Origin of the sequence: Polaromonas sp. A23, assembly GCF_002001015.1 — a bacterium.
GTDB lineage: Bacteria > Pseudomonadota > Gammaproteobacteria > Burkholderiales > Burkholderiaceae_C > Polaromonas.
This window is the reverse complement of record NZ_MUNO01000012.1, coordinates 1-57,522: the sequence shown is the minus strand read 5'-3', so window position 1 is coordinate 57,522 and position 57,522 is coordinate 1. Positions and strand designations below refer to the sequence as shown.

At 61.1% G+C, this 57,522-nt stretch carries 49 protein-coding genes; 18 read left to right on the top strand and 31 right to left on the bottom strand.

Features of this window, described 5'->3' with window-relative positions:
• The first annotated feature begins 102 nt into the window (after positions 1-102).
• On the top strand, positions 103-438 hold the full coding sequence (locus B0B52_RS05745) for a multidrug efflux SMR transporter (protein ID WP_217349778.1): 336 nt from the start codon (positions 103-105) through the stop codon (positions 436-438).
• A 1,969-nt stretch (positions 439-2,407) separates the two neighbouring features.
• Here B0B52_RS05745 and B0B52_RS05735 read toward each other — a convergent pair.
• A complete protein-coding gene (locus B0B52_RS05735; protein WP_077592659.1) occupies positions 2,408-2,662 on the bottom strand; it encodes an acyl-CoA-binding protein in 255 nt (84 codons plus the stop codon).
• A gap of 221 nt (positions 2,663-2,883) precedes the next feature.
• Between B0B52_RS05735 and B0B52_RS05730 the strand changes: the two genes are divergently transcribed.
• Positions 2,884-4,410: a wax ester/triacylglycerol synthase family O-acyltransferase gene (locus tag B0B52_RS05730; RefSeq protein WP_077592836.1), complete on the top strand. Its 1,527-nt coding sequence runs from the start codon at positions 2,884-2,886 to the stop codon at positions 4,408-4,410.
• Between the two features lie 810 nt (positions 4,411-5,220).
• Here B0B52_RS05730 and B0B52_RS05720 read toward each other — a convergent pair.
• From B0B52_RS05720 to B0B52_RS05685, 8 genes are all read right to left on the bottom strand, one after another.
• On the bottom strand, positions 5,221-5,994 hold the full coding sequence (locus B0B52_RS05720) for a type III pantothenate kinase (protein WP_077592658.1): 774 nt from the start codon (positions 5,992-5,994) through the stop codon (positions 5,221-5,223).
• 87 nt (positions 5,995-6,081) lie between these two features.
• Positions 6,082-7,527, bottom strand: coding sequence for an amidase (locus B0B52_RS05715; protein WP_077592657.1), 1,446 nt, complete (start codon positions 7,525-7,527; stop codon positions 6,082-6,084).
• A 40-nt stretch (positions 7,528-7,567) separates the two neighbouring features.
• Positions 7,568-9,067, bottom strand: a complete 1,500-nt coding sequence (locus tag B0B52_RS05710) for a M81 family metallopeptidase (RefSeq protein WP_077592835.1) — start codon at positions 9,065-9,067, stop codon at positions 7,568-7,570.
• Positions 9,068-9,072: 5 nt separating this feature from the next.
• On the bottom strand, positions 9,073-10,728 hold the full coding sequence (locus B0B52_RS05705; RefSeq protein ID WP_077592656.1) for an ABC transporter ATP-binding protein: 1,656 nt from the start codon (positions 10,726-10,728) through the stop codon (positions 9,073-9,075).
• Positions 10,725-11,612 (bottom strand): ABC transporter permease, encoded by an 888-nt coding sequence (locus tag B0B52_RS05700; RefSeq protein WP_077592655.1) that lies wholly within the window; start codon positions 11,610-11,612, stop codon positions 10,725-10,727. Before B0B52_RS05700 ends, B0B52_RS05705 begins: the two co-directional genes overlap by 4 nt.
• Complete coding sequence (locus B0B52_RS05695; RefSeq protein ID WP_077592654.1) at positions 11,612-12,565, bottom strand: ABC transporter permease; 954 nt, start codon at positions 12,563-12,565, stop codon at positions 11,612-11,614. The genes B0B52_RS05700 and B0B52_RS05695 overlap by 1 nt, the downstream gene beginning before the upstream one ends.
• Before the next feature lie 189 nt (positions 12,566-12,754).
• Positions 12,755-14,338, bottom strand: a complete 1,584-nt coding sequence (locus tag B0B52_RS05690) for an ABC transporter substrate-binding protein (RefSeq protein ID WP_077592653.1) — start codon at positions 14,336-14,338, stop codon at positions 12,755-12,757.
• Between the two features lie 171 nt (positions 14,339-14,509).
• Positions 14,510-15,196, bottom strand: coding sequence for a LuxR C-terminal-related transcriptional regulator (locus B0B52_RS05685; RefSeq protein WP_371327371.1), 687 nt, complete (start codon positions 15,194-15,196; stop codon positions 14,510-14,512).
• A 51-nt stretch (positions 15,197-15,247) separates the two neighbouring features.
• Here B0B52_RS05685 and B0B52_RS05680 point away from each other — a divergent pair, with 51 nt between their 5' ends.
• Together B0B52_RS05680 and B0B52_RS05675 are read left to right on the top strand one after the other, a co-directional pair.
• A complete protein-coding gene (locus B0B52_RS05680) occupies positions 15,248-16,579 on the top strand; it encodes a sensor histidine kinase KdpD (RefSeq protein ID WP_139351826.1) in 1,332 nt (443 codons plus the stop codon).
• Between the two features lie 16 nt (positions 16,580-16,595).
• Entirely contained in the window at positions 16,596-17,573 is a 978-nt protein-coding gene (locus B0B52_RS05675; protein WP_077592652.1) for a response regulator, read from the top strand.
• Between the two features lie 30 nt (positions 17,574-17,603).
• Here the strand turns inward: B0B52_RS05675 and cqsA are convergent, their stop codons facing one another.
• From cqsA to B0B52_RS05660, 3 genes are all read right to left on the bottom strand, one after another.
• The gene (cqsA, locus tag B0B52_RS05670) at positions 17,604-18,872 is read right to left on the bottom strand and encodes an alpha-hydroxyketone-type quorum-sensing autoinducer synthase (RefSeq protein WP_077592651.1); all 1,269 of its coding nucleotides are present in this window, start codon (positions 18,870-18,872) and stop codon (positions 17,604-17,606) included.
• A gap of 143 nt (positions 18,873-19,015) precedes the next feature.
• Positions 19,016-20,332, bottom strand: coding sequence for an acetylornithine deacetylase/succinyl-diaminopimelate desuccinylase family protein (locus B0B52_RS05665; protein ID WP_077592650.1), 1,317 nt, complete (start codon positions 20,330-20,332; stop codon positions 19,016-19,018).
• 183 nt (positions 20,333-20,515) lie between these two features.
• Positions 20,516-20,926 carry a rhodanese-like domain-containing protein gene (locus B0B52_RS05660; RefSeq protein WP_077592832.1) on the bottom strand — a complete coding sequence of 137 codons (411 nt, stop codon included), beginning with the start codon at positions 20,924-20,926 and terminating at the stop codon, positions 20,516-20,518.
• A 327-nt stretch (positions 20,927-21,253) separates the two neighbouring features.
• Here B0B52_RS05660 and B0B52_RS05655 point away from each other — a divergent pair, with 327 nt between their 5' ends.
• From B0B52_RS05655 to icmF, 5 genes are all read left to right on the top strand, one after another.
• Positions 21,254-22,375 (top strand): TRAP transporter substrate-binding protein, encoded by a 1,122-nt coding sequence (locus tag B0B52_RS05655; protein WP_077592649.1) that lies wholly within the window; start codon positions 21,254-21,256, stop codon positions 22,373-22,375.
• 82 nt (positions 22,376-22,457) lie between these two features.
• Positions 22,458-23,078: a TRAP transporter small permease subunit gene (locus B0B52_RS05650; RefSeq protein WP_077592648.1), complete on the top strand. Its 621-nt coding sequence runs from the start codon at positions 22,458-22,460 to the stop codon at positions 23,076-23,078.
• Positions 23,075-25,045 (top strand): TRAP transporter large permease subunit, encoded by a 1,971-nt coding sequence (locus B0B52_RS05645; RefSeq protein WP_077592647.1) that lies wholly within the window; start codon positions 23,075-23,077, stop codon positions 25,043-25,045. Before B0B52_RS05650 ends, B0B52_RS05645 begins: the two co-directional genes overlap by 4 nt.
• A gap of 109 nt (positions 25,046-25,154) precedes the next feature.
• The gene (locus B0B52_RS05640; protein ID WP_077592646.1) at positions 25,155-26,000 is read left to right on the top strand and encodes a PPK2 family polyphosphate kinase; all 846 of its coding nucleotides are present in this window, start codon (positions 25,155-25,157) and stop codon (positions 25,998-26,000) included.
• Positions 26,001-26,049: 49 nt separating this feature from the next.
• On the top strand, positions 26,050-29,343 hold the full coding sequence (gene icmF, locus B0B52_RS05635; RefSeq protein ID WP_077592645.1) for a fused isobutyryl-CoA mutase/GTPase IcmF: 3,294 nt from the start codon (positions 26,050-26,052) through the stop codon (positions 29,341-29,343).
• A 2-nt stretch (positions 29,344-29,345) separates the two neighbouring features.
• On the opposite strand, the gene B0B52_RS05630 is transcribed toward icmF, so the two are convergent.
• Both B0B52_RS05630 and B0B52_RS05625 read right to left on the bottom strand, forming a co-directional pair.
• Positions 29,346-30,410: a hypothetical protein gene (locus B0B52_RS05630; RefSeq protein WP_077592644.1), complete on the bottom strand. Its 1,065-nt coding sequence runs from the start codon at positions 30,408-30,410 to the stop codon at positions 29,346-29,348.
• On the bottom strand, positions 30,407-31,417 hold the full coding sequence (locus B0B52_RS05625) for a hypothetical protein (RefSeq protein ID WP_077592643.1): 1,011 nt from the start codon (positions 31,415-31,417) through the stop codon (positions 30,407-30,409). The genes B0B52_RS05630 and B0B52_RS05625 overlap by 4 nt, the downstream gene beginning before the upstream one ends.
• 425 nt (positions 31,418-31,842) lie before the next feature.
• Between B0B52_RS05625 and B0B52_RS05620 the strand changes: the two genes are divergently transcribed.
• Positions 31,843-32,184, top strand: coding sequence for a thioesterase family protein (locus B0B52_RS05620; RefSeq protein WP_217349777.1), 342 nt, complete (start codon positions 31,843-31,845; stop codon positions 32,182-32,184).
• Between the two features lie 154 nt (positions 32,185-32,338).
• Here the strand turns inward: B0B52_RS05620 and B0B52_RS05615 are convergent, their stop codons facing one another.
• From B0B52_RS05615 to B0B52_RS05605, 4 genes are all read right to left on the bottom strand, one after another.
• Positions 32,339-32,551 carry a hypothetical protein gene (locus tag B0B52_RS05615; RefSeq protein WP_077592642.1) on the bottom strand — a complete coding sequence of 71 codons (213 nt, stop codon included), beginning with the start codon at positions 32,549-32,551 and terminating at the stop codon, positions 32,339-32,341.
• A gap of 364 nt (positions 32,552-32,915) precedes the next feature.
• A complete protein-coding gene (locus tag B0B52_RS22425; protein WP_168173476.1) occupies positions 32,916-33,080 on the bottom strand; it encodes a hypothetical protein in 165 nt (54 codons plus the stop codon).
• A gap of 168 nt (positions 33,081-33,248) precedes the next feature.
• The gene (locus B0B52_RS05610) at positions 33,249-34,082 is read right to left on the bottom strand and encodes an aldo/keto reductase (protein ID WP_077592641.1); all 834 of its coding nucleotides are present in this window, start codon (positions 34,080-34,082) and stop codon (positions 33,249-33,251) included.
• A gap of 24 nt (positions 34,083-34,106) precedes the next feature.
• Positions 34,107-35,168, bottom strand: coding sequence for a DUF6352 family protein (locus tag B0B52_RS05605; RefSeq protein WP_077592640.1), 1,062 nt, complete (start codon positions 35,166-35,168; stop codon positions 34,107-34,109).
• Between the two features lie 243 nt (positions 35,169-35,411).
• Between B0B52_RS05605 and B0B52_RS05600 the strand changes: the two genes are divergently transcribed.
• Positions 35,412-35,957 (top strand): hypothetical protein, encoded by a 546-nt coding sequence (locus B0B52_RS05600; protein ID WP_139351824.1) that lies wholly within the window; start codon positions 35,412-35,414, stop codon positions 35,955-35,957.
• Here the strand turns inward: B0B52_RS05600 and B0B52_RS05595 are convergent.
• Positions 35,954-36,877, bottom strand: a complete 924-nt coding sequence (locus tag B0B52_RS05595; protein WP_077592831.1) for a LysR substrate-binding domain-containing protein — start codon at positions 36,875-36,877, stop codon at positions 35,954-35,956. The genes B0B52_RS05600 and B0B52_RS05595 overlap by 4 nt on opposite strands.
• Positions 36,878-37,060: 183 nt before the next feature.
• Here B0B52_RS05595 and B0B52_RS05590 point away from each other — a divergent pair, with 183 nt between their 5' ends.
• Both B0B52_RS05590 and B0B52_RS05585 read left to right on the top strand, forming a co-directional pair.
• Positions 37,061-38,251, top strand: a complete 1,191-nt coding sequence (locus B0B52_RS05590) for an acyl-CoA dehydrogenase (RefSeq protein ID WP_077592638.1) — start codon at positions 37,061-37,063, stop codon at positions 38,249-38,251.
• A 4-nt stretch (positions 38,252-38,255) separates the two neighbouring features.
• The gene (locus tag B0B52_RS05585; RefSeq protein ID WP_077592637.1) at positions 38,256-39,497 is read left to right on the top strand and encodes a CaiB/BaiF CoA-transferase family protein; all 1,242 of its coding nucleotides are present in this window, start codon (positions 38,256-38,258) and stop codon (positions 39,495-39,497) included.
• 86 nt (positions 39,498-39,583) lie between these two features.
• Here B0B52_RS05585 and B0B52_RS05580 read toward each other — a convergent pair whose 3' ends face one another.
• From B0B52_RS05580 to B0B52_RS05530, 11 genes are all read right to left on the bottom strand, one after another.
• A complete protein-coding gene (locus tag B0B52_RS05580; protein WP_077592636.1) occupies positions 39,584-43,231 on the bottom strand; it encodes a molybdopterin cofactor-binding domain-containing protein in 3,648 nt (1,215 codons plus the stop codon).
• Complete coding sequence (locus B0B52_RS05575; RefSeq protein WP_077592635.1) at positions 43,228-43,725, bottom strand: (2Fe-2S)-binding protein; 498 nt, start codon at positions 43,723-43,725, stop codon at positions 43,228-43,230. The genes B0B52_RS05580 and B0B52_RS05575 overlap by 4 nt, the downstream gene beginning before the upstream one ends.
• Positions 43,726-43,753: 28 nt before the next feature.
• On the bottom strand, positions 43,754-44,479 hold the full coding sequence (gene pncA / locus B0B52_RS05570; protein ID WP_077592634.1) for a bifunctional nicotinamidase/pyrazinamidase: 726 nt from the start codon (positions 44,477-44,479) through the stop codon (positions 43,754-43,756).
• Between the two features lie 51 nt (positions 44,480-44,530).
• Positions 44,531-45,262: an ABC transporter ATP-binding protein gene (locus B0B52_RS05565; RefSeq protein WP_077592633.1), complete on the bottom strand. Its 732-nt coding sequence runs from the start codon at positions 45,260-45,262 to the stop codon at positions 44,531-44,533.
• Positions 45,259-46,068: an ABC transporter ATP-binding protein gene (locus B0B52_RS05560; protein ID WP_077592632.1), complete on the bottom strand. Its 810-nt coding sequence runs from the start codon at positions 46,066-46,068 to the stop codon at positions 45,259-45,261. Before B0B52_RS05560 ends, B0B52_RS05565 begins: the two co-directional genes overlap by 4 nt.
• Positions 46,065-47,981, bottom strand: a complete 1,917-nt coding sequence (locus tag B0B52_RS05555) for an ABC transporter permease (RefSeq protein WP_077592631.1) — start codon at positions 47,979-47,981, stop codon at positions 46,065-46,067. The genes B0B52_RS05560 and B0B52_RS05555 overlap by 4 nt, the downstream gene beginning before the upstream one ends.
• Positions 47,982-48,058: 77 nt before the next feature.
• Positions 48,059-49,258, bottom strand: a complete 1,200-nt coding sequence (locus B0B52_RS05550) for an ABC transporter substrate-binding protein (protein WP_371327378.1) — start codon at positions 49,256-49,258, stop codon at positions 48,059-48,061.
• 51 nt (positions 49,259-49,309) lie between these two features.
• Positions 49,310-49,894 (bottom strand): amino acid synthesis family protein, encoded by a 585-nt coding sequence (locus B0B52_RS05545; protein WP_077592629.1) that lies wholly within the window; start codon positions 49,892-49,894, stop codon positions 49,310-49,312.
• A 30-nt stretch (positions 49,895-49,924) separates the two neighbouring features.
• Positions 49,925-50,566 carry an amino acid synthesis family protein gene (locus B0B52_RS05540; RefSeq protein WP_077592628.1) on the bottom strand — a complete coding sequence of 214 codons (642 nt, stop codon included), beginning with the start codon at positions 50,564-50,566 and terminating at the stop codon, positions 49,925-49,927.
• Positions 50,567-50,588: 22 nt separating this feature from the next.
• Positions 50,589-51,506 carry a UPF0280 family protein gene (locus tag B0B52_RS05535; RefSeq protein ID WP_077592627.1) on the bottom strand — a complete coding sequence of 306 codons (918 nt, stop codon included), beginning with the start codon at positions 51,504-51,506 and terminating at the stop codon, positions 50,589-50,591.
• A gap of 7 nt (positions 51,507-51,513) precedes the next feature.
• Positions 51,514-53,136 carry a 6-hydroxynicotinate reductase gene (locus B0B52_RS05530; protein ID WP_077592830.1) on the bottom strand — a complete coding sequence of 541 codons (1,623 nt, stop codon included), beginning with the start codon at positions 53,134-53,136 and terminating at the stop codon, positions 51,514-51,516.
• A gap of 260 nt (positions 53,137-53,396) precedes the next feature.
• Between B0B52_RS05530 and fdxA the strand changes: the two genes are divergently transcribed.
• From fdxA to B0B52_RS05505, 5 genes are all read left to right on the top strand, one after another.
• The gene (gene fdxA / locus B0B52_RS05525) at positions 53,397-53,726 is read left to right on the top strand and encodes a ferredoxin FdxA (RefSeq protein WP_077592626.1); all 330 of its coding nucleotides are present in this window, start codon (positions 53,397-53,399) and stop codon (positions 53,724-53,726) included.
• A gap of 36 nt (positions 53,727-53,762) precedes the next feature.
• On the top strand, positions 53,763-54,536 hold the full coding sequence (locus tag B0B52_RS05520; RefSeq protein ID WP_077592625.1) for a ferredoxin--NADP reductase: 774 nt from the start codon (positions 53,763-53,765) through the stop codon (positions 54,534-54,536).
• 156 nt (positions 54,537-54,692) lie between these two features.
• Positions 54,693-55,382: a TetR/AcrR family transcriptional regulator gene (locus B0B52_RS05515; protein ID WP_077592624.1), complete on the top strand. Its 690-nt coding sequence runs from the start codon at positions 54,693-54,695 to the stop codon at positions 55,380-55,382.
• A 25-nt stretch (positions 55,383-55,407) separates the two neighbouring features.
• The gene (locus B0B52_RS05510) at positions 55,408-56,604 is read left to right on the top strand and encodes an amidohydrolase family protein (protein ID WP_077592623.1); all 1,197 of its coding nucleotides are present in this window, start codon (positions 55,408-55,410) and stop codon (positions 56,602-56,604) included.
• A 17-nt stretch (positions 56,605-56,621) separates the two neighbouring features.
• Positions 56,622-57,236 (top strand): 3'-5' exonuclease, encoded by a 615-nt coding sequence (locus tag B0B52_RS05505; protein WP_077592622.1) that lies wholly within the window; start codon positions 56,622-56,624, stop codon positions 57,234-57,236.
• A 7-nt stretch (positions 57,237-57,243) separates the two neighbouring features.
• Here the strand turns inward: B0B52_RS05505 and B0B52_RS05500 are convergent.
• A partial coding sequence (locus B0B52_RS05500; protein ID WP_077592621.1) for a hypothetical protein occupies positions 57,244-57,522 on the bottom strand: 279 nt, incomplete at its 5' end.

The following is a 57,522-nucleotide window of genomic DNA, read 5'->3' as shown; positions in this document are numbered from 1 at the left end:
GCTGCGTTGATACACTGTCGGCTTTCTACAGGTACCGCTCAACCGCACTGCTCGTGTCACTCGGTACAAGTGACAAACGGGCAAGTTCGGCAGAGGTGCCCAATGAAATCAAGCCTGTTGGCCTGGCTGCTCATCGCAGTCAGCGTCATCGCAGAAGTCGTCGGAACAGTTGCGCTCAAGCACTCGGATGGCTTTTCCAAACTCTTCCCTTCTGGAGCGGCAGCGGCGTGTTACGCGCTTGCCATTTGGCTCATGGCAGTTGCCATGCGGCAACTCGAGATGGGCATTACTTATGCAGTCTGGGCCGCAAGCGGCACTGCAGCAACCGCCCTTGTCGGCATCGCGTTCTACGGGGAGCAGATGGGTTACGTCAAGGCGCTAGGTCTTGTTTGCGTAGTTGCGGGCGTCGTGATGCTCAATCTTGGTGGTCAGCGATGACTATTAGCCCTTGGTACGGACGCCCACAAGCGCAAGAAGCTGACGGATAGATAGGCTTCCTGGGAAGCGCCTGCAGTCGTATATCAGGCATCTATGGCGGGCTCTGCCGTGGGACGCGTGTCCGGTTTATCCCCAAGCTGCAAGCCAACCTCGCAATGCACCCGTGGAATCCAAGGCACTAATGCGGTGCAGTGTGAGGTGGGGCTGACGGAGGCGCAGATCGGTACGCTGAGGGAGCGCGGTGTTGTGGGGCGAGTGGGGTGAGTGGGGGGGGGCTATGTTATTGATAGCATTTGGTGGCCGCAAAATAAGGGCTAGAGGCACATTTGAATCATTAAAGTCGGCCTCGACCTAGAATCGTGCGGTGTTTGGTGTGCGGTTGAATAACATGACAGGGAGCACCGATGCGTAAAAGCACTTGGTACAACGGGGACTTGACGACAAATCAACGGGTCGAGTTGTATAGCAACGGCCGGGCCATATCGCAGGCTGTACGTCGTGCATTGAGTTAGATGCCATGCTTGGACTTGCATACCTCTTTCTCTCCGTTGTTACCTGTGGTCTTTACTTCGCATGGCTTGCGCTGCTTGTTTGGATCTTCCGGAGGACACCGAGAACACTGCTTATACGTACGCCGATGATGCTAGTCGGCGTGGTTCTCGCGCTGCTCCCAATCTCCAGCGCGCTCGTACACCCGCTCATGGAAACCGCCTGTAACGCTAACGGACGTGTCGTGCAACTGTCGAGTGCACCGTTCAGCGCCGGAGCTGTTGTCATAAGCGGGCGTCACTACAGTGCTTCGTCGGTCGTCGACTTGCTTGCTACCCGGCAGATCGGATCCGTCCACGTAATGCCAACCGCAGAGTATGGGGATGCGCGGCGGATAGCCACAACCGCGGAGATTCACGACGGTCGAGCATTCAGTCTCCGCGCATCGAGGCCGGATGATCCGGCATGTGCACCGTACTACGAAATGCTTGCTCGATCCGGCGCCTCGCCGGCAGGTTACGACGGTGTATGTGCAGCATTCGGATACGAACCGCCGCCCAAGGCATATTTCAAAGTATCGGAGTTACATCGCCGCGAACGGTCCTGGCGGACCGCTTTTCATGAAATTGAGTGGGAAGGAGTGCAGTTGGAGCAAGTTTCGGAAGGCAACTCTCAGCCTCTGCTAGAAGTCCGCGAATTTAAGCACCCTGGATTCCCTTTTCCACTGCTGCTTGGGGTTACGCCAATCGGCAACTTTGCATGTCGAGCAGACAAAAACGCTCAGTCTGCGGTTGCGTCCGTGATGCCTGCAAATACGGTGCCCCACAAACCGGTGTCTTACTCAAAGACCCAGCTAGCCAAACAACTCAAGTTGCTTGATGAGCATTTCTGGGGATTTCGTTTTCCTACCGAGGTTCACAGGTACGAAATCTCGGTGTTCGATCACGAACACCATGCTAAAGGCGGCAATGCTCTAGATATCCAAATTGATGTTCAGCATCATGAACTACCTGTTCTCTTAAGCCTGTCAAACAACGCGAGGGCGAACTGGACGGTGACCGGCGATACAGGGGGTCAGAGAGTTCTTGTTGCGACGGGGGGAGTGTCGCCCGAACTTCAGCACGTAGTTGGTGTACCTGAGTCTCAGGTGTGGAGCCGTCATACTGACCTTCCTTCAACACCTCCACTCCACAAGTTCTACCTTTCGAGAGCGTTCACAACCACGAGGAATAGCATTGAGGCCGGTCGAAATTGCCAGGTTACACACGTAGCCAAAGGCATCACTACGAGGATCAGCGTACAGGGCTGCCCCATGGTGGTGAAATGATCACATTACTTCCGCATTTCGAGTCTGTGTGTATGTGATCCCCCGCAAGGGCAAAAACTGATCGGTCATTTGGGCTAGGGGAAGCGGCCGGAAGTGCTATCCGGATCTGGTGGCGTGGACTAACGGCTATCCCAGCGACTGCCCAAGTATCAATCAGCTCAACGACTCAATCAAGTCCACATACTGTTGCATCGCATCTTCCTGCGAAGTGCCCTTCAGGCTGTTCCAGGCGTCCCACTTGGCGCGGGCGACCATGTCGCCGAAGCCGGGCTTTTTGTCGGTGTTGTCGCCTGTGCTGCCCTGCTTGTACAGTGCGTAAATTTTCAGCAGCGTGGCGTTGTCGGGGCGCTCGCTGAGGTTTTTGGAATCGGCCATTGCCTTGTCGAAAGCTGCTTTGATGTCTGCCATGGGGTTGCTCCGTTGTGGTTGAAAGTCAGGGTGAATTCGGGTAACTGCCCGGTATCTTAGCCACAGCCTTGCCTGCAAAATAGGGATTTGCCCCCATCCAGAGACTTTAGCCTCCCCGCTTTGCACTGTGTGTCATGCGCTGCCCTAGAGGGACAGGCTAATTTTTTATGGACGGCCCAGCGGAAAATTGATCCGTTTATCTTGTGTATTTGGGAGTTTTCATGGTCACACGCGTTTCGGCCCAGGCAGCGGGCAAAAAGGTCGCAAAGAACGTTCAGAAAAACGTCACCCGCGCCGTCTCCGGCACGCTGGGGCTTTCGGGCGAGCGCATGAGCAAGGTCGACACCGCCTGGCTGCGCATGGACACGCCCTCGAACCTGATGATGATTGTGGGCGTGTGGTCCCTGCAACCCGGTGTAAGTCATGCCGCCGTTTGTGAGCGCATTGAAAACAGCCTGCTCAAGTACGCCCGCTTTCGCCAGCGCGTGGTGGAAGACGCCGCCGGCGCCACCTGGGTGGAAGACCGCTACTTCGACCTGAAAAACCACGTGGTGGCCGACAAGCTGCCCAAATCCGCCAAAGGCCGGGAGCAGGAAGCGCTGCAGGACCGCGTGGCAGAGCTCGCCATGCAGCCACTGGACCGCAAGCGCCCGCTCTGGCAAATTCACCTGGTTGAGGACTACACCGGCCCCGACGGCGTCAAGGGCAGCGCCATGATTGTGCGCATTCACCACTGCATTGCCGACGGCATTGCGTTGATTTCAGTGACCATGTCGCTGGTTGACGGCGGTGCGCCGCCGCCCGAACGCAAGAAGAAGGAAGCCAGCAGCGGTGGTGCCGAAGACTGGATTGCCGAGACCCTGCTCAAGCCCTTCACCGACCTGACCGTCAAGGCGCTGGGCGCGGCAGGCGATGGCGCTGCCAGATCATTCAGTCTGCTGAGTGATCCACAAAAAGGCATGGCCGGCTCGCTGGACATGGCCAAGGTGATGTTGCAGGTGCTCAAAGACGGTGCCGCGCTGGCGCTGATGCCCGACGATTCAAAAACCCGGCTCAAGGGCAAGCCGGGCACCACCAAAAAAGTGGCCTGGTGCCAGCCGATTCCGCTGGACGAAGTCAAGGCAGTTGGCAAGGCCCTGAACTGCTCAATCAATGACGTGCTGCTCAGCTGCGTGGCCGGCGCCATTGGCGAATACCTCAAGTCGCACGGCGACGACGTGAAGGGTCAGGAGATCCGCGCCATGGTGCCGGTGAACCTGCGGCCCATGGAGCAGGCCTACAAGCTGGGCAACCGTTTTGGCCTGGTGCCGCTGGTGCTGCCCATCGGCGTCGATAACCCGGTCGAGCGCGTGTACGAAGTGCGGCGCCGCATGGCCGCCCTCAAGGGCAGCTACCAGCCGCTGCTGGCCTTCAGCCTGCTGGCAGTCGCCGGGCTGCTGATCAAGCCGGCGCAGGACGCCATGCTCAACCTCTTCTCGAAGAAGACCACGGCGGTGATGACCAACGTGCCGGGGCCGCGCGAAAAACTCAAGTTCTGCGGCGCCACGCTGGAGCAAAGCATGTTCTGGGTGCCGCAGTCTGGTGACGTGGGGCTGGGCGTGTCTATCCTGAGTTATGGCGGCGGCGTGCAGTTTGGCGTGATTACGGACAGCACGCTGTGTCCGGAACCGCAGCGGATCATCGACGAGTTTGTGCCGGAGTTTGCGAAGTTGTCGATGGTGACGATGATGTTGCCTTGGGGTGAGTGACGCTGGTTTTATATGCGTTTTATGCCTGTAGCCCTTTGGATTCGGGCGCAAGTAGCTCCTGAATTAATAGCAAGTATTATTTGACTCGAAGCGATCTTTGACTCAACGGCCGGCGGTTCGCCTGCAAGCCGGGGGTTGCCCGGCGGCAACTCACTTTTCTTTTGCGTCGCCAAAAGAAAAGTAAGCAAAAGAAAAGGCGCCCCTACTGTCTGCGTCCCCTTCGCTTCGCTACGGGGCAACCTGCGGTGCTCGGTCCAGCCGGGGTCGGGCTCGAACTCGCTGCGCTCAGACAATCGCCCGTCCTTATCCGTCTGGACCTCCGCTCCTCGGCGCATACAGAAGGGTGGGGGACGAAAGCGGGTTCGGATTCGGGATCGGGATCGGGATCCGGTGAGGGCGCGCTTTGCGCGTCCTCACCTCCCCGCATCCGTGTTTGTTCCCCCGCCCGTCGGGCTGGGCCGAGGAGCGCAGGCAAAAGCGGATCAGGGCTCGCGATTGTCTGAGGCGCAGCCGAGTTCGAGCGAGACCCCGCTTTTGTCGAGCACCGCAGGTTGCCCGTAGCGAAGCGAAGGGACCCAGACCATCGGGTCGCCTTTCTTTTGGGTACTTTTCTTTGGCGAAGCAAAGACAAAGTGCCTCGCCCGCCGGGGCGAGACCCGGCTTGTTGGAAGCCCCCCATCAGCGCAAGCTTGCACAGGCTTCGACAGGCTCAGCCCGAACGGTGTTGGCGTGGCGCCTGCATGGATCCCGGATCAAGTCCGGGATGACAGGTCCAGGAGAGGCCTGACTCGGCCCAACCGGCCTCGAGGATCAGACTTCCACCGGAAACCGCCGAGAAGCAATCTCCAGCAACCCATCAAAAATCAAGCCTTCCACAAGCTCAACCTCAATAGACATGCTGGGAACCATCTTCCAGCCAGCCCCACCGGTCATGATGCATTCCGGCACTTCGCCGCAATGGCGCGCCGTGTTGTCGACCATGCGTTGCACCGCACCAGCAATGGCAAAGGTGCCGCCGCTGGTCAGTGCATCGCTGGTATTGGTGGGAAAGTCTTTGACTTCGCCAGTGGGTACATGCAGGCCGGCCGTGCCGGACTCGAGTGCGCGCAGCATGATGCCGTGGCCGGGAAGGATGATGCCGCCGAGGAATTTTCCGGAGGCGTCGATCGCCTCAACCGTGACGGCCGTGCCAACCATCACCACAACACAGGGTTTCTTGATGCCTCGCGCAAGCAAACGGTGCCGCGCGCCTATCATGGCGACCCAGCGGTCGGCGCCCAGGCGCGCGGGGTGGTCGTAGCCATTGGTCACGCCAGCTTCGTGGGCGCTGGGCACCACCCAGCGCGGCACCACGTCCCAGAACTCCATCTGTTCTTCCACCCGGCGTTTGACGGCGTCGCCAGCCACAATGCACCCCACAATCAGCGAGGGCACAGGCAGATCGCACCATTCTTTGTCAGCCAGCTTGTCGATGTTTTCCAGAAACACCGCGCCATGAGCCAACAAAGGAGAACCGGCCACCGGGGCTGCGTATTGGGCCCACTTCAGCCGGGTATTGCCCACATCGAGTGCTAAAAAAGTCATGCCACCCGATTATGAACAGCTTCTGGCACCCGGGAAGCCGACGGGTCTAGAGGTTTTCCCCCGGACGGCGTCAGGCCGCTGGTGCGCTCAGCGCGGCGGTGTGACGGGCCGTTTGAAATCCACGCCGGCCGGCCGCGCCGCCTCGTAGGCGCGGGATGCCCGAAGCACCAGCACATCGCCAAACATGGGGCCTACAAACTGCAAGCCTATCGGCAGGCCCCCTGCCGTCAAGCCGCAAGGCACGGTGCTGGCCGGCTGCTGGGTCAGGTTGAAGGGGTAGGAAAACGGTGTCCAGCCCAGCATGGCAGCCGGGTTCATGGGGGTATGGCCGGCGGGCCGGGCCTCGAAGGCCGGCACGGCCACGCTGGGCGTAACCAGCAAGTCAAAGCGCTGCATGAACTGGCGCATGTGCGAGCCGAGGGCGCCGCGCTGCAGGTGAAGACGCTGGATATCGAGCAGGCTGAGCTTTTCGCCGAGCAGGGCTTCGGCGCGGAAATCGGGGTCTGTCTGCGTCTGCTGGGCAGGCGTCAATGTGTTCCACACTGTCCAGGCGCCGGCAAACCACAGGCCGGTGGTGATTTCCAATGGGTCGTCGAAGCCGGGGTCAACCTGCTCGACATGCGCGCCAAGGTCGGCCAGCAGCGCCACGGCGCGGGCCACAGACTGCGCAACTTCGGGATTAACGTTGCGCGCATAACCCAGGGCCGGCGACCATGCAATGCGCAAGCCACGGACGCCGTCTTCCAGGCTTGCCAGATAGTCGCTGCCGTCCGGTGGCAGCGAGGTCCAGTCTCTGGCGTCCGGTTTTTTGAGCACGTTCATCATCAACGCAGCATCGCGCACGCAACGGCTGTGCGGCCCCAGATGCGCGACCGAACCAAACGGCGACAGCGGATAGGCCGGTACGCGGCCAAAGCTAGGCTTGAGGCCGAAGTTGCCACAAAACGCCGCCGGAATGCGCACCGAGCCGGCGCCGTCGGTGCCCACAGCCAGCGGCCCCATGCCGGAAGCCACCGCTGCAGCGGCGCCGCCGGAAGAGCCGCCCGGAGTTTTGCTGATGTCCCATGGGTTGCGCGTGATGCCAGCGCGAGGGGAATTGGTTTCTCCTTTGCAACCAAATTCAGGCGTGTTTGTTTTGCCGAGAATCACCGCGCCCGCTTCGCGCAGCCGCGCGGTCGCTGGTGCGTCCACCTCCCAGGGCTGATTCGCATCCACCGTGTGGCTGCCGCGCAGGGTCGGCATGCCTCGGGTCAGGATCAGGTCCTTGATCGAGACGGGCACGCCGTCAAGCTCACCGCAGGGCCCGCCTCCCTGGCGAAACTTTTGCCACCGCGCCTCGCTGTCTCTGGCGCTTTGCAGCGCGGACTCGTGCGCTACCAGGCAGATGGCGTTGAGCGTGGGATTGAGCATGTCGATGCGCGCCAGTACGGCGCGGGTTGCGTCGACCGGGGAAGCTTGGCCACTTCGGTACAGCTGCAGCAACTCGGTTGCGGTGCAATCGGCCAGATCAGGCAAGGTCGCGGAAGTGGTCATCAGCTACTCCAGTCGTTGCTTCGCCCGCGTTACCGCGCCTTCAAGGGCGGCGCCGGGTCGATTCGGGCAGGTTTTTCCACGGCAGGTCGGCCGGGTCCGCGGCCATTGGCCCCGCGGCTTTCGCAATCAGGATGTCGGTCGCCGCATTTTCTACCAGCGGCGTGAAATCAGCGCGGAAGTGATTGGAGCTTTTGACCACGATGATTTTCATCGCCTCGGGCATGATGCCGACCATGCGGAACAGCTCACGGTCCAGCATCTGTTTCTTGCCACTGGCCACAGCCACCAGCACACCGTCGATCTCAAGGCAGGCGCAAGGACCCAGATGCACGGTGAGGCCGGTCATCATCGCGCCCTTGAGTGTGACCTTGCCATCGTGGACCGCGCGCACCTTGAATGCGCCAGACAGCGGTGGGTCGCTCAGCTGCCCGGTGAAAGTGGCTACGGCCCTACCCACAGTCGTGGAAATCGTCGCGCCGACTCCTACCGCCACGGCCATTGCAGCGGCCTCTGGGTCAAACATCAAGCCCAGCGCAACCTGGCCAGGAAAACGCCGCCCTGCGCCCTGCTGCAACAGCGCATGCAGCAGGCCGGTGGTGTTGCTGTCACCGCCGGCGCCGGGGTTGTCTTGCGTATCGGCCAGCACCACCGGCTTGCCCCTTCGCGCAGCCAGCGCCATGGCATGGGCCACGGCGTCGCCAGCGTTCAGCGTGGTCAGCCGCCACTGTGCCGGCTCGGCTGCGCGGTCACCAAAGCGCTGCACCGCTTGCTCCGCACGCTCGCCATAGGCCCAGACCATAGGTGCGCACTCTGCAAAATCTGCCGCCGGAAAAGCCATGCAAAAACTCAGCACCGAGCCGAAGTCGCTGTCCAGTGCCAACAGTGCCTCGTAAAGGCTTTTGGCCGGCTCCATCCAGGTGCTTTGGGTGTTGAGGGGAATCAGGAAAGGCAGGCGCCGAAAATGCAGCTCTTCGCGCCGCCCGAGCTTGAGCCGGCGCGCCAGCAGCTGGGCAGCGAGTTCACCGGTGGCCGCCATGTCAACATGGGGGTAGCTGCGGTAAGAAACCAGGGCATCGGCCTCCTGCAACATGCGGTGCGTGACATTGGCATGCAGGTCAAGACTGGCCACGATGGGCAGGTCGGCGCCCACCACCCGGCGTATGCGTGCAAGCAGTTCGCCTTCGGTATCGGCCACATGCTCGGCCACGGCCGCACCGTGCAAATCCAGATACACCGCGTCGAACCCGCCCTTCTGCACGTCAGTGAGGATGGACGCGCTGATGCGTTCAAACGCGTCTTCGGTCACGTAGGACGAAGGAATGGCGCCGCACCAGCTGCTAGGCACAAGTTGCCAGCCTTTGACGCGCGCCGCTTCGATGAAACCACCGATGGGAATGTTGATGCCGGCGAGCTTGTCCAGCATGGCCTGGCCATGGATGAAGGCGGGAAAGGAGTCGCCACGGTTGAATGCCGCCCAGTCGGCCTTGGTGGGGGCAAAGGTGTTGGTTTCGTGCTGGTAGCCAGCGACGAGAACTCTCAGGCTTTTCAAGGCAGGGCTCCGGGTGCGGCTGCGAAAAGCCGGCGTGTGTAGTCGTGCTGCGGCTGGGCATACAGCTGCAGTGTTGGGCCCTCTTCCACAATCTCGCCCTGGTGCATGACGATGACCCGGTCGCACAGCTGGGCCGCGACACGCAGGTCATGCGTGATGAAGAGCATGCCCAGGCCAAGTTCGGCCTGGATCTCCCGCAGCAGCTTCAGGATTTGCGCTTGCACACTCACGTCAAGGGCGCTGACCGCTTCATCAGCGACCAGCACATGCGGCCGGCAAGCCAACGCACGGGCAATCGCAATGCGCTGCCGCTGCCCGCCCGAGAACTGGCTGGGGTAACGCTGCAAACCTTCGGCCGGCAGCCGGACTTTTTCCATCAAACTGGCTGCACGCGCTTCAGCTTCTGCGCGGGTAGCTCCGAAATTCATAGCACCTTCGATGATGGAATCACCCACCTTGCGGCGCGGGTTGAGCGAGCGATTGGGGTCCTGAAACACCACCTGCACCTGGCTGCGCAGCGGCCGGAGCCGGCCCTCGCTGAATTGGGCAACATCGACCAGCGGACTGCTGTCCCCGTTCTGCGCCCGCTGCTTCCACCATACCTGGCCGCCGGTCGGATCAATCAACCGGATCAGGCAACGCGCCAACGTCGATTTACCCGAGCCAGACTCGCCGACAATGCCCACCGTTTCGCCGGCCGACACAGCCACGGATGCGGCCTTCAGCGCATGGGTCAGCCGGCTGCGGCCCAGCCAGTCGCGGGCACTGTACGTTTTGCTGACCTCCTGGCCGCGCAGCAGCGGTGCACCTTGCGGCGCCGGCTTGGCTGGCGGCGGTGTCATGCTGGGCACGGCCGCCAGCAGCATCTTGGTGTAATCCGCCTGGGGTGTCTTCAGCACCGCATCACGCGTGCCATATTCGACCGCTCTGCCCTGGTGCATGACCAGCACGTCGTCGGCAATCTCGGCCACCACGCCCATGTCGTGCGTAATGAACAGTACTGCGCAGGCCTGGCGGCGGCCGCTGGATCGGTCCTCCTGCAACTCTTCGATCAGCCGGAGAATTTCCTTCTGCGTCGTGACATCAAGTGCCGTGGTCGGCTCATCGCAGATCAGCAGGGCAGGTTGCAATATGACGGCCATGGCGATCACGATGCGCTGGCGTTGCCCACCCGAGAGCTGGTGCGGGTAGCTGCGCATCATGCGTTCGGGCTCGGGCAGCTTGACGCGCCGCAGGATGTCGAGCACCGCTTCACCGCGCCGCTTCGCACCCCAATCGGTGTGCTGCGTCAACAATTCATCGATCTGGTCACCACAGGTCATGACCGGGTTTAACGCCGTCATCGGCTCCTGAAACACCATGCCCATGGCCTGGCCGCGCAGCGAACGCAAGCGGCCGCCTGACGCCATCAGCAGCGACTCACCTTGCAACACGATGCTGCCCGGACCGGGCTTGAGTTCACGCGCCAGCAACCCCATCACGGCCGTGGCCATGACCGATTTACCGGAGCCGGATTCGCCCACCACACACAGGGTCTTACCGGGATGAATACTCAGGCTGACGTCTTCAACCGCATAGGGCCGGTCGCTACCCGGTGGCAGGGCCACATGCAGTTTGTCAATGACCAGTACGGGAGGCAGCTCGTCGGTCATGGGGTTCGTTTGGAAAATTTTGGATCCAGCACATCGCGCAGCCCGTCACCCAGAAGATTGATTGCCAGCACCGTAGGCACCAGGAACAACGCGGGAAACAGCACGTTGCCCGGGTACTGGGTGAACTGCACCCTGCCCTCGGCCATGATGTTGCCCCAGGTCGGAATGTCAGCCGGCAGGCCGAGGCCAAGGAAACTCAGAATGGCTTCGGTCAACACGGCCGAGGCCGCCACGAAGGTGCCCTGCACGATCAGCGGCGCCATCGCATTGGGCAGGATGTGACGCCAAAGAATCACCGGCGTCGGCGTGGCCAGCGCCCGCGCGGCTTCGACAAAAGGTTCCTCGCGCAGGGTCAACACCATGGCTCGCACCAGGCGCGTAACGCGCGGAATTTCCGGAATGGCAATCGCCACCACCACGGTCCACAGTTGCGCGCCGAGTGCGGCCACCAGCGCAATTGCCAGCAAAATGGCGGGGATGGCCATGAGCCCATCCATGAAACGCATCAGCACGGCATCAACGATACGGAAGTAACCGGCCAGCATGCCCAGCAGCGCACCCACGCCAATCGCCACTGCAGCGGTGAAGGTAGCCACTAGCAGCGAGGTACGCGTTCCGTACAACACACGGCTGAAAATGTCGCGACCGAAATTGTCGGCCCCCATCCAGAAGGTATGCGTCACCACCGTGCCGTCCAGCTGCGCAAACTCACCGCGCACGCCAGCAGCGGTATTGATATGGGCCGAGTCCATGGCCGCCGGGTCCACCGTGCCAAGAAAGGGCGCCAGTGCCGCCAGCAGAAGCAGCACGCCCAGAACCAGCACGCCGAATCGGAAGGCGCTGTTGCGCCAAAGCCGCTGCCTGAGGAGTTGCCAGAGCTGCATCAGTAACGAATCCTCGGGTCCAGGAACAGGTAGCTCACGTCAACCAGCAAGTTGACCCCGACGTACAACAGGCTGAAAAACAGCACCAAACCCTGGATCACCGGGAAGTCGCGGTTCAGCACGGCATCGACCGTGAGCGATCCCAGCCCCGGTATGGAGTAAACGGTTTCAGTGACCACCACACCGCCGATCAGCAGTGCGACGCCGATACCGATCACGGTGACGATGGGTACCGCCGCATTGGCAAGCGCATGGCGCATCAACACCGCTGATTCAGCCAGCCCTTTCGCACGCGCCGTGCGAATGTAATCTTCAGTCAAGGCCTCCGACACGCTGGCACGGGTCACGCGGGCAATGAGCGCCACGTAAATCATGGCCAGCGTGAACCAGGGCAACACCAGCTGGCGCGCCCACGGCCACAGGCCCTGCCCATCGCTGCCAAAAAGGCGGCGGTAACCCTGCACCGGAAACCATTCGAGCTGCACGGCGAAAACGTAGATCAATAGATAACCGGTCACGAACACCGGAATGGAAAACCCAGCCACCGAAAATCCTGAAAGGATGCGGTCGAGCCAGCCTCCCATGCGCCAGGCCGCAATGGTTCCGAGCGGAACGGCCACCAACACCGCCAGCAGCAAGGTGCCAACTGCAAGACTGAGCGTCGGCTCCAGCCGCTGTGCTATCAGTTCGGTCACGGGCTTGTTCAGATAGAAGGAGTAGCCCAGGTCGCCCTGCAACACGTTGCTGAACCAGATCCAGAACTGGGCCAGCAGAGGCTTGCTCAGGCCCAACGTCTCGCGGATCTTTTCGATGTCTTCATTGGTCGAGTTGTTGCCAGCGATCACCGCCGCGGGGTCGCCGGGCGTCAGCCGCAGGATCAGGAACACCACGACGGCCACCACCAGCAGGACGGGGATGGTCGCCAGCAGGCGCTGCAGCAGGAATCTCAGCATGGGGATTTGCTGCTCATCGGCATCAGCCGATGGGACCCTTCGACAAGCTCAGGGCGAACGGAAAAATGCAGCCAGCGGACGTGCAGGTATCCCCTTCAAGCAGGGGCCGCGGAACCGGCTTAGCCGGGCCGCAGGCGCAACGCCCCCTCGGGGGGCAGCGACGACACGTCAGTGCGGAGCGTGGGGGCACTAGTTCTTTTTGATGTTCCAGTACACCTGCGCACCGCCAGGCACCAGGCCGGAGATGTTTTTTCGCAGCGCCGCCGGGTTGTTGTACTGGCCCAGGTGCACATGCGAGGCCGTCTCGATGGCACGCAATTGCAGCTGTTCGGCGAGCTTTTTCTTCTCCGCTTCTGTACCGGCCTGGGCGAACTTGACCTTGAGCTCTTCGATGGCCTTGTCGTCCTGCCAGCCGAACCAGCCCTTGTCACCAGTGGCATTAAGCATGGCCATGGTCAGCGGGTTCTGGATGTCGCCGGCCGTCCAGGCTGTCATGAAGGCGTTCCAGCCGCCCTTGTCCGGTGCGTCCTTTTTGGCACGACGAGCCAGCAGCGTTGCCCAGTCAGATTGCTGCATATCCACCTTGAAGCCGGCAGCTTCGAGCTGCTGCTTGGCCACCAGCGGCAGCTTGGCAATCGATGCCAGGTCGGTCGGCCTCATCAGCACGATGGGCTCGCCCTTATAGCCAGCTTCGGCCAGCATCTGCTTGGCTTTGGCCGGGTTCGCCATGCCGGTGTAAATGCCGGTGTTGTCGCTGGCATAAGGTGTGCCGCAGGGAAAAATGCTCTTGCAGAACTTGTACATGCCGGGCGCACCAACCTGGGTTTTCAGGAAGGCCTCCTGCCCCATCGCAACCATGGCCGCCTGTCGGATCTTCACATTGTCAAACGGTGAATGCAGGTGGTTAAAGCGGAAGATGTATTGCAAGCCGGCCGGCTGGGCGTCAACGATTTGTACATCCTTTGCGGCTTTGAGCGAGGCGTATTGCTCAAAGGCAGGTTGTTCAATGATGTCGACTTCGCCGGCAATCAGCGCATTGAACTGGGTCTGCGGATCGCGGATGATGATCCACTCGACGCGGTCCAGGTAGACGTTCTTTCCGCCTGTCGTCCCGTCGGGGGCCTCGCTGCGCGGTTTGTACTTCTCGTTCTTGACGTAAACCAGCTTCTCGCCCGGCTTGTACTCGGCCGAGACGAACTTGTAGGGCCCGGAGCCGATGTTTTCCTTGATCTGCTCACTGCCCGGTGTGGCGGCAATGCGCGCGGGCATGATGAAGGGCACATTGGAGGACGGCTTGCCCAGCGCCTCAAGCATCACCCCGAAGGGTTGATTGAACTTGACCACGAAGGTTTTGGCGTTGGGTGTCTCGTAACTTGCCAGGCTCTTGGCCATGACGCCGCCAAAACTGTCGCGGCTGGACCAGCGCTTGAGCGATGCCACCACGTCTTCGCTGGTGACGGGTTTGCCGTCATGAAACTCCAGCCCGTCACGCAAAGTGAAGGTCCAGACCTTGTTGTCTTTGGAGACACTGTAGGTGTCCACCATCTGCGGCTTGACCTTGCCAGCCAGGTCCGTCCCAAACAATGTGTCGTAAATCATGTAGCCGTGATTGCGGGTCACAAACGCCGTGGTCCAGATCGGGTCCAGAATGGTGATATTGGAATGGGGCACCACCTTGAGCGTCTTTGACTGTGCCACGGCGGCAAGCGGCAGGAGCAAACCGGAAACCAGGGCCACTGACGCGGCAAGACCAAAAAGGGAGCGACGTTTCATGACAATTTTTCCTTGGAACAAGCGTTGGAACAGTCAGACGGGAACCCCGAAGGGGCTTCGTAATGTAACCATACTTCCGATGCAATATTCAAGCCACATGGAAAACCATGGGCGCACGGCGTCACAAAATGTTGCGCTTTCTCTGGGCCATTGGCCACATGCCGCGCCGAGTCAGATCACGCCCAGCCAGCACGCACGCTGGATCGCCGACATCTTGTTGTCCACCTTGAGTTTGGCCATGGCGTTGGACAAGTGATAGTTAACGGTGCGCTCCGCACAGAACAGGCGCTCGGCGGTTTGCCGCGCCGTCAAGCCCTCGAAGGCAAATGCCAGGCATTCCCCTTCGCGCGGACTCAAAGGACTGCTGGCCTGAGCCATGGTGCGTTTGAACAGGGGCCAGATATTGAGCGCCGACCAGACCAGCGCTGCAGCCTCCGCGCGGTCATGAAACTGGCGCGGGCTGAAGATGAAACATTCAAACGCGCGGCCTGAAGGCAGGGGAAACTCGACCCGCACCACGCTTTGAAAGCCATGGGCCAGCCACAGCAGGCGCCACCGGCTACCGTCGGTGCCGGCCTTGGCCTGGTCCGTTTTGGCGATGTGCTGCCAGGCCACCAGCGGTGCATCCGATTCGCGCCAAGGGGCACCAAAGTCCACACTTTCAGCCAGGGCGCGCGCCGCATCCAGAAAACGCGGAGGGTGAACCGCAGAGACCCTGCGGTCCTGCCGCTGCCCAAATATGTCGGGGCCCAGCACCACCACCGCTTCCACCGAAAATTCGTGCAGCGCGGATATCCAGTCGCTGAGCATGCTGTCGAGCGCAATACTGTCAAAGTTGACAGGGGTCTGAATGCTCATTTTGTCCCCGGAACTGTGACAATGTGCTGTGATATGTTCCAAGTTCTATTCATGACTTCCGTAGTGCCTGCCAGGATCAAACAACAGATTCGCGCGCTGTGGGGCCAGCCCGGCATGGGGGGGCGGTTACGGGCGCGTATCAAGGCTGAACTGTTTCAAGAACAGCTCGACCTTATTTTGCACCCCTCGCGGGGGCGTTTACGCTGGCTCGGACTGTTTACTGTGGTGGGTCATCCACTGTTCGGCTGGATATGGGGACGCTGGTTGCCTCAACCTTATGAAAGCCCCGCGCTGCGCGCCGTCATGGGCACACTGGGCCTGTTGCTGATCTGGGAAAGCATCAACAACGACCCCTCTAGCAAGTTTTCTGCGCGAATTTTCACCCTCGTCTTCTGGTTGCAGTTGCCGCTTTTTTTTAGCTGGATGTATCTTTGCAACAACGGCAACACGGTCTGGCTGGCCAGTTTTTGCGCAATGGTACTAATTTATTACCATGTCACTGACTGGCGCGCGGCAACTGTGGGCACTTTGAGCGGTGCGTTGCTGGCCTGGACACTGTTTCGCTGGTGGGGTCCCGCAGTGACGCCGCTGAGCGACCAGCAGTTTGCGGTCAACAGCGTGATCATTGCTTTCAGCTGGTCCAGCGCCGTGGTTCTGGGCTTGTCGTCTGCCAATCTGCGACGCGAACATTTACAGCACACACTCACCACCATGGGCATCATGGCGCATGAGTTGCGCACGCCGTTGGCCACGATGTCCTTGATCGGCGATGCCGTGCGCAACGAAAGCCGGCAACTGGACGCCGGAGGCGCCCACCGGCTGGACCAGTTGGTGGTCAGGCTGCAAACTCTGGTACGTAACATGAACCAGCAGATCGATACACAGATTGCCAATGCGCGCCTGCTGCGCCTGCCTACCCACAAGGAGACTGTGAGCGCGGCAGCGTTGCTGCGCAACGTAGTCAAGGATTACCCCTACCGTAACTCGCGGGAGCGCGAAAGCGTCGTGCTGGTACTTCGCAAGGATTTTTCTTTCGAGTCGTCTTATCGGCTGTTTGCGCAGGTGATCAACAACCTGCTCAAAAATGCCTTTCGTTCGCTTGCGGCCGCAAGCTCTGCCCCCAAACCAGGTGATCTGCGCCTTGAAGTCGGCGTACTCAACGGCTGCGGACGCATCCTCGTCACCGACCAGGGCACCGGCATTGCAACCGAGCTGCAGGCACGTATATTCGAGCCATTTTTCTCCACCGATCGCGGGACGGGCCATGGCTTGGGGCTGGCTTTTTGCCAGCAGGTGGTAGAAAGCGCAGGAGGCACCATCCGCGTCAAGTCAGAGCCGGGCCGCGGTGCCACCTTCATTATCGAACTACCCCCGATGGACTAAAGGTCAAAACATACTCATGAGTTTTCCACTATTCCACCGTCCTGGCGCCATCGTGTTTCTCGATGATGAGCCTTCTTATCTGGAGATGCTGGCGATGGTATTGCCGCGCCAGTGGAACGTCAGGCTTTACCTGCGCCCGCAGACCTGCATTAACGACCTTCAACAGGAGCCGCCGTTGTGGGAGGCGGATGCTTGGGCCCAGCAGCAAATGATTGAACAATGGCGGGCAGGAACTCCCCTGATTCCGCAAATCCTCCGATACTGGTCCACCCATGGCGAGCGCTTCGGTCTGACCCGTGTTTGCGTGTTCGACTACGCCATGCCCAGCATGGACGGCCTTCAAGCGCTCGGCGAACTGACGGACTGGCAAGGGGGCCGGGTGTTATTGACCGGGCAGGCCGACGAGCACGTCGCGGTCAGCGCCTTCAACCGCGGACTGATAGACCAGTTCATCGCCAAGCAGACCCCTGATATTTCACAACACCTCATCACCGTGGTGCAGCGCATGCTGACCCAACCGCAGGTGCGTCATTCGCAAATATGGCGCAGTGCGCTGACCCAACCGCAGCATGCGCTGCTTCAGGTACCGTCCGTAGGAAGGCAACTTGCCAGTCTGACCAGCAGCCATTGGGTTGAGCATGTGGTTATTGGCCAGCCCTTTGGCATTCTCGGCGTGGATGCAGATGGACGTGTGAGCTGGCTGCAACTGGAGTCTGCCGCCGGCCTGGCAGAGCTGGCTGAACTGGCGGAATCCCAAGGTATGAAAACGTCAGCAGCCGACGACATACGTGCCGGCCGCACACTGGTCGACCTTGAACTCCAGCAGGCGTTGGGCCAATCCACCCCGCCGCGGCTCGTCCCCGCATTTTCGGTGGGCCATGAAGGTACCCTGCTGGCCGCCCTCTTTCCGGTCGAACTGGCAGCCAGCCCGCCGGGGCTGACGGGTTACAGCCACTGGCTCAAGAAGCGCGGTCCGCGCAGCGTGCAGGACTAGGGCCTGCCGCGCCCGCACGGTTTTGACTCGCTAAGTCTCTTCAAGGGCAGCGCCTGCCCGTGCGCGCCGGGCAATAGGCCAGTCCCATGGCTTGATCCGCGGTGCAATCTCTTGAGCAACCGCCTCCACATGGCTGAGTTCAGCTTCCGTCAACGACGCATGCAGGGTAAGGCGCACCATGGCCCGGTTGCGGCTGGTTGCGGGAGCGCAAAAAACGGCGCCAAAGACGCCGCGCTCTTCCAGATGGTCCCGCAACACCATGGTGTCGGGTTCGGTACCAGCCTCCAGGGAGATGATCTGCTCGGTTCCCTGATGAATCGGGTAGCCGATGTCTGACAGGCTGGTGCGCAAGCGCAAGGTATGCGCATGCAGGCGTTGCCTCTGTTCATCCCGCTTGCGGATCACACCCAGCGTAGCGCCCAGGCCGGCAATCTCGTGAGGCAGCAGGCAAGAACTGAAAATGTTCGGGTAGCTCGAGCTCAGGATGTAGTAACGCAATTCCGCCGGCGCAGTAAAGAACCCGCCGCGGCCGGCAAAAGCCTTGGCCAGGCTGGCGGTAATGAAATGCACCCGCTCTGTCAGCCCGAGTTCGGCGCACAGGCCGGCGCCGCCCGGGCCGTGGGTTCCCAGCGAATGGGACTCATCCACCAGGATCATGCAGCCATGGCGCTCTGCCACTTCAACCATCTCGCGCAACGGACACAGCGCGCCTGTGGTGCTGTAGACCGAATCAACCACCACCACACCTGCGCCGTGCCGCAACAGAACCCGGTCCAGATGAGCCGGATCGTTGTGGCGAAATGGATGTGCAGGCGCGCGCGCAGCATGGGCGCCTTCCCACAGCGAGGTATGCGCCAGGGTGTCAAGGTAAACCGGTGTCTGCGGATCGGCAATCGCCTGGAGCAGTCCCACGTTGGCCGCGTAGCCGGACTGGCAGACAAAACCGTCTTCCTTTCCAACCCACTGGGCAAGGGATTTTTCCAGCGCCCGGGCCGGGTGCTCGCCATGGACAAACACGCCCGATTGAATGACAAATTCCCGGTCGTTGCGCAGAGCCGCCACCTGGGCGCTGACGATATCCGGATGCCCGGTCACGCTGAGGTAATCGTTGCCATCCAGCCGGACCGCATCGGTCCCGGCCGTTCTGCCATGAAGGACAAATTTTCCGCCCCATTGCTGCTGCCAGCGAGGGGTAAATTCACGCGCAATACGTTGGCGCAAATGGTCGGACAAGCCGGGATTTCTGACAGATTTTGTTACTGAAGATCCGGTTGACTGTTCGAGGAGTTGAGCTTGCATGGTGATACCTTGTTAAAAAGTAACACCATTGAAAATGAATTTAACAAATTAAAAGTTACCGCCCTGTCAACATTGACAGGGGTCCACGCACAAAAAAAGTATTTTGTAGTAGCAGATGACCTAAATCACTACCTTTGTATTACTCAACTCGAGACTGCAAGCTCACCGCGGGTCAGGCTCAAGGCCGCCAGTGCCATGATTTTTGCACTGTCCACCAGCTCCTGAATGCCCACATATTCGTCGGGTTGGTGGGCCAGATCCAGAATGCCAGGTCCATACGCAATGCAGGCATCCAGCTTGCCGGTGCGCACAATATGTTTCTGATCGTAAGTGCCCGGACTGGAAATGTAGCTGGGCTCCCGCCCCAACACGCGCGCGATGGCACGTGCAGTAGCCAGCACCACAGGCGCCTCTCGCGGGGTGGCCGTCGGCACGAAACTCATGATGTCCTTGATGCCATAGTCAAACCCTGGTCGGGTCTGTTTGAGCTCATCGAGCATTGCAACGATTTCGGCCTTGACGGCCTCCAGGTTTTCTTCCGCAATAAAACGCCGGTCAAGCACGGCACGGCATGAGTGCGCCACCACCGGCGCCGGCAGATCGCCCGTCGGCCGGCCGCGCCCGTCCAGAGAAAACAACTGCTCAACCTGGCCACCGTGCAGGCTGTTGATATTGAGCGTGCTGACCCGGGCCCCGGGCGGTTCAACCGGCTCGGCGGTATGGCGCTGTGACAGCCTTGGCTGCAACTGCATTTCCAACATGTGAATGAAAGCACTCATGTGGTTGATCGCGCTGTCGCCCAGGAATGGCATGGAGCCATGGGCGATACGCCCACGGGTTTCGACCTCGCCCCACCAAACGCCGCGGTGGCCCAGGCAAATGCGGTCCACCCCCAGCGGCTCGGGAATGATCACGTGGTGCACGCGCGGCCTGCTGAAATAACCACGCTCCGCCAGATAACCCACGCCGGAGAAACCGCCGGACTCTTCATCCACCGTCCCTGAGATTTCCAGCGCACCGGGAAAAGCCAACCCCTCCTCCAGAATCGCCTCGCAGGCAATCACGCTGGACGCCAGCCCGCCTTTCATGTCGCACGTTCCCCGCCCGTAAACCTTGCCGTCCTTCACCTCGCCGCCGAACGGGTCGACCGTCCAACCGGAGCCGGCCTCCACCACATCAATATGGCTGTTGAAATGCACGCACTCGCCGGCTGACTTGCCCTCGTAGCGGGCCACCACATTGATCCGCGGGTGGGAATCGCGATCACCCGGCGCTCCTTCGGCGCGGATGTATTCCACGGCAAACCCCCGCTTTTTCAAGCGCTCCCCAAGCAGGCGGGCGCAGGCTTCATAGGCGTCGCCTGGCGGGTTGATGGTGGGGATGCGAACCAGGTCTTGCGTCAGTGCCACCACGTCCGCGCGTTTTGATTCAATGCGTTTGAGCAGGCTGTCATTGTTCATGCCGGCCAGTTTAGCCAACCGGGCCGGATGCTGCACGGCCCCGGAGGTCGCGGAGCTATACGAAATGAACGACCGCGGGAGTTGCCTTTCCAAGCCGGGGCCGCGGAACCGGCTTTGCCGGGCCGCAGGCGCAGCGCCCCCTCGGGGGGCAGCGCAGTACGCGAAGCGACAAGCGTGGGGGCGCTAGTTCTGCCGCCAGGGCAATCCACGATATCGCCAGCCGCCTTTGGAACCACGATGTGCCTGGGTGTCAGCATCCCCCTCGAACCCCTCGAGGACGTTATAGGCCTCTATTCCGAGCTCAGCGGCGCGGCGTGCCGCGGCTATCGAACGCACACCACTGCGGCACAACATCAGGGCTTTCTTTCCTGCTGGAACGACCGCCTTCAGATTTTGATCAAACAATGGATTCATGGCCATGCCTGGCCACTGCTTCCACGCCAGAGCGACCGAGCCGGGGACAAATCCAACCCACTCGCGCTCCGCATCGGTGCGCACATCAATCAGCATCGCCTCACCGGCTTGCCACCACTTGAAAGCCAGCACGGGCGAAACATCACCGGCATACCCGGAAGCAGGCTGAACCTGCAGCATTTCCGGCTGGGCATCCTTCGCGCCGGCATCAGAGGGATCTTGAATCAGGGGTTTGTCCATTTGTCGGTTCCGGTTAGTCGCATGACGGGCATCGTTGCAATCGCGCAAGTTTAAAACGCCTCTCAAACGCCTCTCTTCTGTGGTCGGCATCCCATGCCGGCCACTGTTTCAGCTCCAAAGCAAAAGCCTGCTTAGAGAACTGCCGGTAAACAGTTTCACCTTAATTGAATGCAATCTCCGACATCCGTTGGTAAAAACCCTCTCACACGCGTGACCTCGATGGCAAAAGATAGCTTGCTAACGTTTTTTCACAACAGGAGACAAGTCATGACAGATCCAAAAACACCACGCCGACGCAGTCTGCTCAAGGGCGTTGCCCTGGCCGCCGGCGCTGGCGCCATGTCCGCACCCATGCTGGCCACTGCGCAAACTGCCACCACGCTGCGCTTTCAGAGCACCTGGCCGTCCAAAGACATCTTTCACGAGTACGCCAACGACTTCGCGAAGAAGGTCAACGACATGGCCAGCGGAAAGCTCAAAATCGAAGTGCTGCCCGCAGGCGCTGTAGTGCCGGCCTTCCAGTTGCTCGAAGCTGTCAACAAGGGCACGCTCGACGGCGGACACGGGGTGGTGGCGTATCACTACGGAAAAAATTCGGCGCTCGCGCTCTGGGGTTCCGGCCCGTCCTTCGGCATGGACCCCAACATGCTGCTGGCCTGGCACAACTACGGCGGCGGCAAGGCCCTGCTGGAAGAAATCTACAAGTCGATCAACATGGACGTGGTCTCTTACCTCTATGGCCCCATGCCGACCCAGCCCTTCGGCTGGTTCAAGAAACCAATCTCCAAGGTCACTGACGTCAAGGGCACGAAGTTCCGTACCGTGGGACTGGCCGTCGACATGTACACCGACATGGGCGCGGCCGTGAACCCGCTGCCTGGCGGCGAGATCGTGCCAGCGCTGGACCGTGGCCTGATCGATGGCGCCGAGTTCAACAATGCCTCCTCGGACAAGCTGCTGGGCTTTCCCGACGTGGTCAAGAACTGCATGCTGCAGAGCTTTCACCAGTCCGGCGAGCAGTTCGAAATCCTGTTCAACAAGGGCAAGCTCAACGCCCTGCCGACGGAACTCAAGGCCATCATCGACTACGCCGTTCAGGCTGCCAGCGCCGACATGAGCTGGAAGGCCATCGAGCGCAACTCCAAGGACTACATTGACCTCAAGAAGGCCGGTGTCAAGTTTTACAAGACGCCCGACGCCATCCTGCGCGCCCAGCTTGCTTCCTGGGACAAGATCATGGCCAAGAAGGGTGGAGAGAATGCGCTGTTCAAGAAGGTGCTTGATTCCCAGAAGGCCTTTGCGGAACGCGCAGGCCAATGGCAAAACGACTACACCGTGGACTTCAAGATGGCCTATAACCACTACTTTGGCCGGGGCAAAAAAGCCTGATCGGGGCCACGGCCTCTGAGGGGCACCTGCGGGTGCCCTTTTTGTTTTTTCTGGGACCGCCCGGGCGGCGCAAGGAGTTGGAATGCAATCGTTTTTACTGGCGGTGGACCGTTTTTCCACCTGGATCGGCAAGGCCTGCGCCTGGAGCGTGGTCCTGCTGACCTTGCTGATCAGCTGGGAAGTGTTCAGCCGCTACGTGCTCAACCAGCCCCACGCCTGGGTGCTGGATGCGCAGATCATGTTGTATGGCCTGCTGTTCATGATGGCAGGCGCCTATACATTGAGCAAAAACGGCCATGTACGCGGCGACGTTCTTTACGGCTTCCTCGCGCCGCGTACGCAGGCGATTGTCGACCTCACGCTGTATATCCTCTTTTTCCTGCCGGGCGTGATTGCGTTGACCTGGGCCGGCTGGACCTATGCCAATGAGTCGCTGGCCATCCGCGAGCAGACCTTCAACGCCGACCCGCTTCCGCTCTACCCCTTCAAGTTCGTCATACCGGTATCCGGGGCTGTTCTGCTCCTGCAGGGCTTTGTCGAAATCATCCGCTGCATCCAGTGCATACAGACTGGAGCCTGGCCCGCACGCGAAGGCGATGTGGAAGAAGTCGACGTGGAAAAACTCCGGGAAATGGTGCATGTAAAGGAAGAAGACATGGCCGCGCTGGAGCGTGATCTGGCCCTGAAGGAGAACCACAAATGAAGATCCGCAAGGAACTCTGGTTCGGCCTGACCTTCATGGCACTCGTCGTTATCGGCGCCGCCACCCTGCTTCTGAGTGTCGAAAAAATCAACAATGGCCATTTGGGCCTGCTGATGCTGTGCCTGGTGGTGACCGCCATCATGCTGGGCTTTCCCACGGCCTTCACACTGATGGGCATGGGCATGATATTTACCTGGCTGGCCTACAACCGGGACACCACCAAAACACTGGACCTGATGGTCCAGGCCGCCTACAAGACCATGGCCAGCGATGTGCTGATCGCCATACCGCTGTTTGTCTTCATGGGCTACCTGGTCGAGCGCGCCAACCTGATTGAAAAACTTTTCAAGAGTCTGCACCTGGCGATGGCGCGGATTCCGGGTTCGCTGGCTGTCGCCACCCTCGTGACCTGCGCAATTTTTGCCACGGCCACCGGCATCGTGGGGGCCGTGGTGACGCTGATGGGCTTGCTGGCATTGCCGGCGATGTTGCGTGCCGGGTACAGCGTTCCGCTGGCGGCCGGCGCCATCACGGCGGGCGGTTGCCTGGGCATCCTGATTCCACCTTCGGTGTTGCTGATCGTCTATGGTGCAACGGCTGGCGTTTCCGTGGTGCAACTTTACGCCGGTGCATTTTTCCCCGGGCTGATGCTGACAGGTTTGTACATCGTTTATGTGATCCTGGTTGCCAAGCTCAAGCCGCAATGGGCGCCTCCCCTGTCGGCCGCAGACCGGGTCGTCACCCTGCCTCCGTTGACGCAACAACTCACCACCGGCACGGACAAATACGCGCTGACAGGCCTCTTCGGTGCACTCAAGGGAAAACGCAACGCGGACGTTCCGCTCGGCCATATCCTGCGCCAACTGGCAATTGTTGTGCTGCCGGGTTTGCTCTTCCTTTTGGTGCTCGTGACCAGCTACCGGGCAGTCACCATCGTTCAAGCCGAGGCGGTCTACGACATCCAGCAAATAGGCGCCTCCAGCCCGTCAGGAGCGTCCACCCCTGATGCAGGTGGCTTGCGGGAGCCTCCCGCCGAGGGCGGCCTCAAGGAACCTCCCGCCGAAGGCAGCCTGCAGGAGCCGCCGTCAGGGGACGAGGTCAAGGAGCCTCCCGGCGCCGAAGCCCCCGCTGCGCCGGCGGCCGCGGGTGTGGCCGAACCTCCGGCCGCTGCCACGGCCAGCGCCGACAAGCCACCTGCTGGCGTGACCACACGCGACGCACCCACTTGGTGGTGGGTCTGCTTTGCCATTCTCGGCGCGCTGGTCGCCCTCTTCTATCTGTTCCTGAGTTTTGCGCGGCTGGAAATCTTCAAGATGCTCCTGACCTCCTTTTTCCCGCTGATGATTCTTATCATCTCGGTGCTCGGGTCCATCGTGATGGGGCTGGCCACGCCTACGGAAGCAGCGGCGATGGGTGCACTGGGCGGCTTTGTTCTGGCTATCGCCTACAAGCGCCTGACCCTCTCGGTGCTTCAGGAGTCGGTTTTCCTGACCGCCAAGACCTCGGCCATGGTGTGCTGGCTGTTTGTCGGCTCGGCCATCTTCTCCGCGGCTTTCGCCCTGCTGGGTGGCCAGGACCTGGTCGAGAACTGGGTGCTCAGCATGAACCTGAGCAAAACCCAGTTTCTGGTGATGAGCCAGGCGATCATTTTCATTCTGGGCTGGCCGCTGGAATGGACCGAGATTATCGTGATCTTCATGCCAATCTTCATCCCGCTACTCGACAACTTCGGGGTAGACCCCTTGTTCTTCGGCTTGCTGGTGGCATTGAACCTGCAGACGGCCTTTCTGAGCCCGCCGGTGGCCATGGCCGCGTTTTACCTGAAAGGCGTGGCACCCAAACACGTGACACTGAACCAGATTTTCGCCGGTATGCTGCCATTTATGGCGATTCAGTTGTTGGCCATTGTGTTGCTGTACCAGTTCCCTGCCATCGGTCTGTGGTTGCCCCAATTGCTGTACAAATAAGCGGGCGCCACCCACCTGTCGGCAAGCAAAGGGGCGCGCGCCCCTTTTGTTTTGGAAAAACGGTAAGATTGACGTTTACGTAAACGTCAATCATCCACACGGAGAAGCCATGTCCAACGGCAACAGCAAGCGCGCGGCCCTGCTGGCCCCCTGGCAACCGCCCACCACCGGGCGGGGCCGGCCGTTTGGGCTGTCCGGACTCAAGGCTTCGGCCAAGCCCTTGTCGAGTGGAGACAAGGAAGCGGACAAGGCCACCGTGGAAGCTCTGGCGAGCGAGCTTGACGGTCTTCAGAACCTGTTTTTTGCCGACAGGCGCTACAAGCTGCTGGTCCTGCTTCAGGGCACGGACACCTCCGGCAAGGACGGCACGATTCGCGCCGTGTTCGGACGAACCAGTCCGCTGGGCGTCCACACCGTGGGCTGGAAGGCACCGAGCGAGGAAGAGCGGGCACACGACTACCTTTGGCGAATCCATCGCCAGATGCCCGGAGCGGGCGAGACCATGATTTTTAACCGCAGCCACTACGAAGACGTGCTAGTTCCGGTGGTCCAGGGCTGGATCAGCCCAGAGCAGACCGCGCAACGTCTTGCCCACATCAACGAGTTCGAACGCATGCTGGCTGAAACCGGCATGGTGATCCTCAAGTTCATGCTGCACATCAGCTTCGAGGAACAGGGAAAACGCCTGCAGGAACGAATCGATGACCCGACCAAACGCTGGAAATTCAGCATGGGCGACCTGGCAGTACGCAAGCAGTGGGCCGACTACCAGAAAGCCTACGAAGCGCTGCTGGGCGCGACCAGCACCTCCTGGGCGCCCTGGACCGTGGTGCCCGCCGACTCCAAGACCCACCGCAACCTGATGGTGGCCACGCTGGTGCGCGACAAACTGAAGTCGCTGGACCTGCGCTATCCGCCTGACGATCCGGCGCTGGCCGGACTGAAGATCGAATAACCACTCCGGCACCCAAGCCACGAGACAACTCCTCCTAAAGAGCACCGCCATGACCGACCTGTCCGCCGAATTCAAGGCCCTTGCCAGCTACCGCCCCACGCACAAGGTGCGTTTTGTGACCGCCGCCAGCCTGTTCGACGGCCATGACGCCGCCATCAACATCATGCGGCGGATTTTGCAGGGCATGGGCGCCGAAGTGATTCACCTGGGGCACAACCGCAGTGTTGATGAGGTGGTGACGGCGGCGCTGCAGGAAGATGCGCAGGGCATTGCCATCAGCTCCTACCAGGGCGGGCACGTCGAGTACTTCAAGTACATGGTCGACCTGCTCAAAAGCCGAGGCGGCCAGCACATCCAGGTGTTCGGCGGCGGCGGCGGCGTGATTGTGCCGCCGGAGATTCGCGAGCTGCATGCCTACGGCGTCTCGCGCATCTACAGCCCCGAAGACGGCCAGAAGATGGGTCTGGCCGGCATGATTGGCGAGATGGTCATGCGCTGCGACAAGGACCTGACCGGTTTTGCACCTGCAGACATCAAAGCCATTGAAGGCCACGGTGAAATGGCCTGGCGGGCGCTGGCACAACTGATTACCGCGCTTGAAAACGATAGAGCAGATGGGGCTTTTGTCCAGGCGCTACGGGCGCAAGCTGCTATCAAAAAGATACCGGTACTGGGCATCACCGGCACCGGCGGCGCCGGCAAGTCTTCACTGACCGATGAGCTGATACGCCGCCTGCGGCTGGACCAGAACGACCAGCTGCGCGTGGCCGTCATCAGCATCGACCCTTCGCGGCGCAAGAGCGGCGGCGCCCTGCTTGGCGACCGCATCCGCATGAATGCCATCAGCCCGTGGAGCCAGGGCTCCCGCGTTTTCATGCGATCGCTGGCGACACGCGAATTCGGAAGCGAGATCAGCAAGGCACTTCCCGAAGTCATCGCTGCCTGCAAGGTGGCCGGCTTTGACCTGATCGTGGTAGAGACATCAGGCATCGGCCAGGGTGATGCCGCCATCGTGCCGCATGTGGATGTCCCCATGTATGTGATGACGCCCGAATTCGGCGCCGCCAGCCAGCTTGAGAAGATAGACATGCTGGACTTCGCCGAGTTTGTGGCCATCAACAAGTTTGACCGAAAAGGCTCGCTCGACGCGCTGCGCGACGTGGCCAAGCAGGTCCAGCGCAACAAGGAAGCCTGGGGTACCGCACCCGACCAGATGCCGGTGTTCGGCACCATGGCCGCGCGTTTCAATGACGATGGTGTCACCGCCTTGTACCAAGCCCTCAAACCGCGCCTGGCAGAGCTTGGTTTGAAGTTGGCCGAAGGCAGCTTGCCTATAGTCGATGTGCGGCACAGCACCAACCAGACGCCGGTGGTGCCTGCCGCACGCACGCGCTACCTGGCCGAGATCAGCGACACCGTGCGCGGCTACAAAAAGCGCGCCCGCGAACAAGCCAAGCTGGCGCGCGAAGTGCAGCAGCTGCAAGCCGCGGCCGCCATGCTGAAGATCGACAAGCCAGATCGCGCGCCCGCCGCCGAGGCAGCGCTGGACCTGGCAGGCAAGCGCAAAGCCCGCATGGACAGCGATGCGCGGCAACTGCTGGCCCAGTGGCCCGACATGCAGCAGGCCTACGCCGGCGAAGAATATGTGGTGAAGATCCGCGACAAGGAAATCCGCACGGCGCTGACCACCAAATCGCTGTCTGGCACCACCATCCGCAAGGTGGCGCTGCCGCAATACGAAGACAACGGCGAAATCCTCAAGTGGCTGATGCTGGACAACGTGCCAGGAAGCTACCCCTACACCGCCGGTACCTTTGCCTTCAAGCGCGAGGGCGAAGACCCGACGCGCATGTTTGCCGGCGAAGGCGATGCGTTTCGCACCAACACGCGCTTCAAACTGCTCAGCCAGGGCATGGCCGCCAAGCGCCTGAGCACGGCCTTTGATTCCGTCACGCTGTACGGCAACGACCCCGACCTGCGGCCCGACATCTACGGCAAGGTCGGCAACAGCGGCGTGTCGATTGCAACGCTGGATGACATGAAAGTGCTGTACGACGGGTTCGATCTGTGCAGCCCGAGCACGTCTGTCAGCATGACCATCAACGGCCCGGCCCCCACCATCCTGGCGATGTTCATGAACACCGCCATTGACCAAAACCTGGACAAGTTCAAAAAAGACAACGACCGCGATCCGACGCCGACAGAACTCGAAAAAATCCGCGAGTGGGTGCAGGAGAACGTTCGCGGCACAGTGCAGGCCGACATCCTCAAGGAAGACCAGGGCCAAAACACCTGCATCTTCTCGACCGAGTTCAGCCTGAAAGTGATGGGTGACATAGCGCAATACTTTGTGCACAACCGCGTGCGCAATTTCTACAGTGTGTCCATCAGCGGTTACCACATCGCCGAAGCCGGTGCCAACCCGATCTCGCAGCTGGCCTTCACGCTGTCCAACGGTTTCACCTTTGTCGAAGCCTACCTGGCGCGCGGCATGCACATCGACGACTTCGCGCCTAATCTTTCCTTCTTCTTCAGCAACGGCATGGACCCGGAGTACACGGTGATGGGCCGTGTCGCCCGCCGCATCTGGGCGGTTGCCATGAAGGAAAAATATGGTGCCAACGAACGCAGCCAGAAGCTGAAGTACCACATCCAGACCTCGGGCCGCAGCCTGCATGCCCAGGAAATCCAGTTCAACGACATACGCACCACGCTGCAGGCACTGATCGCAATTTACGACAACTGCAACTCCCTGCATACCAACGCGTTTGACGAAGCCATCACCACGCCAACGGAAGAATCGGTGCGCCGCGCGATGGCGATCCAGCTCATCATCAACCGCGAATGGGGCCTGGCCAAAAATGAGAACCCGTCACAGGGCGCCTTCATCATCGAAGAGCTCACCGAGCTGCTGGAAGAAGCGGTACTGGCCGAATTCGAGCGCATTGCCGAACGCGGCGGCGTGCTGGGCGCCATGGAAACCGGCTACCAGCGCGGGCGCATCCAGGACGAGTCCATGCATTACGAGATGCTCAAACACACCGGCGAGCTACCCATCATCGGCGTCAACACCTTCCGCAACCCGCATGGCGACGCGGTGCAGGACAAGCTGGAACTGGCACGCTCCACCGAAGAGGAAAAGCAGGGCCAGCTCAAACGCCTGCAAGACTTCCACCAGCACCACGCCAAAGAATCCCCGGCCATGCTCAAGCGCCTGCAGCAGGCAGTGATTGCCAACGACAACGTGTTTGAGGTGCTGATGGACGCGGTGCGCGTCTGCTCACTGGGGCAGATCACCCACGCGTTGTTTGAGGTGGGTGGGCAATACCGGCGGAATATGTGACTCTAAATCGCAGACCTTGACGACGCTGGCATCAGGCTCGGCAGCTCGGCCGTTTGTTTGCACCTCTTCCAGATCACGCCATCCACCAGATAGTGGTGAAAATTGACAGTGAAATGCAAGATGAACACCGTCGGCAGCCCCAACCAGATCAGTTGTTGCCCAGCCACGTTAAGCGCTTGGTACATCGCAATCCCCAGTATTAGACAAACGGCAAGATACTTACCCGCGTTTTTGATTGGACTTTTCAGGCTCTGAATGTCTTGGAGGTCGAACTGCGCATCACGACGAACGTTCTGCATCCATACAAATAGCAGGTACTGCAAGTTGTGCCAGATGTTGACCGCCAGCCACCCCAACGTGATGTCCGTCACCCACAGATAAGCGACTGCGGTGACGAGCAGATGCGACGCTACAAACAAGCTGTGGCCCGCGTTGAGCTGCCCAATCAATGCAAGCCGTACTTGCCGATACACCCACCATGCAAACGCCAACACGGCCACGACGCCTATTGCAGCTGCAAATACGGTAGGAACACTCGGAAGATAAATGGGATAGCCATAAAACGTGTCAGGCACCGTGGCGCATCGATGCAGCAAGCCCCAAACAGGCAAGAGGTAGATCAGACCTTCTGACAGGCGATCACTTCCAACTGCGCGCGGGTCAACATGACGATACGCTCTTGAAATGCCAAACGATTGCCGGGTAACGTGGTAAGCCTGGGCGATGAAGTACAGCGTGAACAGGCCACCAAGCTCAAAGGCCAGCGCCACCATCGTGACCAGAACCAGCACGATGAGCGGCAGGAGAAAAATCAGAAACCAGTGTTTTCTGATGTGAGCATTGTCGTGCCCGATCCTGGTGTAGGTCGCAATCACATGCGGACTGGCGAACAGCCAGATATCAACCAACACCACCGCTACGAAAATTTCCGGTGAAATTGACGCCAGGGCCGCAAGGCCCAGTGCCACGCCAACGGGGCCGAAGAGAAACAGCCTGTCAAACCACGGCCCGTAGAGAAATTGGCCACGAGTGCGAACGCCAATGCCAGCGAGCAATTGCTTGCTCATGTCGGAGGAACGGGCATGATCCGTGGCCGGGGGGTGCCCAGCGGAGCCAACTTTGGTGGCCTGACAAACTGTGTTCTCGGCCGAAGATACCGTTCCGTTGACGCCTTGATCTGATCGTAGGCGCGGTCCAGGCCAGACTCGAATCGGGAAGCGAGTGTCAGCCTGCCGGACATCGCGGACAGGCCCAGTGGAGGCAACGTTTGGTGCGGGTCATACATCTGCATCGCTTCGCAAGGGTAGCAAAGGCCGCCCACATCAAACTGATTCGCGAATTGGATAGCGTAAACCGCACCTTCTGGTTTGCCGCTGTCAATCGGGAATGAAAACGTCAGGGTGGAATCAGTCGCATCGACGACCGAATTACTGTCGCGCAACAGGATGAATCCGGAATCCGTCAAAGCACGGGATATCTCCCGTTTCAGATCCGGTAACTTAATGCCGACGTAGACGTTGCCGTAGGCGAAGCGATTGCGCTCCCCGTCCCATATGTTCCTGTAGTCAAACCCGTGTTGACGATCTAGGTAGGCCTGGGACTTGTTCTTGATTGCCAGATACGATCGATCAATATCAGGGTACAACCTGCTGCTTAATTCGTACTGGGCCATCCAGGACAATTTCCCTATTTCCTTCTCGTCCTGCAGGCGCCCCATTCTCAGGAAACAATTCATGCATTTCCTGTTCACTACCGTGCCATCTACTTTGAATTTGAAAATGACACTACCGGATGTGCCATCTCTGTCCACGGGATATGAAAATTCAAATTCCATGACACCATCGGCGTCTTTCTTTGCAGCACGCAAGGAAAAATTGAACTCCGAAAATGAATCAATCAACAGCTTGTTCAGTTGATCAACAGGGATGTTTCTATAGATGGCTATCGGAAAAACATTGCCCGATACCGTTCTGGCGACAATCGGGTAAGGGCCAGACTGACTGTTTGAAGGAAAGGCAAATACCAATCCCAAGGCTAGACAGAACAAAGCCTTCGAAAGTATCCTGAACGTCATTTTTCTCTCCCTCCGCTTGCAGCTGCATGAGTCTGTCGGGCGTCGCAAAGAAGCCCGACAGCCAATCAACAAACCAGATTTTGCCAGTCTATTGAGCGTTACGTAACCCATGACTGACGACTTACTATCGTTCACTGGGCCTGTCGAAGGGCCCTCCGGCCTTGCTCAGGACAGGCCAAACCCGACCGGTGCGGTGCTAATAGTTACACACCGCACAAGCTTTAATCGGCGCCACGCCGCCGGGTAGATGCTGTGATGGATGCGGTGCGGGTCTGCTCATTGGGGCAGATCACCCACGCGCTGTTTGAGGTTGGGGGGCAGTACCGGCGGAATATGTAGGGCCTCATGGACAACGAATCAGCAGTCACCTACCGCGGCGCTGTTTATCCTTGGCATTGCGATCATGTGGGGCACATGAACGTGATGTGGTACGTGGGCAAGTTCGACGAAGCCACCTGGAACCTGTTCCTGCGGATGGGTATCACCCCTCCTACCTGCGGTCCAACCAGCGGGGCATGGCGGCGGTAGACCAGCACATCGAGTACCGGCGCGAGCTGAAAGCAGGCGATGTGGTCAGCATCCGCTCTGTGGTGCTGGAAATGGGTGAGAAGAAAATCCGCTTCCGTCACGAAATGCGCAACGAAGACACCGGTGAGATCGCGGCTGTCACAACGCTGCTTGGCGTACACATGGACACCCATGCGCGCAAATCCTGCCCTTTCCCCGCCGAGCTGCAGGCCAAGGCCGCCAGCCTGCTGCTTTCCTGACCCGATTCAGTCAGCAAGTCCTGACGACACTGGCGGCAAGCCCGGTGCAGCGTGGGCATTGATCTGAGGCTGGCACATCCTTTGCGTGTGCGTTGTGAGCGGCGCCAAAGCCTGACAAGCGCTGTCGTCAAGAAGATCAATCTCCAGGAGGTTTTCAAATGGAAAGCAAAGTTTTGCGGCGTATGGCCTCTGCCGGCCTGGCATGGGCAGCTTTCACAACCACCGGACTCCACGCATCCGGCACTGCCGGCACGCCACCGGCCTCTGAGGCCAGCAAAGCCCAAGCCCTGCATGTGCAGGACAACACCGGCAAGCCGACAAAACCCAGGACAACATCAAAGCGCACACTGGGGACGAACCCGGCCATGCCGCTTTGGGGGGGTCCCTGGGGGCCTCACCATTGATCTGAACACCCTGGCAGGGCGCCGCAACCTTGAGGGCCGGAGGACTTTGAGATGCTATATTTTTAATAGCTATCAACGCGCGCCGACATGGGGCCAAAGCCACTTTTACTTATGGATTTGGACGCATGGCATCCAGACACGCCCTGCCGCAGAGAGCGAGTCAGCGACACGCCCGGGACAGGTATGAGAAAGACGGTGTACCGGCCGCCGCGGACTGCGCTGACACGGCAGGCAAAAAGGCCCGCCAGCAGCAAAGCGCATCGCAGGCCTTGGTCGTCTCACACGCCAGACAGGTCAGGCGAGGGACGGGGATGAACAGCGGGAGGCTTAACCGCCTTTGTGCGGGCGCTTGCCAGGGTTCTTTTTGCTGCGGGTCCAGGTGCCACGCTCGAGGCTGATCTTCTGGCCGCGGCCAGCCGTGCGGGTCATGCCAGGGGCTGGAACGGGTTTAGGGGCGCAAATGTCGGCTTCGACTCGGATTTTTTTGGACATGGGAGACTCCGGATTAGAAATTGGCAGAACCCGTGATTTTAAGCTACCTCGCCTGCCCCGTTGCCAAGCCTGCCGCGATGGACAGCGAAGGGCCGTCGCAGCGCGGGTTTTTTGAACTGTTTGCAGCGCCGCGCGGCGGGCCTCATCCGCCGCCGATTCCCCCTAAAGCTAGATCATTTCCAGCGCAACCGGGCCGCGCGGCGGGCGAAAAAGCGTATCGAGCTCTTCCAGCTGCGCTGCACTGAGCGTGATGTCTGCCGCAGCAAGGTTTTCCTTCAAGCGCTCGGGGCGGCCGGTCTTGGGAATCGCGATCACCCCATCGCGCGCGAGCAGCCATGCCAACGCGATCTGTGCGGGAAGCATGCCGTGGCGCCGCGCGAAGCCGGTGAGCCCCGGCGTGTGCAGCAGCCGGCCCTGCTCGATCGGCGAATAAGCCATGACCGGCATGCCGCGCTCGCGCATCCAGGGCAGCAGGTCCCGCTCGATGCCGCGGCGCGTCAGGTTGTAGAGCAGCTGGTTGGCCTGCACACCACGCCCACCGGGCACCGACCACAACTCCTGCATGTCGGACAGGTCCAGGTTGCTGACGCCGTAGTGGCGAATCTTGCCGGCTTTCTGCAGAGCCGCAAAAGCCGCCATGGTTTCGGCCAGCGGCACTGTTCCGCGCCAGTGCAGGAGGTACAGATCGATGCGGTCGGTCTGCAAGCGGCGCAGGCTGCGTTCGCAGGCCGCCACGGTGCCGGCCCGCGAGGCGTTGTGCGGGTACACCTTGGTCACCAGAAAAGCCTCATCGCGCCGGCCCTGAATGGCTTCGCCGACCAGTGTCTCCGCCCGGCCTTCGCCATACATCTCCGCGGTGTCTATCAGCGTGCAGCCCAGGTCCAGGCCAAGGCGCAGCGTGGCGACGTCCTGCGCGCGCTGCGCCGGTGTTTCGCCCATGCACCAGGTGCCCATGCCCAGGGCGCTCACAGCTTCACCCGAAGGCAACAAGACTTTTTTCATCGCAACATTGTGGCGCTGCGTGAGCTACAGCGTTTGGCGCAGGGGCAAGTTCAGCAGCAAATTCTGCGGCTTCAGCTTCAGCACGCCGTCGGCGTTCATCATCAGGCCCAGATAAACCGGCTTGCCCGCGACATCCGCACGCATTTCCCGCGAATCGGCAAAGTCGAGCCTGAAGAGGCTGAGCAAGCGTTGCGTGCGCTCGGGCTCCACTTCCCTGCCCTCATACAGGTCATTGAGCAGGGCGGTCGCCTCGACGTCCAGGCCCACGTGCCAACGCCAGGCTTCGTCGTCAATTTTCTGCAGGGGTTTGATGCTGACTACCACACCCAGAAAATGCGCCACCCACTTTTCCAGCACGCGCGCCAGCGCTTTCAGACCGGAGCGCGCGCGTGTCATGGTGAACACCAGGCCGTGGCTCAGGTCGTTGCTGATCTCGTGCGTCAAATCCAGCAGGAAGTTATGCCTGTCGCTCGCCTGCCAATAATCGGGCGCGTTGTCATCAGTGAGCACCTGCATGTCTATGCTGCGCAGCGGCGCTTGGGCTTCCGCCAAAAAGCGCCCGAAGTCGCCAAGCCCGCCAGTTTCGTTCAGCATGTCCAGCACATCGCGGTCGCCTGACAGCACCTGCCCTTCCTGCGTGCTGATGCGCTGGGCGCGAAACAACATTTCCGCGGCGCGGACTTCATAAACGTCGCCGGTGTCGTCAAGCAGGTTGCGCAGAATGGCCTGCACGATCAGGTCGATGAACAGCGGCGCAATGGTGATGCTGCCGCTGCGAAACAAACCGAGGTACCAAGCCTCCAGCGTACCGGCCTGCAGCAAGCCGTCGCGAAACCGAAGGAACAGGCCATAACTCTCGCGGGCATCGCTGTCTTGCAGGCTTTGCAGTTTCGCGTCGGCCACGGGGCGCGACGGTTGCGCCCGCAGCGCAGCGTGCAAGGCTTGCTCGGCAGCGCAGGACTCCGGCAAAAGCGCCAGCTCGGGACGGTCCAGAAAAAGGCGCAGGTAATCATCAGTAGGCTCCAGCCAGCCGCGCGCATTGCGCTGAAGCTGGCTGAAACCACTGGAAGGCCAGAAATTTTGCATGGAGGCAATCGTCGCATATCGCGTGCACAGGCAATTTGCTATCAATTGGATAGCTGTTCGCGCCCGCGGAATAAGGGGAAAATGGTCTTTTCCTTTACAGAAATCCGCCAAAACCCGTTTTGAGAGGGCCATAGGCATGCCAAGGGGTTTGCCCGGATACCACGGTGATCGACGATGTTTTCCGCTTTGCGTACAGTAAGGTGTTAAACCGCAGACAACGCAACGCTGCGGACGGAGAGACAAATGAGCAGAGATTTGAAACAACACCGATGCGGAAGACGCTCCCCGGCCTGGCTGGGCGCCGGCTTGCTGTTGCTGGCGGGCCTGCCCGCCTGGGCACAGCTGCCCACCGTGACAACCCGGACTGAAACATGGTCGGGCACGGGCCCGCCACCGAATTACAACCCGTCAGAGCAAGCACAGCAGGCACAGTGGGAACAATGGCAGCGGCAGCAACGTGAGCACGAGCGCCGCCAGCGCGAGCTGACCCGCCAGCAGGACGCGCAAATCCGACAAAGCCAGGAGTCGCTGGGCGAGCGCGCCCTGCGTGAGCAAGCGCAGCACAACGGCACCTATGTGCCCGAGCGGGCAGGCCTGAGCGACCAGGAACGGGCACAGCGGGACCAGCAATTAATGCAGCGTGACCAATGGCGGCAGCAACGTGAGCAGACGCGTCAGGATGACCAGCGGTATCGCCAAAGCGAAGAGTCGGTGGGTCAACGCGCACTGCGTGAGCAGGCGCAAAACCGGCGCGACCAGGGCCGCATGTCCAACGGTACCCAGCGTTAGGCGAGTCCGGGTCCAGCGCTCAACGCGCCGCGGTAGCGCGCTGCCTCCCCTTCAAGCCAGCCGCGAAACAGCGCCAGCACCGCGTTGTCTGACTTCTGCTCCGGGTAGATGAAGTAATAACGCCGGTCGCTGAGGAACTCGTGCTCGATCAGCGGCACCAGGCGCCCTTGGGTCAAATGATCTTCAATCAGGAAACGCGGAATCAGCGCCAGGCCCTGGCCGTGGATGGCAGCTTCGGTGGTCATGGAAAACAGTTCCATGCGCGCACCGGCCAGGTCGTTCTCGACGCTCAAACCCAGCGATTCAAACCACTGCCGCCACGCATAGGGCCGCGTGCTCATCTGCAACAGCGGCAGGTTTGCCAGGTCGGCGGCCTTGAGGGTGCGCCGCGTCTTGACCAGCGCCGGGCTGCCGACCGCCACCAGGCGTTCGTCCATGAGAAAGCACGATTCCGTACCCGGCCAGCCGGCTTCGCCTGCACAAATGGCTGCGTCCAGCGCAGTATCGGCAAACAAAAAAGGCCTGGTGCGCGAAGAAAGGTGGACCGCAATATCAGGATGAAGGCGCTGAAACTCGCCCAGCCGCGGCACCAGCCACTTGGCGGCAAAGGTGGGCACGACTCCGAGCTCCAGTGAGCCACCTGCGCCGCCCTTGGCCATCAAGGTCAAGGTGTCGCGCTCCACATCGTCCAGCCGGGCACGCACATCACGCGCATAGTTGGTGCCCGCTTCGGTAAGCAGCACCCCACGTTTGGTGCGCCTGAACAGCTTGACCTTCAGGAAGTCTTCGAGGCCGGCAATCTGCCGGCAGACTGCACTCTGGGTGACCGCGTACTCCTGCGCCGCATGGGTAAAACTCTGGTGGCGTGCGGCCGATTCAAACAGGGCCAAGGCGGTGGTGGAGGGAATTTTTCGTCGCATGCGGGGCTCCTGCGGCATCTGCCGTCTTGGAGTTCCATTTTGGCACACTCAAGTTCCAAATCATCTGTTGCGCCTGGCGGGCAGGTCGGCTTATGCTTGAGGCAAATCAGACCTTTCCCCCAGCCTCCTGAGTTGCGGTTTACGCACACAGAGAGGCCCAACACATCCCTTTGGAGATTCCCCATGAGCCCCAGCCCCCACAAAGCCAGTTTCCACTGGGCCGACCCCCTGCTGCTCGACCAGCAATTGAGCGAAGAGGAACGCATGGTGCGCGACACCGCCAGCGCCTACTGCCAGGAACAGCTGGCGCCGCGTGTACTGGAGGCCTTCCGCCATGAAAAAACCGATGCCTCGATCTTTCGCGAGATGGGTTCGCTGGGCCTGCTGGGCAGCACCATCCCTGAAGCCTACGGCGGCGCCGGCCTGAACTATGTGTGCTACGGCCTGGTGGCGCGCGAAGTCGAACGTGTTGATTCCGGCTACCGCTCCATGATGAGTGTGCAGTCCTCGCTGGTGATGGTGCCCATCAACGAGTTCGGCAACGAAGCCACGAAACAGAAATACCTGCCGAAACTGGCCACCGGCGAATGGATTGGCTGCTTCGGCCTGACCGAGCCCAACCACGGCTCCGACCCCGGCAGCATGATCACGCGCGCCAAAAAGGTGGACGGCGGCTACAAGCTCTCGGGTGCCAAGATGTGGATCACCAACAGCCCGATTGCCGACGTGTTTGTGGTCTGGGCCAAGGACGACGAAGGCGCGATCCGCGGTTTTGTGCTGGAAAAAGGCTGGAAAGGCCTGAGCACGCCGGCCGTGCACGGCAAGGTTGGACTGCGCGCCTCCATCACCGGCGAAATCGTCATGGACGAGGTGTTCTGCCCCGAGGAAAACGCTTTTCCCGAAGTGCGCGGCCTCAAGGGCCCGTTCACCTGCCTCAATTCGGCCCGTTACGGCATCGCCTGGGGCGCACTGGGCGCGGCGGAAGACTGCTTTCACAAGGCCCGCCAGTACACGCTGGACCGCAAGCAGTTCGGCCGTCCACTGGCCGCCAACCAGCTGATCCAGAAAAAACTTGCCGACATGGAAACCGAAATCGCGCTCGGCCTGCAGGGCTGCCTGCGCCTGGGCCGCATGAAGGATGAAGGCACGGCCTCTGTCGAGGTCACCTCCATCATGAAACGCAACTCCTGCGGAAAGGCGCTGGACATTGCCCGCATGGCGCGCGACATGTTGGGCGGCAACGGCATCAGCGACGAGTTCGGCGTGGCACGGCACCTGGTTAACCTTGAAGTGGTCAACACGTACGAAGGCACGCACGATGTGCACGCGCTGATTCTGGGCCGCGCCATTACCGGCATTTCCGCGTTTTCCTGAAGCGATGACAGCCCCCGCTGTTCGCCCGCCGCCGCTTGCCGGCGTCCGGGTGCTGGACCTGTCACGCGTGCTCGCCGGCCCGTGGGCCGGGCAGTTGCTCGCCGACCTGGGCGCCGACGTGGTGAAGGTTGAAAAACCGCAGGGCGGCGACGACACGCGCGCCTGGGGCCCGCCCTACCTGAAGGATGCTTCGGGTCGTGACACTACCGAGGCCGCCTACTTTCTCTGTGCCAACCGCAACAAGCGTTCGGTCGCCATCGACATCGCCACGCCCGAAGGGCAGGCGCAGGTGCGCGCGCTGGCTCAACAAGCCGACGTGGTGCTGGAGAACTTCAAGGTCGGCGGGCTCAAACGTTACGGGCTCGACTACGCGAGCCTGAGCGCGGCCAACCCGCGCCTCGTCTATTGCTCGATCACCGGCTTCGGCCAGACCGGCCCGTATGCAGCGCGCGCGGGTTATGACTTTCTGATCCAGGGCATGGGCGGGCTGATGAGTGTGACCGGTCGCCCTGATGGCGAAGCCGGCGCCGGCCCGCAAAAAGTGGGCGTGGCGCTGACCGACATCATGACCGGCCTCTACGCCACGATTGCAGTGCAGGCCGCGTTGGCCGAGCGCGAGAAGTCAGGCCTGGGCCAGCACATTGACCTGGCCCTGCTGGACGTGCAGATCGCCTGCCTGGCGAACCAGGCCTCCAACTACCTGGCCGGACAAATCGTGCCGCGCCGCATGGGCAATGCCCATCCGAACATCGTGCCCTACCAGGACTTTCCGACCGCGGACGGCGACATCATCCTCGCGGTGGGCAACGACGAGCAGTTTGCGAAGTTCTGCGCTGTGGCTGGCCATCCGGAGTGGTCGGCCGACGCGCGCTTTTCCAGCAACTCGCAGCGTGTGGCAAACCGCGCCGTGCTGGTGCCCTTGCTGCGCCAGGCCACGGTGATGCGCACCTCGGCCGAATGGATTTCCGCGCTCGAAGCAGCTGGTGTGCCCTGCGGCCCTATCAATCGCATCGATGAAGTGTTTGCAGACCCGCAGGTACGCGCGCGCGGCCTGCATATCAGCATGCCGCACGCGCTGGCCGGCAGCGTGCCGCTGGTGGTCAACCCGATTCGCCTGTCCGGCTCGCCCGTGGCGTATCAGCGGCCGCCACCCATGCTGGGCGAACACACCGCCGAGGTGCTGGCGCAATGGCTGAGCACGGGAGAGGCAAAAGACGCCGCTGCAGCGCCCCGCGCTCAGGTTTGATGATAAAAAGTGCTGTTTGCCCTTTGGGCACGGGCACAAGCAGCTATTAATTCAGTAGCAAACCAGACGACCCGGCTATCGCCTCGTCATGGCTCCGGTGCGGCGCGCAGGCGTGACACCGCGGCAGGCAGATCTTTCCACGCAGCCTGCCCGGGCGCATACCGGCTGCGCATGTAACCCGCCAGTTCGGCGATCTGCGCATCGTCCAGGCTGTGGCGGAAAGCCGGCATGAAGCCGATCTTTGCGGACACCGGCTCGCGGATGCCCTCCAAGATCACACGAATCAAATTGTCAGGCCGTTCGCTGTGCAGCTTGCTGTTAAGCGCCAGCGGCACGTTGACACCCAGCAGCGTGGGGCCGTCGCCGTCATGGTGGCACGAGGCACAGGCACCGTTGAAAAGGCGCTGGCCCGGCCCCGGCAGGGCCAACGAGGCTTTCTGCGCGGACAACACCGCTTGCCTTGCGCGCTCGGCAGCCTGAGCTTCTGCCAGCGGTTCGTTGTAAGACGCCAGGTAGGCAGCCATCGCCCGCAGGTCGCCGTCTGGCAGCGCTGCGAGCTCCTTGACCACCGGTGCCATCGGTCCAGCGGCAATGCCGTGTTGCGGCGAGTGGCCGGTACGCAGGTAGCTGTAGAGCTGATCGCTGGTCCAGGGCACGGGTGCACGTGACAGCCCTGTCAGGGCCGGCGCCTCCCAACCGTCGACCATGGCGCCGCTTAAAAATGCCTTTCCGCCGCGTTCGGCGCCGAAGGCATTGCGCGGCGTGTGACAGGCACCGCAGTGGCCCAGGCCATTGACCAGGTAGGCGCCGCGGTTCCATTCCACGGTTTGTGTCGGGTCCACGCGATAAGGTGCCGGGTCATGGAACATCGCATTCCATGCGGCCATCAGGGGCCGCACATTGAAAGGGAAAGCGAGCTGTGTGGCCGGCGTCTCCGAGCGCACGGCAGGCTGTGCCATCAGGTAGGCGTACAGCGCGGTCAAATCCTCATCACTCGTTTTGGCAAAGGCCGTGAAAGGAAAAGCCGGGTACAGATGGTGCCCATCACGCGAAATGCCTTCACGCATGGCGCGCTGGAAAGCGCTGAAGGACCAAAGGCCGATGCCGGTCTGCGCATCGGGCGTGAGGTTGGTGGTGAATATTTTTCCGAAGGGCGTCTCCATCGCCCGGCCGCCGGCATTCGGAATGCCGCCGGGCGCGGTGTGGCACACCACACAGTCACCGGCCGCTCCAAGTTGCCGGCCGCGTTCAATCGTTGCAGCGGTGTAGATCGACGAAGCACCGGACACCACCGGCGCAATCGCCGGACGCCAGCCCAGCAAGGCAGCAGCCAGCCCGAACACGCCGGCCAGCATGGCACCGGCGCGGGACCAGCGGCCCAAACCCTTGGGCCATGGAGCGTTTTCGGGAACGCGACCCAAGGACGGTGGGGCGGCCAGCGCCTGCGATGACGGCGTCACCTTGTCCGGCGCTGGTTGCAATGCAGCACGCACCACTTCCGCGGTGAAAGGTGGCTGGCGAAAGCGCACACCGGTTGCATCGAATATCGCGTTCGCAATGGCGGCTGTGCCCGGCACCGACGACGACTCACCCGCGCCCAGCGGCGGCTCACCCGGGCGCGCCATGGTCACAACCTCGATCACCGGCACATCCCTGAAACTCAGGATGGGGTAGCTGCCCCACTCCAGGCTGGCCACGGCCTGCGTTTTCGGGTTCAGGGTGACCTGCTCGGTCAGGGCCCGGCTGGTGGTCTGCACCACGTTGCCGTGGATCTGGTGCTGCACGCCTGCGGGGTTGATCAATGTGCCGGCATCATGGCCGACGACCACACGCCGGACCTGCACTTCGCCGGTCTTGCGGTTGACCTCGACGTCGGCCACCCACGCCGCCCAGGCGGCGCCGTAACCCGGCCACTTGCTGTGCACGTAACGCGCGTAAGCCACGCCTTGCCCGTACACGATGTCGGGCGCCCCGTTTTGCTCTTCGCCCTGCTGTTGCGGCTGCGTGTGAACTTTCCAGCCAGCACGATCGGCTGTGGCGCGCAACAGTTCCGCCGCGCGCGGCTCGCTCAGATAACGCAGGCGGAACTCGACCGGGTCCACGCCGGCAGCCGTGGCCAGCTCGTCGATGTAGGACTCGTGCGCAAAGGAGTTGGGCAGGGCCGACACACCGCGCAGCCACGAAGCACGCAGCATGGGCGGCATGTCGTTGACCGACACGCGCAAATTTTCATAATCGTAAGGCGGGCGGGCACTGCGGTCGCCCATCTCGTAGGCGCGCGCCACAGGTTCAACGGTGCGAGTGAGCAGCAGTGCCAGCGTCGGCGCGCCATTGGACGGGTAGGAGGTCTGGAAGTCGTAAGCGGCAACAGAGCCGTCGGCATTCAGCCCGCCATTGACTTGCATGAGCTGGGCCGCGCCCTTGGGTTCCCAGGCATGTTCCTGCTCGCGCGTCAGCTGCACCCGCACCGGCGCACCTACGGCGCGCGAGAGCAAAGCCGCATCGGCCGCCACATCGTCGGCACAGTTGCGTCCGTAACAGCCGGCCGCTTCCATGCGAATCACGTCAATATCAACATCCGGCAGCCCCATGAGCTGCGACAGATCGGCGCGCAGCACGTGCGGGTTCTGGCTGCCGGCCCACACCGTCAGGCGGTTCTGCTTCCAGTCCGCCAGTGCACAGGAAGGACCGATGGAGCCGTGCATCTGGTAGGGCCAGACGTAGTTGCGCGGCATGCGCTCTGCAGCGCCCGCCATCGCCGCATGGACATCGCCTTCGTCAATCAGCTTGCGCTGGGTCGCCGGGTTGGCGCGGATGGCCGTTTCAAGATCGTCGAGATTTGTCAGGCCAGGCCAGGGCTTCCATTGGACGCGCAGTTCGCGCAGCGCCTGCTCGGCATGTTCTTCGCGCTCGGCAACAATGCCAATGAAATCGCGAATGACCACCACCGCTCGAATGCCGGGGATGTGTGCGATGGACGACTCGTCCACCGCATGCAACGTGTTGCCGATGAAATCACCATGGTCGGCTCCGGCATAGGGCGGCCGCACAACACGGCCATGCAGCATGCCCGGCACCCGCATGTCGTGCACAAAGGTCAGCGCACCCGTTGCCTTGGCCGGAATGTCAACGCGCGCCGCGCTGGTTCCAACGATGCGGTAGTCCTCCGGGGATTTCAGCGGCGAATCCGGCGCCAATGTGAGTTCCGCATGCTGCTGCGCTACCAGGGCCCCGTAGGCCACCGACCGATGCTCACTGCCGATCACCGACACCAGGCCGTCACGTACCGTCAGCAGCGCGCGGTCTACCTGCAGCGCACCGGCGGCGCGTTCCACCAGCCAGGCACGCGCCTGGGCCGCCGCGGCGCGCAGCGGAACGGCATGGATCTGTATCGATGCGCTGGCAATGGTGGCACCCTGGTTGGGCGCGCGGCTGGTATCACCCAGGACCATGTGGACACTGGCCAGCGAAACATCAAGCTCTTCCGCCACGATCTGGCTGAGCGCGGTGCGAATGCCGGTGCCCAGGTCCACATGGCCATTCAGGGCCGTCACGCTTCCGTCGTTCCAGACAGCGAGCAGTATCTCCACGCCTTCCAGTGGATTGCCACTGATCAGCGCTGGTTGACCCTGGGCAGGCGGCGGCGCGGGCGGCAGCTCACGCGTAACCAGCAGCACGCCGCCTGCCGCGTGAAAATCGGCGCGTGTGAGCGGGGTGTCCGCGCGGCGCGTCATGCCTTGCCTGCCTGCGCCGGAACCGGCTGCATCAGCTGCGCCGCGCGCCTGACCGCCTTGAGGATTTCCAGATGGGTGCCGCAACGGCACAGGTTGCCGGACAACTCGCGGCGTATCTCATCGTCCGTCGGCTCCGGCTTGCGCGCCAGCAGTGCCACCGTCATCATGATCATGCCGCTCAGGCAGTAACCGCACTGGGCCGCCTGCTCTTCGATGAAAGCCTGTTGCACCGGATGAAGCGCATCGAGGGACCCGAGGCCTTCCAGGGTGGTTATCTCGCGGCCGGCCACACCGGCGGCGGGAATGACGCAGGCACGAGCGGCCACGCCATCGACCAGCACCGTGCAGGCCCCGCATTCACCCAGGCCACAGCCGTATTTGGGACTGTTGAGTTCGAGGTCGTTGCGCAGCACGCCCAGCAAGGAAGCCTGCGGCGATACCGTCAGCGTCCGCGTCAACCGGTTGACGCTGAAAGTCATGACCTGCGAACTCATCGGATCCGGTGGCAAGTCAGGACGCAATTCAGGCCAGGTCGGCGGACTGGATTCGTTTGACGCCCTTGGCTGTCATCTGCTTCCAGGCCGCGGCCAGCGAGCCGTTCAGGTCAATGGCCCGGGTGGCGTCTTCGATCACATACACCTCGAAGCCCGCCTTGCGCGCATCCATCGCTGTCCAGGCCACGCAGAAATCGGTCGCAAGCCCGGCAACGAAAACACGCTTGATGCCGCGTTGCTTGAGGTAGCCGCCCAGCCCCGTCGGCGTCTTGCCGTCGGCTTCGGTGAAGGCCGAATAGCTGTCCACCTCCTGGTGGTAGCCCTTGCGCACAATCACCTGCGCCGTCGGCAATTTCAGATCCTTGTGCAGCGCGGCATCGTCGGTACCCTGAACACAATGGTCGGGCCACAGCACCTGGTTTCCATAGGCCAGTTTTTTGACTTCAAAAGGTTTCTTGCCCGCGTGCGTGCTGGCAAACGAGGCATGGCCCTTGGTGTGCCAGTCCTGGGTGAGCACGATGTTCTCGAAGGCGGTGGCGAGCTTGTTGATGACCGGCACCACCTCTTCGCCGCCTTTGACCGGCAGGGTGCCTCCGGTCACGAAACAGTTCTGCACGTCGACAACAATCAGCGCGCTTTTGGCGTCGGGCTTGATACCGGCGGCCAGAGCGGCGCGACCGGACAAACCGGTAGCCGCCACAAGGCCGGCACCGGTAAGGGCTTTCAACAAATTTCTGCGGGTGGCTGGATACATGGTGCAATCTCCTGGCAATAGGTTGAACAACAAAACCAACAACTGGGCGCACTACACACTGAGGTAAGCGCGCCGCACTTCTTCATTGGCCGACAACTCGGCCATGGCTCCCTCGTAGCGAATCTGGCCTTTTTCGAGCACATAGGCCCGGTCTGACACCAGCTCCGCAAAATGCATGTTCTGTTCGGAAAGCAGAATGCTGACGCCCTGCGCCTTGAGCTCCAGGATCATGTTGGCCATCTGCTCAACGATGACCGGCGCCACACCCTCAGAAGGTTCGTCGAGCAGCACAAGATAGGGGTTGCCCATGAGTGTTCGCGCCACCGTCAGCATCTGCTGCTCGCCACCACTCATGCGGCCGCCATGGCGGTCCGGCATTTCCCCCAAATTGGGAAACAGCTTGAACAGCCGCTCGGGCGTCCAGACCGGCGCCGCCGTGCCGTCCGGCCAATACCGTGCGGTCTGGCGGCCCACTTCAAGGTTCTCCATCACCGTGAGGTCGGTGAACACGCGCCGGTCTTCGGGCACAAAGCCCAGCCCCAGGCGTGCAGCAACGTGCGATTCACTGGTCGAGATGTCGTGACCGAGAAACTTCATGACGCCGCGGCGCTTGGACAACATACCGATCAGTGCCTTGAGCGTGGTCGATTTGCCGGCGCCATTGCGGCCCATGAGCGCTACGACTTCGCCACGCCGCACATGCAGGTCAACGTCGTAAAGAATCTGCGCTGCGCCATACCAGGCGGCTAGGCCTTTCGCGTCAAGCAGGAGTTCGGCGCTCATGCGATTTCTCCCATCGATGCCGCCACGGCGGCTGCTTTTTGCGCGATTTTCTCAAAGGTTTTACCGCTGCCGAAGTAAACCTCCTGCACTTTCGGGTCGTCGCGAATTTCCAGCGGCTTGCCTTGGGCAATCAAGCGGCCGCGCGCCAGCACGATCATGCGGTCAGCGTAGGCGAACACCACGTCCATGCTGTGCTCGGTGAAAAGAACCGCCATGCCCCGCTCAATGACCAGTTGTTTGGTGAGTGCCATCAGCGAATTGCGCTCCTGGGGCGCCATGCCGGCGGTGGGTTCGTCCATGAGCAGCAGCTTCGGGCTGTTGCTCATGGCAATGGCGAGTTCAACCCGCTTGACATCGCCATAGGCCAGCTCGCTGCAGGGCCGGTCGGCCTGCGAGGCCATGCCCACCTGCGCCAGCAGGGCCAGCGCTTCGTCACGCTTGTGGTCGGCGGCGCGGCGCCACATTGAAAACAGCTTGCCGTCATGGGACAGCAGGGCCATCTGTACGTTTTCAACCACCGTGAGGGAAGCAAAGATTTCCGCGATCTGGAAGGTGCGCCCGACGCCGAGGCGCCAAATGGCGCGTGGCTTGCGGCCCACCAATTCCTGCCCGTTCAGCAGGATGGAGCCCTGGTCCGCGGGCAACTGGCCATTGACCATGTTGAAGGTGGTGGACTTGCCAGCGCCGTTCGGCCCGATCAGCGCCAGCAGTTCTCCTGCCGCCAGATCGAAGCTGATGCCGTCAACGGCTTTCACGCCGCCAAAGGACTTGCCGAGATTGTTGACCTGAAGCAGCGGGGCGCTCATGCCTTTGCTCCTTCACTTTTTGCGGCGGACAGGCGGTTGCGCAGGCGGTCAAACAACTGCTTGGTGAAACCGGCGATACCCTGGGGGAAGAGCAGTACCAGCAGCAGGATGATGGCGCCAAGCATCGCCCGCCAATAGTCGGTGTTGCGTGCGACGGTGTCGTGCAGCCAGGTGAAGGTTACTGCCCCGACGACCGGGCCGGCCAGTGTCTGGATACCACCCAGAAGCACCATGACCAGGCCGTCTACCGATTTGCCGACGCTCAGGCTCTCCGGCGATATGCTGCCCTTTGAAAATGCGTACAGTGAGCCGGCCAGGCCCGCGGCCGCACCGGCAATCACAAAGGCCGTCCACTGCATGCGCTTCACGTCGATGCCGATGGCGTCGGCGCGCAGCACCGAGTCGCGCGAGGCGCGCAAGGCGTAACCAAAAGGCGAAAACAGCACGCGGCGCAGCCAGACAATGGCCGCAATCACCAGCACCAGGGTGAGCCAGTAATACATGCGTTTTTCGGATAACCATTCCGATGGCCAGACGCCCGTGAGGCCATTGCTTCCGCCGGTAAAGGAATCCCACTGGTAGGTCACTGCCCAGGTGATCTGCGCAAACGCCAGCGTCAGCATCGCAAGATAGACCCCCGACAGGCGAACCGCAAACCAGCCATACACAAACGCACCCGCAGCGGCCACCAGGGGCGCCACCATCAAGGCCAGCTCCATCGGCATGTTCATGGAGCGCACCAGCAGCGCCGCGCCATAAGCCCCCAGACCAAAGTAGGCGGCGTGGCCAAAAGAATGCATGCCTGCCGGCCCCATGATGAAGTGCAGGCTGGCGGCAAACAATGCCGCAATCAGCAGGTCAATCATCAGGACGGTGGTGTAGGGGGAATTCACCGTGAAAAACGGCGTCAAGGCAAGCGCCAGCCCGAGCACAGCCGCAGCAACAACGTAGCTTCGGCTGCTTTTGCGCAGGGGTTCTTCCTGCATGCCAACATAGCGGCTGGGAGCCTGGGGCCGGCCAAACAAGCCCCACGGACGCCACACGAGCACGATCGCCATCACGAGAAAATCAGTCACCAGGGTGAGCTTGGAAAACGAAATGGTGAAACCGAAGATCTCGACAACACCCAGCCAGATACAGATGGCCTTGATCTCCGCTATCAACAGCGCTGCAGCGTAAGCGCCGGGGATGGATCCCATGCCGCCAACGACCACCACCACAAAGGCAGAACCGATGGTGTGCAAGTCCATCTCCAGCGTGGCCGGTTCACGGGGCAGCTGCAACGCCCCACCCAGACCCGCAAGCATGGCACCCAGCGCAAAGACGGCGGTAAACAGCCATGCCTGGTTGACACCCAGGGCACTGACCATCTCGCGGTCCTGCGTGGCCGCACGCACCAGCGTGCCCCAGCGCGTTCGTGTGAGGAGCAACCACAACAGGCCCAGCACGACCGGGCCCACAACAATCAGGAACAGGTCGTAGCTCGGAAACTGGCGACCAAGAATTTCAATCGAACCTGATAACCCCGGCGCGCGCGGACCCAGCAGTTCGTCAGGCCCCCACAAATACAGCACCAGATCCTTGATGACCAGCACCAGTGCAAAAGTTGCCAGCAGTTGGAAAAGCTCGGGCGCTTTGTAGATACGGCGCAGAAGCACCATCTCGATGATGGCGCCGAAGATGCCGACGGCTACGGCCGCAAGCGGCAGAGCCACCCAGAAGCTCATGCCGCCACCAAGGCGCTCGACCAGCGTGTAAGCGAGGTAGATGCCGACCATGAAAAACGAGCCATGGGCAAAGTTGACGATGCGGGTCACGCCAAAGATGAGCGACAACCCGGCGGCCACAAAAAACAGCGATGAGGCGCCCGCCAGCCCATTGAGCAACTGGACAATAAAACCTGAAAAACTCATTCAATCATCCTTTAATGCCCAGCCTGCCGCGCTGCGCCACCCGGGGACAGCACAGTGTTGGCGACAGGCGCGGTTGCTCAGTCGGCTGCGCGGAACTTCTTGACGTCGGCGGCAGACGGCTGGAACTTGACGCCGTCGAGGTAGACGTAGTCCACCATCACACCCTTGCCGTTGTCATTTTTGGTCTTGCCGACAAAGGCGCCCATCGTCGATTGATGGTCTTCGGGACGGTAAGTGATATTGCCGAACGGTGTTGAGACCTGCAGGCCCTTGAACGCGGCCACCATCTTGGCGGTTTCCGTGCTCTTGGCCTTGGCCGCACCAGCCGCAACAGACTTGATCATGGCGTAGCCAACCACCGAACCCAGACGCGGATAGTCCTTGAACTTGGCGTGGTAGGCCAGGAAGAAGGCCTTGTGCTCAGGCGTCTGAACGCCGTACCAGGGGTAGCCGGTCACGATCCATCCGTTGGGGGATTCTTCCTTGAGCGGATCGAGGTACTCGGGTTCGCCTGTCAACACGCTGACCACCTCGCGGCCCTTGAACAGCCCGCGTGTATTGCCCTCGCGGACAAAACGGGACAGGTCGGCACCGAACAGGACATTGAAAATGGCGTCGGGTTTGGCATCGGCCAGGGCCTGCACCACGCTGCCCGCATCAACCTTGCCCAGAGGAGTTGCCTGCTCGGCCACAAATTCGACATCAGGCTGGGCAGCTTTCAGCAACTGCTTGAAGGCAGCCACAGCCGACTGGCCATACTCGTAGTTGGGGTACACGATGGCCCAGCGCTTCTTTTTCAGCTTCACGGCTTCGGGCACCAGCATGGCGGCCTGCATATAGGTGCCAGGGCGCAGCCGGAAGGTGTACTGGTTGCCCCCTTGCCAGGTCATCTTGTCGGTCAGAGGTTCACCAGCAAGGAAGAAAAACTTCTTCTGCTTGGCCAGGTCCGCCACGGCCAGCCCGGTGTTGGACAGGAAGGTGCCGGTCAGCACGTCAATCTTCTCGCGCGAAATCAATTCTTCGGCCACGCGCACGGCATCGCCCGGGTTGGCATTGTCATCACGCGTGATGAGTTCAAGCTTTTTGCCGTTGACGCCGCCTGCGGCATTGATTTCGTCAACCGCGAGTTCCATGCCTTTTTTGTAGGGCTCGAGAAAGGCAGGTTGCGCCTTGTAGCTGTTGACCTCACCAATCTTGATCACGCCCTGGGCCTGTGCTGTTGCCAGCGAAACCATCAAACCCAGAAAGGTCACCGTACTCAGCACTTTGTATTGCATCTTCATAAAAACTCCTGTCGTGGATCGGAATAAGCTGGAGGAGAACCGGGGTTACCGGAGCCCATCCTGGCCCTTGATTTCGTGGATCTGCAATCCGCCCACGCGCGGTAGTGGCCGGCCACTGTCTGTCACAACGACAGCAACCACAATTTCGTTGGCACGCGGTGCGTCAGCCACCCGTGCTTCCATCGCATCAAAATGGCTGCGTACAAACGCCGCGTCCTTGTGCCCGAGAGGCACGTCAATGGCCGTTCCAAGGCCGCCGCGCTTTTTACTTGATGGCACCAGCGCGGCGCCTTTTTCGACGGCCAAACGCAGCGGCGCGCCCAGCTTGGGATGCAGTATCGCGGCTGCATGCTCCAGCTCGCCAGCCTCCCCCACAATGGCGGCCTTGCCGTAACTCTGCGCCTGCCCCGGAGCAATGCCCAGGGCCTGCACGCATTTTTCTCCCAACAGACCACCCAGCTCTTCGCCAATGGTGATCAACTCATCCAGGTTGGTGACATACCGACCGGCAAACGGGTTGGCTATCACCGCCATGGCGAGGGCCCGGCGCGTAGGTGGGCTCACCGCCTGCCCCATCTCCATGCGGGTTTCGTCGACCTGAACAATGATTTTGCGAATGGTGGCTTTCATGTTTTCTTTCCTGTCGTTGCAGCCTGCGCTTCAGCGCAAGCCATCCCATTTGCTGATGGCCTGCGCTGCCAACCCGCCCACCCGCGCGTGAATGCGCGGACCGGTGCTCATCGCAAGAATAAAAACTATTTCGTCGGCCAGCGGCGCGCCCGGAACCCGAACCTCGATGGCATCAAAATGACTGCGCACATAACTGGCGTTGACATGGGTCATCGGTACGTCGAGCGCAGCTCCGGGACCGCCTACTTTTTTGGTGGATGGCACGATAGAGAGGGCATTGCCAGGCTGCCCCGTGTTTTCTTCAGCCTGCCCTTTCGAATAGGCCTTGGGGTCGCCTTTCCAGCCCAGCAATTCCCGCATCGCATAGCCGCCTGGCACGTGCCAGAGAGCGCCATGCTCAAGCTCGCCTGCCGCGCCAATGATGGCGCCCTTGCCATAACCCTCGATCCGCTCCACCGGCACGTCCATCGCCGCACGCAAGCGCTCGGCCATATCGATGCCCACTGGCTGCAAAGCCTCCATCATCGGCAGGATGTCAGGCTCATAGCGCCCGGCAAAGGGATTGGTCAGCACAGCCGCAATCGCGCCTCGCAGCAGCGGGACCTGGGCAACCGGGCCAAACTCGTGCCGAATTTGCTCCACATGCGTGAAGACGCGTCGTATTTCAATCATCGGGGTGCGTCCATCCATTTCATTAAGCAAATACTGAACCAACTTGCAAAATCGCTTTGCCGCTGTCCCGCTTTTCCGGGCTTCCCGCAACAACCTCGTCCGTCGTCATGGCCTGATTCTGGCAAACCAGCACAGCAGACCAGATCAGGCCGGCGGCGCGCAAGGCCTGCGCGCACCTCATACCCGAAAGCAGCGCCTGCCGTACAAGTTGCGGCTCCAACGGCGGGACATCCACCGTAACAGGAATGTGGCCGAGATCGGAGTCATCTTTCACCTCGCAAGCTGGCTGACGCAGAATACGCATGTCTGCGATATTCACCGAATTTGCAATCACAGTGGCGGCAGCGTCGGCTTGAGCGGCTGTGCGTGCCAGCACCGTCACGCTGTCAGCAATGCCAAGGGAAAAGCTGCGGCCGCGCCAACCGCTCGTGGCAACACCGCGCACAGGCAGCTCGCTCGAAACCTCGAACCGTGCATCCGTTTGCAGCCCGTCCACAATTTCAGTTCCGCTCAGCCGGGCAATATCCGCATACAGACCAATCCGGACTGACTGCGAGGGTGCGAGGTGCAGCGCTATATCCCCACCATTGTTGACCCACGCGCGGGCGATGCCGGGGGCGTCATAACAAGCAACGAGTTCCTGCGCCACCGAGCCGGCAACAGCCGCCATGGGTGTGATAAAACTATTTTTGTAGGGTTGGCAGGCATGCCACATCCGCCGCGCCACCAAGCCTCGCAACGCGCACTCGCCGGCCACGGGTCGCCGTAGCGCGTCCAGTTCGGCGACCAACTCATCGAGCAGACCGCGAAAGCGCAACCAGGCATCGGTGTGCGCCATTTCCAGCGCATCGGTGTTGCCGCTCGCACCAATAACAATGTCCATCGGGCCGTGCTGAAAATGCCAGCGGCCGTCAGGTAAAAGCGTGCGCTGCGCAGTCACGTATATCTCAGCCGAGAAGGGGAGGACGCGCGATGGGCCAGGGGTTGGAGTCCGGCAACGGCACCCACTGCCGTGCGGCAGGCGCACCTTCGTTGTGCCATGCACCCCGCCGCAGTGCATCTTCCAGGCTGCGGACATGGTCCATATGGCCGCCCAGCGCGCGGTAATCATCGAGCTTCATGCTGAATTCAATCGGTGCGACGATGGCCGGGGTTGGCACCGAGCCAAAGCTGTTGTCCGGCATGCGCATGACGTCGGCCATCACGGTGATGCCGCCTCCCGGCCAGATGTAGGCAGGCGCACCGCCGCAGGTCACATTCACCAGCGCGTCCTTAATGGCCCGCGTCAGCAGGACGGGGTTTTCAGTCACGCCGGCCCGCAAGCTACCGCCGGCACCGCCGAGAAACAGCACCGTGGTCAGGGAAGGCTCGCAGTTCTCGCCGATACGTTCTACAGTACGGCGCACTGCTTCAGGCATTTCCTGTTCCTCGGGCTCGAGTTTGTCATTCAGGACATACCAGCTAGCGTGTTCGCCCGTGGTCGAGGTCATCAAAAGCCGGAGGCCGGGCCAGGCCGTGCCGGCGTCCCAGCTTTCAATGATGGACAGCGGATCGGCGATATCTGTGCCGCCCCAACCCGTTCCTGGATTGGCGACCTGGAAATATCGGCCCGGTGTGGATTTCCGTCCACGCATCTTGATGCCGGACGGTCGCATGTCAAGGCACCGGCCCGCCTGGTGTTCGGTCAAGACGCCCGTGATGTGGTCGTCCACCACCACCACCTCGTCAAGCACGCCAAAAAACTGCTTTGCAAAGATGCCGATGGTGGCAGAACCGCAGCCCACACGCATTCGTTTTTCTTCCACACCATTGACGATGGGTGCACGCCCTGCCTGAATGAGGATCTGGGAGCCGCCATCGATGGTCAGTTCGGCCGGCCCCTTGTTTCCCAGCGCCATCATCATCTCGACGGTTACCCGCCCCTCTTTCTTGCTGCCGCCTGTAAGGTGATGCACCCCCCCCAGAGACAGCATCTGGGAACCGTACTCCGCGGTGGTCACATGGCCGACGACCTCGCCCTTGCAACGCACATTGGCCTGCTCGGCGCCGAGGAAGCGGTCAGTGTCTATCTTCACCTTGAGACTGCAGTAACTGAAGATGCCCTCGGTCACCACGGTGACCATATCCACGCCAGCCGCGCGTGAGGAAACAATGAAGGGTGCTGGTTTGTAGTCGGGGTAGGTCGTTGAAGAACCCACGCCGGTGATAAACACCTCGTCGGCCAGCAGCAGATCACCGCTCCACGGCGTGACTTCCGCCGAGCCGCCCGGTATCTCAGCGGAATCAGCAGCTGCCGGGCGATCGAAAGCCACAAGCGCCGGCTCCCCTTGCGCCAGGCTTCGGCGCAGCAGAAGGACCGGATCAACACGAACCAGCGTGCCGCCGTGATTGGCATACCTGTCGCAGGCACCGCTGCGCCCCTCGGAAATCTGGCACAACACCGGACAGGCATTGCACTCGATCTTTTCACCGCTCATGCGCTCACTGCGCGGCCTGGCCTTCTCCAGTACCTGGGGAAGTTCCGGGGCATCCATGCCTGGCAGCCCGTCCGTTTTCGTATGCTCGGTCATCGTGTTTGCCTTCGCCGGCGGCGTATTGCATTTCATCCGTGTGTAGCAAGCACTTAATTTCAATGTTGTGTTTGCTACATTTAAAATCAATGTAGCGCATACAAATCGGCCGTGCAATAGTGTTTACGCTTCAAATCCGGATTTGGCAGAAAAAATGTTGCTAAAGCTACATTTTCATGTTGCGTTCACTACATTTGTGTGGCATATTGAAAGCACCTGAACGGTGCAGAATTCGCCCGGCAGTCACCTACAAGGACCTCATGACCCACGTCGTCACCGATCCATGCATCAAGTGCAAATACACGGATTGCGTTGATGTCTGTCCGGTGGATTGCTTCAAGGAAGGCGCTGACTTCCTGGTGATCGACCCGGATGAGTGTATAGACTGTGCGGTGTGCATTCCGGAGTGTCCCGTCAATGCAATCTATGCCGACACGGACACGCCGCCCGAATTCGAATCCTTTCTTGAACTGAACCAGCGGCTGGCCAAAAGCTGGCCGCTTATTTCAAAACGGATTGCTCCCCTGCCAACAGCGGAGCAATGGAAAGACAAAACCGGTAAGCTCGCGAGCGCCAACCTCGACGGCTGACAATTCAAACCATCCTGCATTTCATTTACCCCTACCATGAGCGCCTTTAACGAAGAACGTGTCCTGTCCGTCCACCACTGGACCGACCGCCTGTTTACTTTCACCACCACCCGCGACACCTCGCTGCGTTTCAGCAACGGCCATTTCACAATGATCGGCCTGCGGGTCAACGACAAGCCGTTGCTGCGGGCCTATAGCATCGTGAGCCCCAACCACGAAGAGCATCTTGAGTTTCTCAGCATCAAGGTCGCCGACGGCCCGCTAACCTCACGACTGCAGCACATCAAGGTCGGCGACACCATCATCGTGGGGCGCAAGCCGACCGGCACACTGGTCATCGACTACCTGCTTCCAGGCAAGCGGCTTTACCTGCTGTCCACCGGCACCGGCCTGGCGCCATTCATGAGCATCATTCGCGACCCGGCAACCTACGAGCAGTTTGAACAAATCGTCCTCGTGCACGGCGTGCGCCAGGCCGACGAGCTGGCCTATCACGATCTGGTCGTGGACCACCTGCCGCAACACGAGTTCCTCGGCGAGCTCGTCTCCAAACAATTGCTGTATTACCCCACCGTGACAAGGGAAAGCTACCGCAACATGGGCCGCGTTACCGACCTGATGGAAACCGGCAAGATGTTCGAGGACCTGAAGCTTCCCGCACTCGATCCTGCAACCGACCGCGTGATGATCTGCGGCAGCCCCGGCATGCTCAAGGACCTGAAACATATGCTTGAGAAGCGTGGTTTTACCGAGGGGAATACCTCTCGGCCGGGCGACTTTGTGATCGAACGCGCTTTTGCTGAACAGTGATATGACCCCTACGCTTGTCGCTGCGCGTGCCTTCGGCGGTGCGCTGCCCCTTGCACGAAGAATAGGGGCGCTGCGCCTGCGGACTGGCAAAGCCAGATCCACGGCCCCGGCGGGTGAAGAGAAGACCTCCACGCTTCTCGCTTGCTAGCTGACTCTATGGCCACCAAAACCACACACCCCCGCTCGACGACTGCCCGGCTCGCCTCAGCAAAGCGGCCGGGCGTGCGTGAACAGGCAGCGCAGACCACGCGCGACAACATCCTGCGTGCTGCGACCAAGGTTTTTGCGCGGTATGGCTACGACGGCGGCAGCGTGGAGAAAATCTCCCAGGCGGCCAAATCCTTCGACCGGATGATCTACTACTACTTCGGGAGCAAGGAAGGCCTGTTCATCGAAGTGCTGGAGGACATGTACCGGCGCATGAACGATGCCGAGCTGGAACTTGATCTGGACCTGGAGCAGCCGGTGGAGTCGCTCAAGGAGGTGATCCGCTTTGTTGTGACCTACTACAGCAAGAACCCCGAGTTCATCACACTGCTCAACACGGAAAACCTGCACCGCGGCAAACACATTTCAAAATCCATGCGCGCGCGCGAATACTCATCGCCCGCAATCGCCATCATTCGCCAGCTGCTCGAAAGTGGCGTCAAAAAGAATGTGTTCCGCTCCGATGTGTCAGCGCGCAACGTCTACCTGCTGATTGCGGCAACCGGTTACTTCTACATTTCGAACCGCCACACACTCTCGGCCTTTCTCGGTGAAGATTTGCAGACACCTGAAGCCATGGCCGAGTGGCAGGCCTTTATCACCAGCACCGTGCTGCGCACCGTGATGCTCAAACCCTGATCACCATTTCTTGAAAGGCCATTCCATGGCAGAAGCAGCAGCTACAGGAAAATCGGGAAAAGTCGTTATCAGGAACATCGGCCTGCTGTTGTCCGGGGACATCGACCAGCCAATCCTGGACGCAGACACTATCGTGGTCAATGACGGGCTGATCGTCGCCGTCGGCAAGGCCAAGGACTGCAACACCGAAGGCGCACAGACAGTCATCGACGCCCACCAGACCTGCATTTGCCCGGGCCTGATCGACAGCCATGTGCATCCGGTCTTCGGCGACTGGACACCTCGCCAGAATCAGATCGGCTGGATAGATTCCACCATGCATGGCGGCGTCACCACCATGATTTCTGCCGGCGAGGTGCATCTGCCCGGCCGCCCCAAGGACATCGTCGGACTCAAGGCACTGGCCATCACCGCGCAACGCGCCTTTGATAATTTTCGCCCCGGCGGCGTCAAAGTTCTGGCCGGCGCGCCCATCATTGAAAAAGGCATGGTCGAGCATGACTTCAAGGAACTCGCCGAGGCCGGCGTCACCCTGCTCGGGGAAGTCGGCCTGGGGTCGGTCAAGGCCGGCTATGAAGCCAAGGAAATGGTGGCCTGGGCGCGCAAGTACGGCATCCAGAGCACCATCCACACCGGCGGTCCTTCCATTCCTGGCTCCGGCCTGATTGACAAGGATGTGGTGCTTGAAGCCGATGCGGACGTCATCGGTCATATCAACGGCGGCCACACCGCCCTGTCGGAGCAGCATGTCTGCGAGCTCTGCGAGAAGTCCTCACGCGCCATCGAGATCGTGCACAACGGAAATGAAAAGGTCGCCATTGCGGCCGCGCAAGCCGCGCTGCAACTCAAGTGCCCGCACCGGGTGATTCTCGGCACAGACGGGCCGGCCGGTTCGGGGGTTCAACCTCTGGGCATACTGCGGCTGATCGCCCTGCTCTCCAGCCTGGGCAATATTCCGGCCGAACTGGTTTTCTGTTTTGCCACCGGCAACACCGCCCGCATCCGCAAGCTCAACTGCGGCTTGATCGAAGTCGGCCGCGATGCCGACTTCGTGTTCATGGACAAGGCCCAGCACTCTTCAGGCCTGAACCTGCTCGACAGCGTTCAGCGCGGTGACATCCCTGGCGTGGGCATGGTGATGATTGACGGCATCGTGCGCAGTGGCCGTAGCCGCAATACACCCCCAGCCACGCAGATCCCCAGCATCGTCGCTCCGGCCTGATCCTGACATCCCCGGACATGCCGCATCTGCCGTCTCCCACCAAGGAGGAGCTTGCCCGGCTCGAACCGCTTGCGCAGCTCGGCCTGTCCGATATTTTTGTGGTCTCCACACGCCAGCAGGCAGATGAAGCTTTTCAGGCCCTGGCAACCAGCAGCGTGCTGGGCTTTGACACGGAGTCCAAGCCGACATTCTTCAGGGAGCAGGTGTCCGAAGGCCCGCACGTGGTGCAGTTTTCTGCCTTGCAAAAGGCCTGGGTGTTCCAGTTGCACGACGCGGGGTGCCGCGAAGCGGTATCGGCCCTTCTGGAATCGGAAACGGTGGCAAAGGTCGGGTTCGGCCTCGCCGGTGACCATCAGCAGATCCGGCGCACCCTGGGCGTTTCACCGCGCAACGTGCTGGACCTCAACGCGGTGTTCAGGAGCCGCGGCTACGCAAAGGAGCTCGGGGTCCGCGGCGCGGTAGCCGTGGTGTTCAACCGGCGTTTCATCAAGTCGAGGAAAGCCACCACATCCAACTGGGCGAATCGGCAACTCACGGAAAGCCAGATCGTGTATGCCGCCAACGATGCCTGGGCCGCCATTCAGGTATTTGATGCGCTGGGTTTGCCGCCACCACAGTTTTCAGAAACTTAATCCGGATTTAATCCGGATCGAAACGCGCCCTGAAGGCCGCACAAAACTGCGGGCTGCCGACCACGGACAGGGTCAGCGCGTACCAGTTCTCTCCGCCACCCCCCCTCTCGCCAGCGTCTTCTTCCTGCTCCTGCAAGTTGAAGTCCCATTCCCCGCCTTCGTCGAATGGTGCCTGAAGACCGGGAAACGCTGCATGCGCCCACTCCAGCACCTGCACAACTTCCGTCCGGACCGCGGCCACCTGGTCGGGCCGCACGGACGCCATGGCATCGAACGTTCCCCAGCC

What these genes read in the sequence shown, in the direction of transcription:
- B0B52_RS05625 (WP_077592643.1), bottom strand. Translation starts at nt 31,417, where the DNA reads ATGACGTTCAGGATACTTTCGAAGGCTTTGTTCTGTCTAGCCTTGGGA.
- pncA (WP_077592634.1), bottom strand. Translation starts at nt 44,479, where the DNA reads ATGTATCCAGCCACCCGCAGAAATTTGTTGAAAGCCCTTACCGGTGCC.
- fdxA (WP_077592626.1), top strand. Translation starts at nt 53,397, where the DNA reads ATGACCCACGTCGTCACCGATCCATGCATCAAGTGCAAATACACGGAT.
- B0B52_RS05720 (WP_077592658.1), bottom strand. Translation starts at nt 5,994, where the DNA reads ATGACTTTTTTAGCACTCGATGTGGGCAATACCCGGCTGAAGTGGGCC.
- B0B52_RS05680 (WP_139351826.1), top strand. Translation starts at nt 15,248, where the DNA reads ATGACTTCCGTAGTGCCTGCCAGGATCAAACAACAGATTCGCGCGCTG.
- icmF (WP_077592645.1), top strand. Translation starts at nt 26,050, where the DNA reads ATGACCGACCTGTCCGCCGAATTCAAGGCCCTTGCCAGCTACCGCCCC.
- B0B52_RS05730 (WP_077592836.1), top strand. Translation starts at nt 2,884, where the DNA reads ATGGTCACACGCGTTTCGGCCCAGGCAGCGGGCAAAAAGGTCGCAAAG.
- B0B52_RS05675 (WP_077592652.1), top strand. Translation starts at nt 16,596, where the DNA reads ATGAGTTTTCCACTATTCCACCGTCCTGGCGCCATCGTGTTTCTCGAT.
- B0B52_RS05515 (WP_077592624.1), top strand. Translation starts at nt 54,693, where the DNA reads ATGGCCACCAAAACCACACACCCCCGCTCGACGACTGCCCGGCTCGCC.
- B0B52_RS05565 (WP_077592633.1), bottom strand. Translation starts at nt 45,262, where the DNA reads ATGAGCGCCGAACTCCTGCTTGACGCGAAAGGCCTAGCCGCCTGGTAT.
- B0B52_RS05585 (WP_077592637.1), top strand. Translation starts at nt 38,256, where the DNA reads ATGACAGCCCCCGCTGTTCGCCCGCCGCCGCTTGCCGGCGTCCGGGTG.
- B0B52_RS05595 (WP_077592831.1), bottom strand. Translation starts at nt 36,877, where the DNA reads ATGCGACGAAAAATTCCCTCCACCACCGCCTTGGCCCTGTTTGAATCG.
- B0B52_RS05735 (WP_077592659.1), bottom strand. Translation starts at nt 2,662, where the DNA reads ATGGCAGACATCAAAGCAGCTTTCGACAAGGCAATGGCCGATTCCAAA.
- B0B52_RS05530 (WP_077592830.1), bottom strand. Translation starts at nt 53,136, where the DNA reads ATGACCGAGCATACGAAAACGGACGGGCTGCCAGGCATGGATGCCCCG.
- B0B52_RS05685 (WP_371327371.1), bottom strand. Translation starts at nt 15,196, where the DNA reads ATGAGCATTCAGACCCCTGTCAACTTTGACAGTATTGCGCTCGACAGC.
- B0B52_RS05695 (WP_077592654.1), bottom strand. Translation starts at nt 12,565, where the DNA reads ATGCTGAGATTCCTGCTGCAGCGCCTGCTGGCGACCATCCCCGTCCTG.
- B0B52_RS05590 (WP_077592638.1), top strand. Translation starts at nt 37,061, where the DNA reads ATGAGCCCCAGCCCCCACAAAGCCAGTTTCCACTGGGCCGACCCCCTG.
- B0B52_RS22425 (WP_168173476.1), bottom strand. Translation starts at nt 33,080, where the DNA reads ATGTCCAAAAAAATCCGAGTCGAAGCCGACATTTGCGCCCCTAAACCC.
- B0B52_RS05700 (WP_077592655.1), bottom strand. Translation starts at nt 11,612, where the DNA reads ATGCAGCTCTGGCAACTCCTCAGGCAGCGGCTTTGGCGCAACAGCGCC.
- B0B52_RS05660 (WP_077592832.1), bottom strand. Translation starts at nt 20,926, where the DNA reads ATGCTGCAGGTTCAGCCTGCTTCCGGGTATGCCGGTGATGTTTCGCCC.
- B0B52_RS05520 (WP_077592625.1), top strand. Translation starts at nt 53,763, where the DNA reads ATGAGCGCCTTTAACGAAGAACGTGTCCTGTCCGTCCACCACTGGACC.
- B0B52_RS05605 (WP_077592640.1), bottom strand. Translation starts at nt 35,168, where the DNA reads ATGCAAAATTTCTGGCCTTCCAGTGGTTTCAGCCAGCTTCAGCGCAAT.
- B0B52_RS05690 (WP_077592653.1), bottom strand. Translation starts at nt 14,338, where the DNA reads ATGAAACGTCGCTCCCTTTTTGGTCTTGCCGCGTCAGTGGCCCTGGTT.
- B0B52_RS05610 (WP_077592641.1), bottom strand. Translation starts at nt 34,082, where the DNA reads ATGAAAAAAGTCTTGTTGCCTTCGGGTGAAGCTGTGAGCGCCCTGGGC.
- B0B52_RS05630 (WP_077592644.1), bottom strand. Translation starts at nt 30,410, where the DNA reads ATGAGCAAGCAATTGCTCGCTGGCATTGGCGTTCGCACTCGTGGCCAA.
- B0B52_RS05560 (WP_077592632.1), bottom strand. Translation starts at nt 46,068, where the DNA reads ATGAGCGCCCCGCTGCTTCAGGTCAACAATCTCGGCAAGTCCTTTGGC.
- B0B52_RS05615 (WP_077592642.1), bottom strand. Translation starts at nt 32,551, where the DNA reads ATGGCCGGGTTCGTCCCCAGTGTGCGCTTTGATGTTGTCCTGGGTTTT.
- B0B52_RS05505 (WP_077592622.1), top strand. Translation starts at nt 56,622, where the DNA reads ATGCCGCATCTGCCGTCTCCCACCAAGGAGGAGCTTGCCCGGCTCGAA.
- B0B52_RS05655 (WP_077592649.1), top strand. Translation starts at nt 21,254, where the DNA reads ATGACAGATCCAAAAACACCACGCCGACGCAGTCTGCTCAAGGGCGTT.
- B0B52_RS05600 (WP_139351824.1), top strand. Translation starts at nt 35,412, where the DNA reads ATGAGCAGAGATTTGAAACAACACCGATGCGGAAGACGCTCCCCGGCC.
- B0B52_RS05550 (WP_371327378.1), bottom strand. Translation starts at nt 49,258, where the DNA reads ATGCAATACAAAGTGCTGAGTACGGTGACCTTTCTGGGTTTGATGGTT.
- B0B52_RS05645 (WP_077592647.1), top strand. Translation starts at nt 23,075, where the DNA reads ATGAAGATCCGCAAGGAACTCTGGTTCGGCCTGACCTTCATGGCACTC.
- B0B52_RS05640 (WP_077592646.1), top strand. Translation starts at nt 25,155, where the DNA reads ATGTCCAACGGCAACAGCAAGCGCGCGGCCCTGCTGGCCCCCTGGCAA.
- B0B52_RS05510 (WP_077592623.1), top strand. Translation starts at nt 55,408, where the DNA reads ATGGCAGAAGCAGCAGCTACAGGAAAATCGGGAAAAGTCGTTATCAGG.
- B0B52_RS05745 (WP_217349778.1), top strand. Translation starts at nt 103, where the DNA reads ATGAAATCAAGCCTGTTGGCCTGGCTGCTCATCGCAGTCAGCGTCATC.
- B0B52_RS05705 (WP_077592656.1), bottom strand. Translation starts at nt 10,728, where the DNA reads ATGACCGACGAGCTGCCTCCCGTACTGGTCATTGACAAACTGCATGTG.
- B0B52_RS05540 (WP_077592628.1), bottom strand. Translation starts at nt 50,566, where the DNA reads ATGATTGAAATACGACGCGTCTTCACGCATGTGGAGCAAATTCGGCAC.
- B0B52_RS05650 (WP_077592648.1), top strand. Translation starts at nt 22,458, where the DNA reads ATGCAATCGTTTTTACTGGCGGTGGACCGTTTTTCCACCTGGATCGGC.
- B0B52_RS05555 (WP_077592631.1), bottom strand. Translation starts at nt 47,981, where the DNA reads ATGAGTTTTTCAGGTTTTATTGTCCAGTTGCTCAATGGGCTGGCGGGC.
- B0B52_RS05715 (WP_077592657.1), bottom strand. Translation starts at nt 7,527, where the DNA reads ATGACCACTTCCGCGACCTTGCCTGATCTGGCCGATTGCACCGCAACC.
- B0B52_RS05665 (WP_077592650.1), bottom strand. Translation starts at nt 20,332, where the DNA reads ATGAACAATGACAGCCTGCTCAAACGCATTGAATCAAAACGCGCGGAC.
- cqsA (WP_077592651.1), bottom strand. Translation starts at nt 18,872, where the DNA reads ATGCAAGCTCAACTCCTCGAACAGTCAACCGGATCTTCAGTAACAAAA.
- B0B52_RS05580 (WP_077592636.1), bottom strand. Translation starts at nt 43,231, where the DNA reads ATGACGCGCCGCGCGGACACCCCGCTCACACGCGCCGATTTTCACGCG.
- B0B52_RS05575 (WP_077592635.1), bottom strand. Translation starts at nt 43,725, where the DNA reads ATGAGTTCGCAGGTCATGACTTTCAGCGTCAACCGGTTGACGCGGACG.
- B0B52_RS05545 (WP_077592629.1), bottom strand. Translation starts at nt 49,894, where the DNA reads ATGAAAGCCACCATTCGCAAAATCATTGTTCAGGTCGACGAAACCCGC.